This window comes from Nonomuraea sp. B12E4 (genome assembly GCF_039871825.1).
Lineage (GTDB): Bacteria > Actinomycetota > Actinomycetes > Streptosporangiales > Streptosporangiaceae > Nonomuraea.
Genome location: NZ_JBDPME010000018.1, coordinates 113,319 through 169,987, shown reverse-complemented (window position 1 = coordinate 169,987; position 56,669 = coordinate 113,319). Strand labels below are relative to the sequence as shown.

The following is a 56,669-nucleotide window of genomic DNA, read 5'->3' as shown; positions in this document are numbered from 1 at the left end:
GACGAGCAGGAACAGGCCGCCGCCGGCGAGGGCCCCGGCGAGCAGGGAGAACGGGTCGAAGGTCATCGCTCACCAGCCCCCGGGGGTGTAGCCGTGGGCGGCGAGCTCCTCCAGGCAGGAGAGCGGCGCGTGCGGGACCGCGGCGCCGTCCGGGCCGGGGACGAAGACCTCGCTGGACAGTACGCGGCCGTCGCAGCCGTTGACCTCGCGGATGCTGGAGACGTAGCGGCGCAGCTTGCCGCCGATGTGGTAGTCGTTGCGCTTCTCGATGAAGATCACGAAGTCGATGGCGCCCGCGATGAGCATGTGGGTGGCGTCGATGGGCAGGCGTTCGCCGGCCTGCAGGGCGTACGTGGCGATGCGGTTGAAGACCTCTATGCTGGAGTTGGCGTGGATGGTCGACAGGGAGCCGTCGTTGCCCTGGGTCATCGCGTTGAGCATGGTGACGATCTCGTCGCCGAGCACCTCGCCGACGATGACGCGGCTGGGGTTCATCCGGAGTGAGCGTCTGACCAGCTCGGCCATGGAGATCTCGCCCTGTCCCTCGGAGTTGGGCAGGCGTTGTTCGAAGGCGACGACGTTGGGGTGCAGCTCGGGGAACTGGTCGAGGCCGAGCTCCAGTGCGCGTTCGACGGTGATGAGGCGCTCGACGGCCGGGATCTCGTTGGCCAGGGCTCTGAGCAGGGTGGTCTTGCCGGCGTTGGTGGATCCGGCGATCATGAGGTTCTTCCGGGCGGCGACGGCGGCCCGCAAGAACCTGGCAACGTCCGGACTTATCGTGTTGTTGCCCACGAGATCGGACATGAAGACCTTGCCGAGGCGGGCGCGGCGGATCGAGACGGCCGGGCGCACCGTGACGTCCATGACGGCGCTCAGCCGGGAGCCGTCGGGCAGGCGCAGGTCGAGCTGCGGGTTGGCGGTGTCGAACGGCCTGCTCGACAGGCCCGAGTACGCCGCCAGGATCTGGATCAGCTCGATCAGCTCTTCGTCGGATTCGGCGACCGGCTCGTGCAGCGTCTCCTGGCCGTCGGCGTAGCTCACGAACACCCGGTCGCAGCCGTTGATGTCGATGTTCTCGACGTCGGTGTCGTCGAGCAGCGGCTGGAGGCGGCCCACGCCGAACAGCGCCGCGTGGATGCCGGCCGCGAGCGCCTCCTCCTCTTCCACCGTCGGCGGAGTGCGGCCGAGGCCGATCTCGCTGCGCGCGTGCTCCTCCAGCACCTGGGAGATCAGCGCCCTGGCGAACTGGCGCTCGTCCTCGCCCGTCATCGCGGGCAGGCCGTTGGCCTGGTCGAGCCGGCGCTGGTGGGCCAGGCGGTCACCGACCTCCTGGCGGAAGCGCTTGACCAGCGAATGATCGATCATCGGTGGCTCACCAGCCTTGCCGCCAGGTCCCGGGCCGTACGGATGAGGAGCGAGCGGTCCAGGCGGCCGCCCCACTGGCCGCGCAGGAGCTCGGCTCCCTTGGGATCGTGGGCCAGGCCGTAGACGTACTGGACGGACGGGCCGACGATCCTGCGTACGTCGTCGATCGAGGCGCGGTAGTTGCGCGGGTCGGCGATCACGGTGACGCCGTGCGCCTTGGTGATCTGGAGGCGTTCGCGCAGGTGGGCGACGTGGTCGAGAGTGGCCCTGGTGAGGAGCACGACCTGCTCGGCCTCGGCGATCAGGTCGCCGAGTTGCGAGTGCGCGCCGAGGCGGCCACAGTCGGCGATCACGTCGGCGTGCGGGAAGGCCGAGAGCGCCCTGCCCAGCGGGCCCCACAGCCAGGTGAGACCTGCGGCCTGCTCGCCGTGGGTGAGCCCGACCAGCACGTCGAGCCCGCCGATGATCTTCTGCGTGTGCTGGTGGATCTGCGCGGGCTCCAGGCCGCGTCGCGCCGTCGCGCCCAGCGTGAGCAGGCCCTTGCCGGGATTGAGCACGCCGCCGTCGGCCGCGGGCAGCCGGTAGGCGAGGTCACCGCCCGCCGGGTCGCATTCGGCCAGCAGCACGGGCCGCGGCCAGACCGCCGCCAGGGCCGTCGCCGCTGTGGTCACGCCCGGTGCGCCCTTGTCGGCGGCCAGTACGATCAGCGCCACGTCAGCGTGCCCCCGGAAGCTCGGCCACGGCGACCTCTCCGCTGGAAGCAAAAGCCACTATCTCCGGCGCTGACGCCGAATCCACAACAATGGTTATTTGACCGGAGTTTCCCTGCCTGGACCCATTGCTACCGGCATCGAAGACGAGCGCGCTGGGGGCGAGGACCCGGGTTTCCCCTTGGCTTGACCGGCTCGGCACGTGTACCACCTGGACGCGGTCGCCCTCTTCGAGACCCGCCGGTATTTGCCCCGGTTTGAGGGCGAGTCCCACGGTCGCCTTTCCCTCACCGAGTTCGCTGCTGGTTTCGATGCCCATCTCGTTCGTCAGGAGGGTGCCGGGGAGGATGGTGACCGCCGCGAAGCTGGTGAGGACGTTTTCGCGTTGCGACCAGCTCACGTAGTCGATGCCGCTGTCGGCTGCGATCTTGACCTCTTCGAGCGCCGGCCCGGTGAACTTCTGACCTGCGCCGATCTGCTGGGTCACGCGGATGGCGGAGACGCGGTCGCCGCTGCGCAGCACGAGCAGGGTCGTGGCCAGCGCGCCGCCCAGGATGAGCAGCACCGCCAGGGCGGCCAAGGCCGGTTTGCGCTCCCGGGGCGGCACGGGGAGCTTGCGCGAAGCCGGGCCGGACAACCCCGCCGCCGCGTTGGCGGCAGGCTTTTCACTGGTCCTCATGGGTGGGGGGCTCCCATTGTGAATTGGGGAATTCACGCCATTATGTGGGTCGCGGTGGATTGGCGGAGGCGGAATGCGAGGACCCATGCTCGTTTCGCAGGTGGCGGGATGTCAACTGGAAATAATCAATGCCTATTGTTTCTACCGAGTTGACGGATGGTGATTTTTCTTGATAGTCGCCACTCAATTAACACTTGTCACTTCATTACCAGCTGTGATCCGTTTTGATGATCCAAAGCGAGCCTGATCCGCAGCGGCTTCTGTGACGTTTCGGCCGCCACCAGCCCCGAGACCGCCACCCCGTACACGTCCACCCGCCGCCCTACCGAGATGACCCTGACCACCTCGCCCAGCCGGTCGGGATCGAGCTGCGCCGCCCTGTCGGCCAGCACCTCCGACCCGGCCCAGGCCGTGTCCATCAGCGCCGCCGGAGAGCGAGAGAACGCCCTGGCCTCAGCACATTCCCGGCCGAACGGGACCGACGCACTGGCGGATGGAAGTTATCCACAGGGAGCGGGAGCGCCAGGCCGCCTTGTCCACAACTGGACCTTGCCATGCCATTGGCGTCAACCCACCAGCCTAACCTCGCTTCGGGCGCTACCTTTGGCGGCCCGAGGTCGAGCGAGGAGACTGCACCATGCGGATCATGCTCACCGTGCTCGGCGGGCGAGGCGACCGTGACGTCGTGATCGACGGTGACGACAGCGTCACCGTGGCGACGGTGAGCGAGGCGCTCAGCGATCACGAGCCGCTGGCCAAGGTCGTCCGCCTGCCCGGGGCCAAGGCGCCTTACGGGTTGTCGGCCACCGCCGACGCCGGCCCCCACGTGCCCCGTCCCCGCAGACCGGGCCGCCTGCCGGGCGACGGCACAACACGCCCGCCGGGCGACGGCACAACACGCCCGCCGGGCGACGGCACAACACGCCCGCCGGGCGACGGCGCAGACCGGGCCGGGGTGCCGGGCGGCCGGCGTCTGACCCTGTGGCGCGACGGCCGCCCGCTGGACCCCCGGTCGCGGGCCGCCGCAGTGCTGCGTGACGGTGACAAGGTCACCCTCGACTCCCGGCTCGCCCGCACGACGGTCGTGGAGGAGCCGGGCGGGGTGGCGGAGGTGCGGGTGGTGGGCGGGCCGGCGGCGGGCGCGGTGCACCGGCTGGGGTTGGGCGTGCACGTCATCGGCTCCGACCCGACGTGCGCGATGACCGCCGCCGATCCGGCGCTGGCTCCGGAGGCGGTGGCCGTACGCGTGACACCGGACGCGATCACCGTGGAACGGGCGTGGCAGGAGCCGGGAGCGGCACCCAAGATCAAGCTCAAGGGGCGGTGGGCCGAGGAGGTCGCCGAGCTCACGGCGCGGGTCGCGGAGCGGGAGGCGGCCGAGTTCGCCGCCGACTACGGCGAGATCCCCGAGCTCGACGGGCGGCCGCTCACAGAGCCGGTCGAGTGGCCCGATCAGGCGGTGCTGACCTGCGGTTCTTCGGTGTTCGTGCTGACCTCGATCGAGCCCAGGGACGCCCATCTGGCGCCCAGGACCGAGGGCGGCGTGTCCTACAACCGCCCGCCCAGGCTCCGGCGGCCGGAGCCCGAGCGCAAGATCGTCAGGCCGAGGGAGCCGAGCAGAAACGAGGGCATGCGGCTCCAGTTGCTGGCCGCCTTCCTGCCCGCCGTGCTCGGCCTGACGCTGGCGATAGCCCTGATGCAGTGGTATTACCTGCTCGTCGCCCTCATGACCCCGGTCATCATGATCGGCCAGTGGTGGAGCGACCGCCGCCACGGCAGGAAACAGCACAAGAAGGCGCTCAAGGAATACCAGGAGCAGCTCGGGGCCTACGACGAGGCGGTCGAGCGGGCGCGGACGGCCGACGAGGCGGCGCGCAGGTCCGACGCCCCGGATCCGGCCCAGGTGCTGCTCACGGCCACGGGGCCGCGCCGGCGGCTGTGGGAGCGCAGGATCCACGACTCCGACTCGCTCCGGCTCCGGGTCGGTCTCGCCGATCTGCCCGCCAACCTGGAGCTGTCGGAGGAGCAGGGCGGGCCCATCGACCCGCCGATCTGCCGTTCCGTGCCCGTGGCGCTGCCGATGCGCCAGTTGGGCGTGGCGGGCGTCACCGGCCCGCGGTCGGCCGCGACGAGCCTGGCGAGCTGGCTGATCGCCCAGGCCGCGACCCTGCACAGCCCCCGTGACCTGGCCATCGTGATCGTGTCCGCGCACGCCGACGCCGAGCGCCGCTGGGGCTGGATGCGCTGGTTGCCGCACTGCTCGCCGCGCGCGGGCGAGGACTGCGTGGTGCTGGCCGGCACCGACCCGGAGTCGGCCACCCGCCGCGTCTCGGAGCTCGCCGCCCTCATCGACCAGCGCCAGAACACCAAGATTCCCGAGCTCGGCAAGATTCCCACCGGCTGGGACGACCTCGGCGGGCCGGAGCAACCGACGTTCTCCTCCTACGACGTCCGCCCTTATGACGTGCTCGTGATCCTCGACGGCGCCCAGGTCCTGCGTGGCCTGCCCAACATGCCCCAGGTGCTGCGCCACGGGCCGCGTTCCGGGGTGTTCACCCTCGCCATCGACGACGACCAGCGGCTGCTGCCCGAGGAGTGCCAGACCGTGGCGGCGTGCGGCACCGACGGCCTCATCCGCCTGCTCGGCGGCGGACTCGACGTCATCGGCCCGGTGCTGGGCGATCTGGTCTCCACCACCTGGTGCGACCGCCTGGCCAGGGCTCTGTCCCCGATCCGCGACGTGAGCAGGGACGACCCGGGGGGCAACCTGCCCGACGCCGTCCGCCTCCTGGACCTGATGGGCATGTCCGACCCCTCGGGCCCGGAGCTGGCCGCCCAGTGGCAGGATCAGGGCTCCACCCGGGCGCTGATCGGCATCGGCCCGGACGGCCCGTTCTCGGTTGATCTCAGGCTCGACGGCCCGCACGGCCTGATCGCCGGCACGACGGGAGCGGGCAAGTCGGAGCTGTTGCAGACGCTGATCTGCTCGCTGGCGGTGGCCAACCGTCCCGACCAGCTCACGTTCGTGCTGATCGACTACAAGGGCGGGGCGGCCTTCAAGGAATGCGTGCGCCTGCCGCACACGGTCGGCATGGTCAGCGACCTCGACGGCCACCTGACGCAACGGGCCCTCGACTCGCTGGCGGCCGAGATCCGCCGCCGGGAGCTCCTGCTGCTGTCGGCCGGGGCCAAGGACATCGACGACTACGCGGGCCCCGGCATGCCCCGCCTGGTGTTGATCATCGACGAGTTCGCCGCCCTGGTGGCCGAGCTGCCCGACTTCGTCACGGGACTGGTGGACATCGCCCGCAGGGGCCGTTCGCTGGGCATCCACCTGATCCTGGCCACGCAGCGCCCCGCGGGCGTGGTGACGGCGGACATCCAGGCCAACACCTCGCTGCGGATCGCCCTGCGGGTGACGGAGCCCGCCGAGTCGGCCGACGTCATCGACCTACCGGACGCCGCCCACATCTCCAAGTCGACGCCGGGCCGCTGCTACGTCCGTTCCGGGGTGGGCGCGGCGACGGCCGTACAGACGGCCAGGGTCGGTGGCCGCAGCCCGGCGGCCTCCCGCTCGCAGGACCCGCTCGGCGGGTCGAACGCCGCCGTACGAGTGCTCGAAGTGGCCTGGGCCACCCTGGGCAGGCCCCTCCCGCCCCCACCGCAGCCTGAGGAGGACGCGACGGCCACGGACCTCACCCTGGTCGCCGACGCCCTCATCGAAGCCGCCCGCCTGGCCGGCGTCCCCCACCAGCCCAGCCCCTGGCTGGACCCCCTCCCCACCCACTTCGTCCTGGACTTCGCCGACCCGACGGAGGCCGTTCACACCACCCACAGCGCTGCCACGAACCTGGCCCGACCCTCCCGGCCTGTCCTGGCGGCCCCTCACCCCGCATCGAGGTCGGGAGCGTTCGTGGAAGTGCCACCGCTGCCCTTCGGCATCACCGACCGGCCGTGGGCGCAGGACCGGCACTCTCTGGCCCTCGACGTGGCCCACGGAGGCCACCTGCTCATCGCCGGGGCCGCACGGAGCGGCAGATCGACGGTGCTGCGGACCATCGCGGGCTCCATCGCCGCCCATGCCTCTCCTGGCGACGTACACGTCCACGCGGTCGACTGCGGCTCGGGCGCGCTGCTGCCGCTGGTGGCGATGCCACACTGCGGCGCCGTGGTGACCCGCGACCAGCTCGACCGGGTGGAGCGTCTGCTCGTCCGCCTCCGGGCCGAGGTAGGCCGCCGCCAGCAACTCCTGGCCGAAGCCGGTCACGCCTCTCTGGCCGAATACCGCCAGGCGGGCCATCGCCTGCCGTGGCTGGTGTTCATGCTCGACCGCTGGGAGGGCTTCGTCGCCGCCTTCGAGGGCTACGACTACGGCCGCCTGATCGAGGCGCTGATGCAGCTTCTCCGCGAGGGTCCCGCGGTGGGTTTCCGGGCGGTGGTCACCGCCGACCGATCCGGCCTGCTGGGACAGGTCTCCACGGTCTTCGACGACCGCCTGCTCCTCCGCCTCGCCGACCCCGCCGACTACGGCCTGGCCGGCTTCCCCCTCAAGGGCCTGCCTTCGTCCATGCCTCCCGGCCGCGCCCTCTCGATGGGCGACCACGGCATCGTGGAGCACCACATCGCCCTCCTGGACTCCGATCCCTCGGGCCCAGCCCAGGTAGCGGCCCTGCAATCCCTGGCCCGCACCGCCTCCGGACTCGACCTCGGCACACCCACGAACGCCAGAGCAACATCTGATGCCGGTACCTCGCTCATGGCGGATGCCTCGGCTTCCGCTGACGGTGGTGGCGACGGCCGGTCCGGCGCTCGTCACGAGGTGGGTCCGGCTCACGGGCGTCCCCCTGCGGTTGGTCAGGGTGGTTGGCGTTGGGAGGGGGCGCCGCCGCTAAGGGTGGACGCGCTGCCGATGCGCATCACGGCCTCTCAAGCGCTGTCCCTGGATCCCGCGTTCGGCCCTCCGTCGCCGCTGTGGGCTTTGATCGGGGCCGGGGGCGACTCCCTCGCGCCGCTGGGGATCGACCTCCTGGCTCATGGTCCGGGGGCCGTGATCGCGGGCCCGTCCCGGTCCGGCCGTTCGTCGGTGCTGCTCACAGCCGCTCAGTCGCTGATCGATCGCGGTACGCCGGTCATCGCCGTCGCGCCCAGGCGCAGTCCACTCAAGCAGTTGGCCGGGGCGGTGGCCGTGCTCGACGGCAACGCCGAAAACCTGCGGGAGTTGGTCGCCGACCTGCACCAGTACGTCGTGCTGGTGGACGACGCCGAGCTGATCAATGCGGATGCCCCGCTGGGGATGGCCTTGGAGGAGGTGCTTCGTTCGGGCCGGGACGGCGATCACGCGCTGCTGATCGCCGGCACGACCGGGGATCTGGCCGTCGCCTATCGCGGTTTCGTGGCCGAGACGCGCAAGTCTCGTACGGGGCTGCTGCTCGCGGTCCAGAGCCAGGCGGATGGCGACATCTTCACGATCCGCCTCCCACGTGGCACGACCGGAGGGCCACCCGGCCGAGGTTTCCTGGTGACCACCGGCAACATCACACCCGTTCAAGCGGCTTTACCCGACAACGCCTCTCATTAGGAGCACCGCTTTCCGGCCCCGCCCGCCCCCCGGGATCCCTCCCGCCATCACGGGGCACGTCCAGCCTCGAGATGACATGCCCCCAGGCACGACACGCGGAGCACCCCACGCGCACCACACGCGGAGTGCCCCACAGATGACGTCGCCTGGGGTGGTGTGGTTTCCGGCGATCTCCGCGACGGTGTCGAGGGCCGATCACCTGGCTGAGGGCGCCTTGGGTCTTAGACTCGGCCGCGATCGGTGGGGGGTTAGCCGATTCGGCTATTTACTGCGGAGTCTGCGTCGCCGCCCCACACGTCGTCGTCCTCGTGCAGCCACGTTGTGGATTCGCGATCGCGGGATTCCTGGGCTCCGGCCCCGCCCATGCCGCCCATCGGCATGAAGGGCATGCCCATGCCGGAGCCGCCTCGGGCGCTCGATGGGGAGGTCACCCCGGCTGCCATGACGTTGCCGCCGCTCGACGAGCCTGGGCCGCCGTAGGTGGCTGGTGTGTAGGACGTCGAGGAGGGGTTGGTGCCGTGGCCGGTGGTGGGGAGGGATCCGGGGTTCGGGGGCTGGTAGTCCTGCAGGTGCGTTGTGGGGTTCGACGAATTGGGGCCCGTGCTCGTGGGACCGCCGGGATTCTGGGTGGGACCCGACATGGTGGTCGTCGGCGGGTTTCCCTGGGAGTCCGTTCCCGGGTACTGGTCGGTCGGGGAGTCCGACCCCGGACCCGTCGGGCCGGTCAGGTCACCGTCCGTCGGGCCGGTCGGAGGGTCCATCGAGCCGAACGAGGGCCCCGTCGTGCCCGGCCCGCCCAGCGGGCCGCCGGACAGGTTGGGGTCGCCGTACGCGGCAGGTGCGACGTCGCCCACGCCGGGTCCGTCGCCGAAGGAGTAGTCCACCGGATCGGGCCGCCCATCCGGCATTCCCGGCGGCCTGATGTCCCGGAACGCCACATCCAACGTGTCCGGCATCGTGCCGAAGATCTGCTTGAGGTCGTTGCCGAACGTCTGCAGGTGTTGCCCGGCCAGTTCGTTCTGGGACCCCCATCGGCCCGAAGTGCCGCCGCCGTTGCTGACGCCGTTGTAGGTGCTGTAGTAGTCCGTCCAGTCGTCGTTGTAGGTGGCGCTGCCCAGTAGTCCGCCGTGCAGTGCCCCCTGGTAGTGCCAGTTAGGCAGCATGAATCCGCCCCAGTCGTCTTTCAAGAACGCCTGGTGTTGGCGTACGACGTTGGCGAAGTTCGACAGGGGATTGACCATGTCCTGCAGCTTCCTGCCCAGCTCGTCCAGGGTCGTGTAGAGGATCCCGAGCGCCCTCTGGGCCTCGACCGAGGCATCGCCCTCCCAGACCCGGGCAAGCTCGCGGGCTTCCCGCTCGATCGCGGTCATCGCGTCGCCGACCGCTTTCTTGGCGTCCGAATAGGCGATCGACGCGCTGTCGATGCGCGTGGCGTCGAAGCCCTGGATGAAGGTCAGGACCTGCTCTACGCTCCGATCCTCCGGGTTGTCGTCCCCGAGACTCGAGGGCCTCAGGTGGTGAGTCTCCCGCCTAGTGTCTCCCATGCGGATCAGGCCTCTCCCTCGTTGGCCGTATTCGTCACCTGGTAGTTGCCGGCTCCGGCCTCGATCAGGGAGATCGCGGTCTGGAAGTTCTCCAGGGCTTCGCCATAGACGGTCGCGAAGTCCTGGTGGCTGTTCGCCAGCGTGTCGACGAAGGTCTTGATGCCTTCGATGCGGTCCACGCTCCTCAGGTGCGCGCGCATATCCGACAGGTTGCCATAGGCGTCGAAGTCCGCGACCGAGCCCTGGCGCTGGCCGTAGCCCTCGCCATTGATGGGCTTCATCGCCTCGCGCAGCGCTCGGGCGATGTTCAGGATCTTCTGAGGGTTGTACCCGACTCCGTCACGCTCGGGTTCCAATCCTGGCCACCACGCCGGCGGTTGCCCCGGCGGTTGTGTTTCTCCCATGAGACGCTCCCCCTCGGCACTCGATCATGCAGCCTACTGCAGGGTTTCATAGCCGTACAGAAGACTCATAGTCAACATGCGTAACATAAGGCAATATGCAGACCCAGAAGGATCTCTATCAGGCGCATCGCCTCATGACGCAGCGCCTGGGACTGGCCCTGCTGCAGGGCGAACCGGATCTGCCCGAGTCGCCGATGCGGCGGCAGAACGTGGCGACGTTCGCGGGGATTCTGGTCGCGGTGCTGATCGTGGCCGGATTCGGCATCTGGGGACTGCTCAAGCCGGGGAACGCCACCAAGCTCACCGACCCCGGCCAGTTGCTGGTCGAGGAGGAGACGGGCGCCTCGTACGTCTACAACCAGCAGCAGAACAAGATGCAGCCGGTGGCGAACTACGTGTCCGCCCGGCTGATGCTCGACAGCCAGGACATCAAGGTCAGAACGGTGTCCGCGGAGTCGCTGGCGCCCTACGCGCGAGGGCAGAAGGTGGGGATCCAGGGGGCTCCTGACTCGTTGCCCAAGCGCGAGCGGCTGGTCAAGGCGCCATGGTCGGCGTGCGTGGTCGAGGGGACCGACGCCGCCGGGGTGCGTAAGCCGTTCGTGACGCTCGTGGGCGGGATCGACGTCGCCGGAACGCCGGTGGGCGGCTCCGCGCTGATCGTCAACGACGGGACGCAGAACTGGGTGCTCTGGAACAACCAGCGCATGCGCGCGGCGAACGTGGACCGCCTCACCGACCAGACACCGCGCCGCGTCCCCGCCTCGTGGATCAACGCCATCCCGTCCGGCGTGGACTTCGCCGCCCCGAAAGTCGACCAGCGCGGCAAGAAGGCCGTCGGTCCCGGCGGCAGGTCGGCCAGGGTGGGGCAGGTGTTCAAGGTGGCCTCCGTCGCCGGCTCGGCCGAGCGCTGGTACGTGCTCCTCGCCGACGGCCTCGCGCCCATCAACCAGACGCAGGCGATGCTGCTGCTCCAGGACCCGGCCAGCAAGACCGCGTACGGCCGGCTCCCGGTGCGTGAGGTCACGGTCGACGCGGCGAGCGCCAACGCGGCCAAGGCGTCCGCGCAGCAGATCCGGGAGAGCGGCCTGCCCTCGACCATGCCCCGCTTCCAGACGCCGGGTGTGTCCTCGCCGCTCTGCGCCGCGTACCAGAACACCATGAAGGGCTCGACCAGGGCCGTTCTGACCACGGGCGGCAGGCTGCGCATTCCGCAGCCGGCGGCGAGCGCCGGTCCGGAGAAGGTCGACCAGGTGCTGCTGCCGCCGGGCAGCGCGGCGCTGGCCGGAAGTCTGCCGGGCGACGGGCAGTTGTCGGCCGTCCAGCAGTTCTCGCTGGTCACCGACCAGGGCAGGAAGTATCGGCTGACCTCGCCGGACGTGCTGGGCCAACTGGGGTACGACACCACGGACGTGGCACCGGTGCCTGTCGGCCTGCTGCGACTGATCCCCGACGGGCCCGCGCTGGATCCGGCCGCGGCCAGAATGCCCGTGCAGGAGGCGAACACGATCCAGCAGCCCGGCACCCAATGAGCCGGGCCTGGACGGCCTTTCGGCCATCTCTCTACCTACTAGATGTCCATGACCGGAGTGAGGCCACCGAGTTGCTCGTCGTAGTCCATTCCGCCACCGGTGGAGAACGGCTCCGGTTTCGCGGCACCGCCCGTCATGGAGGACATCATGGAGCCCGGGATGGCCTCGAACGTGGGGAAGATCTTGCCGGTCGCGTAAGAGGCCGCCTCGGCCGTAGCCATGACCATGGTGGCCCTCACGATCACCTTTCTGTGATTCCCCAGCATCACTTTGGCCAAATTAAGGGCGGCTTGGCCCGCGGAGTCCAACGCGGCGCGAGCCGTCGCCCAGCCGATCGGGCCCGTGAAGTAGGAGTATAGTTTGTAGGCCGCCGCGAAGGCCATGAATAACGCGATGGCAGAGACCGTGCCGGCGCCGAATTTGGCGAACGTCGCAGTCTGGTCGACGGCAGTACCGGTGTCCGTACGGAGCCTGTTCAGTTCTTCAACGGATTCCTTGAAGCCGGCATGGATTTTGTCGAACGCTTCGAACGCCGCACCTTCCCAGGTGCCCTGTTTCTGAAGTTGCGTCCGCAGCGTATTCAGCTGGGTGCTCAGCTCGGAGAGCTGCGGCGCGTTCTCGCCCCCCGAATTTTCCATGCGCCAGTTTCTGGCCGCTTCCTCCATGCCTTCGGGATTGGACACCATGGTGGCAATCGCGAGCGCGATGTAAGCGGCCCAAGGACTTGCGATGATAACAGCCGCTCCGGCGGCCATCACCGCAGATGTCCGGTACGTATCGAGCGCGCTCACAACGCCTCCTGCCCGATCACCTGAGGTGCGACGTCCTCGTCTCCGCCCCAGACACCTTCGTCCTCGGAGAGGCCGACGGTCTGCTCTCGGTCACGTTCCTCCTGACCGGCGGCGGCACCGCCCATCGGCGGCATGAAGGGCATCATCGGCATGCCGCCCGCACCAGCCCCGCGGAGCCCGGCCGCGGACAGGCCGTTCGCCGCACCGCCCATGCCTGACCCCGGTCCGGGGCCGCCCATGGTGCCGGGCCCCGTGCGGGTGCCCAGGCCGGATGGATCCATGGACGCCGGATTTCCGGCGATGTTGGGGTTCGTCGGCTGGTAAGAGGACAGGTCGGTCTTGGACGGGCCGTTGAGTGCTGAGTCGATGTCGGGGACCTTCATGTCCGCGGGATCGATGCCCGGCATGTTCTGCTGGGGCAGGTCCGTACTGGGAAGGTCGGTGGAAGGGTTGTCCACGCCGGGCAGGTCGCTTCCGGGCAGATCACTTCCCGGCAGGTCGCTCCCTGGCAGATCACTGCCCGGCAGGTCGCTGCCCGGAAGCGATCCGTCCGGCATGCCGGGCAGGTCACCGGCACCTACGCCGCCGAGATCGGCGTTCTTCAATCCGCCCGGACCACCGAGGTCGCCGAGGTCTCCCGGGCCACCCGGGCCGCCGGGGCCAAACGGGTCACCGCTCTCGTCGTTGGCCTTCTTGTAGTTCCTGTCGGCCGCCTCGAGGGCGGGTTGCCAGGACGACAGTGCCTTGTGGGCCTTGGCCAACGCCTCACTCTGCGCATTTACCGCCCTGTCCAGCGCCAACTCGATGCCGATGCCGATCACGCCGAAGCTCGGGAAAGGGACGCCCAGGCCCCCGACCCCGTCTTTCAGCCCTTGGAGGATATTGACCTGACTGTCGATCTGCCTGCCGCTGTTGGCGAGCTCCCCTTCAGTGAAGGAGATGCCCGACGACGGCTTCAGGTCCTGGCCGCCGGGGAAGCCGGCGTACGGGTTGTACTGGTTGTCAGTCATCCGATCATGGGTTCCGTCGTGTCGTGGCCGGCCGTCCAGCAGCTCGCGTCCTCGGTGAGGAACGTGTTCCGCTCCATGTCCCCGTTGTCGCCGGCACCGGCGCCACCGCCCATGAACGGCATCATCGGCATGCCGGCCGACGTCCCGCCGAGGACGCGCCCGCCACCGGCCGCGAGCGTCGCGCCCGGACCGCCGCCGATGACAGGTGAGCCGATCACCGAGGGCATCATCGGCGAGCCACCCCCCGGAGGCGTGGGGGTGAAGAGATTAGGCGGGGTCGTCGTGGTGAAAGGCGTCGGCGTGGTGGTGAACGGCGTGGTGAGCGCGGTCGTCGGGGGCTGGTAGGAGGCCATGTCCGTCTGACGCGGGTTCATGCCGTTAGAGCCGTCGGTGGTCGTCTGGCCGTCACCGCCGATGACCGGCGGGACCGTGCCGTTGTCCGAGCCCGGGGGCTGCGTTTGCCCGGGAACGGGGGTCGGGGCCGGATCAGGGGCGTTCGGGTCGGGGGCGTTCGGGTCGGGGGCGGTGGGGTCGCCGGGGTCGGAGCCACCCGGGTTCGAACCATCGGGATTCGCCGGGTTCGACCCATCGGGGACGGATCCATTGGGGCCGCCACCGGGGTTCCCCGGGCCCGTTCCCCCCGAGCCGCCGCCATAGGAACCGCCACCGTCGGAGCCACCGCCGGAGTACGCGGAGTTGCCGAAGGTGGGGCCATTCGATCCGGGGCCGGTGGGGTAACCGGGGTCGCGGGTCTCGACGGGAGTGTCGGGGATGCTGACGGTCGGGAGCTCGTAGGAGACGTCGTGCGGGACGTCGATGGTGTAGACGTCGACGATCTTCTTGTTCAGGTCGTAGAGCGCACGCTGGGCCTGGACGTCCTCCAGCGCCTTCCTGACGACCTCTTCCTCGCCCTCGGTGCCGACGCCGGCCGGGACCGAGACCTCCTTGTCGACCTCGGCCTGAGCGGTCCTGAGGTGTCCCGCGTACGTCTGCAGCGCGGTGCCCATCATGGACAGCTTGCCGCGCAGCTCGTGGCCGGAGGCGTTCAGCATCTCCAGCGCGTGGCGGGCCTTGGCGGCGTCCGGTCCCTTCCAGACATCGGCGATCTTCGGAGCGTGCTCCTCAAGGGCGGCGAGGGCCTGCTCGATCTTGCTTGCCGCGTTTTGATACGTCTGCCCGGTGCCGTCGAGGTGGGCGGGGTCGGTGTTCTGGAGCAGCTGCTTGATCTCGCTCTTGGAGCCGGTCTCCCAATTGCCCGCCGGCGCCTGCGTGAAGTTCAGGATCGTGACGACCTGCCGGTCACTCATCAGGCACTACCCCTCGTTCTCCCGGCGAGCCCTGTCATGATTGTCCGCATTGGCCTCGATGGCCTCGACCACGCTTTCAAACGCCTCGATGAACCTCTGGTACACATCGGCGAACTTCCTGCCGGCGTTGCTCGACCCGATGGTCAGTGCGAGCGCCTGGGCGTCGCTCCACTGGCCGATCTGAGCTGTGGAGAGCTCGCTGCCCGTCGAGATCTGGTTGATGTTGCCGTTCGGCCGTTCACCTCTGCCGAGCATGGCGTCAAGGCCGCTGCGCATCTCCACAGCGATCGCCCTCATGGTGGACGGCGAGTGCTCACGCCCGTCGTCGTCGAACAGATACGGGTTGACCTGCAGCGGGTCGGGCTCCGGATCGTAGCTCATTCCTCACCCCTGGGAACAATGCTCTCGGCCACCGCGCCCCGGGCGATGACCGAGAGGAATGGACGAGCTGGGCTAGTCCGTCCAGATGCTGATGTTGCGCCGCTCAGCGCTCTCGTAGTTGCCCTTGGCGATGTTGACCGCCTCGGCGGCCTGGAACAGCTGCTGGCCCATGGCCTTCTCGTGCTGGTTCCACTGCTCGCGCTTGACGTCGAAGTACTGCTGGGCCTCGCCCTCCCAGCTCGGGCCGAGCTCCCTCTTGATGTCCTGGTACAGGTCGTCGGTGACCCTGTCGAGCTCGGTGATGACCTTCTTGAGCTCTTCGTAGGCCACCTCCATCGAGGGGAACTTGACAAAGGTGTAATCTTCGGGCGTCGTGCTCATGGCCTTCTCCGTCCTGCTCAGCCGTTGGCGTTGATGAGGGAGTCGATGCGTCCGCCGGCCTGGCCTGCGCTGGCGAAGCCGCCGGCGATGTCCATGTTCTGGTCGGCCGCGTTGCGGTAGACGCCGGCGCCGATGTTCATCCGGTCGTAGATGTCCTCAAGGATCTTGATGACCTGCCTGAACTCGACGTCCCACTGATCCAGCGCCTGGCTGAAGCGCTGCGAGGCGCCGCCCTTCCAGCCCTGCGCGGTCAGGTCGCCCTTGATCTGCTGGACTCGCTGCCGCATCCCCTCGATGTACTGGGCGGTGTCCTGGCAGTAGCCAGCCGCTGTCGTCAGCTGAGTAGGACTTGCGCCGTACAGTGACACGGGACCTCCAAGGTCGATCGTCTGTTACGGCGGGTGTTCACCTCCGAAAGGGACTACCCCCGTTAACAACATCAAATGGCATGTTAGCCATCATTGATCCCAGAAATCACAGGAACATCAGATTACGGATCGGTAGCGCTATGGCTACCGTGCGATAAAAGTGCTGGTGGACGCCTCTTCTCGTCCTGGCCTGAGGGCAGGCGCTTGCGGGCCGCGTCAGAGGCCGAGCCGACGTCGGATGCCGTCGAGTTCCCCCATCACGTCCTCGAACGCGCGATCGTGCATCCGCTGCGCCGCGTGGAGCCGCTCGGTCATCGCCTCGGGGTCGAACTTCATCGGGTTGTCCTCCTCGCCGAACAGCTCGCCCGCCGCCTCGTGGAGCTGTTTCTGGAAGTCGTCCGTGGCGTCCTTGAGCGCTGTCTTGATCAGTTCGGCCAGCTCCCCAGAGGACAGCCGCATCGCCTTGGGGTGCAGCTCCAGCTCGCGCACGCCCTCCTGCCCGTACTCCACGGTGACGAAGCCGTCCTCGTCCTGGGCACGGCCGACCAGCGAGCCGACATTCTGCTGGAACTCCCCGAGGAGGGCGAGCTGCCTGTCGGCCCCCTTGAGCAGCTTGTCGATGTCGATCTTGGCGAAATCTCCGAACTCCTGCATCCCTGCTCCTTGTTTCGAACGATCAGCCGGACAGCCCGCGCACCCACGTGTAGACCTCCAGCACTCCCAGCGCGAGCGGGAAGAGCTGGACGATCAGCACGATGTCGAGGATGTCGCCGGCGCGCCCCCAGAACGGCGAGGGCTTGCCCATCGTCAGCCACAGGCCGATGCCCACGGTCATCAGCGCCAGCCACAACACCCCGATGGCCACCGACAGCGACCCGACGACCCCGCCGTCGCCGATCAGCGACAGCGCCAGCATGGCGAAGCCCGCCAGCCCCGTGCCGACCAGCCAGACGCGCTGCCCGAGCCCCCGGAAGAAGCGGGCTCTCATGATCAGCGTGAGCGACAGCGACACCGTCATGACCGAGGCGACCCAGTCGTCGTGGAGCACCAGCAACGCCTGCGTGGCCAGCGTGAAGAGCCCGACCCCGGCGACCATCCCGGTGGCGTAGCGCTGCGCGATCCTCGTGCGCTCCTGGATGGCCGAGGCATCCAGGAGCTGGTTGTCGTTGCGGAGCTCCTCGGCGGTGGTCGGCATGGCCGGCAGCGGTACCTTGGCCAGCCTGAACGCCAGCGTGGGCACCAGCGGGGTGAAGGCCAGCAGTACCGCGATGGCCACTGCCACTACTCCGGCCGGCGTCGGTGCCCACACCATCACCACGGCCGCGCAGATGGCCCCGGCCGTGGCGGCGACGGCCGTACCGAGGAAGCCGGGAACGCCGTCGGAGATCAGCGCCCCGGCGACGGCTGCGACCAGCGCCGTGCAGGCCAGCGCCGCGAGCAGGTGGGGCGCGCCGAACCCGAACGCCGTCGCCCCGCCGGACGGCGCGAACAGGCCCGCGACGAACCCGTACGGCAACGCGGCGTGCCCGATCAGCGCCCCCGCCAGCGAGTCCCCGACGGCCCTGGACAGCAGCGCGCCCGTGACGACCAGCAGCAGCGCCAGCAGCCCGGCCACGATCGTGATGACCAACCCTGACATGCCGGACAGGGCCAGGCCGATCCCGCCCAGCACGAGCAGGCCGGTCGCGCCGGCGGCGCCCATGACCCTGGTGTGCTTGTCGGACCAGGCGCCACCGCCGAGGCGCACCCCGGTGGCGACCACGTCGGCCACGTCGTCATAGAGCGCCGGCGGCTGGGTCGCCTCGCGCGGCCTGAGGTAGAGGATCTCGCCGTCGAGCACGCCCAGCATGCTCAGGCTCTGTCCCAGGTCGAGCGGCGCCCCGCCGAGCCGCTGCAACGTCCATCCGGGCGCCGCCGCGGACTCGCCGCCCACCTCGCCCAGCGCGCGGAGCAGGCTGGGCATCACGTTGGGCAGCGGGATGTCGGCGGGCAGGGCCAGGTCGGCCTTGCGTCTCGGCCCGACGATCGTCACATGGCACTGTGCCGGCAGCGGCATCGGCACCTGCGCGAGCGCACCCTGCTGAACAGGGCCCTGCTGGTTGGGATCCCGGCCCGCGGGCGGGCGGGGCGGGTGGCCGGGGTAGCCGTGCGGCGGGCCGGGCATCGGTGGCGGTCCAGGGGGCGGCCCCTGGAACGGCGGCGGACCTGGTGGAGGTCCCTGAACCATCTGTCCCAACTCGTCTCTCCGTCCCCACCGGTGGCCACGGACAAGAGAGAACATATCTGGTCTCTTCTGGTAAGAACGTCTTTGATGAGCATCGTCGTCGTACGTCGCCCGGAACGCCGCCCCGGCCCCAAGCCCCCCCGCGGCGAGGTCCTTCTCGAATCGCCGCCCGAGATTCCCGAGGTGCAGAGCCAGGGCTTCTCGGCGGTTCTCACCTACCTCCCCATGGGCGCGGGGGCCGCCGCGATAGGCCTGATGTTCACCGCCGGCGGCAACGCCAACCCGATCATGTACGTGGCCAGCGGCCTGTTCGCGCTCTCCATGGTGGGCATGACGCTGGGCCAGATGGGCCGCCAGTCCGGAGAGCGCAAATACCGGCTCAACGGCGCCCGCCGCGACTACTTCCGGTATCTGGGCCAGGTCCGCAAGCAGGCCAAGCGCGCGGCCAAGCAGCAGCGCGAGGCCCTGGAGTGGAGCGGGCCGCAGCCGGACGCCTTGTGGTGGATCGCCATGAGCCCCCGGCTGTGGGAGCGCCGCCCCCGGGACGAGGACTTCGCGACCGTACGGCTCGGCACCGGCGTCCAGAAGCTGGCCATCCAGTTGATCCCGCCGGACTCCAAGCCCGTGGAGGACCTGGACGCCCTGTCGGCCGGCGCGCTGCGCAGGTTCGTCAGGGCGCATTCGACGGTCGCCGGGCTGCCCGTCGCCGTGGCGCTCGGCTCGTTCGCCAGGATCCGGCTGACCGGCGACCCCGGCGTCACGCGCGACCTGGTCCGCGCCATGATCTCCCAGCTCACCGTGTTCCACTCGCCCGACGACATGCGGATCATGGTGTGCGCCGGGTCGGACGCGATGCCGCACTGGGACTGGGTCAAGTGGCTGCCGCACGCGCTGCACCCGGAGGAGGTGGACGCGGCGGGCCCCGTACGGCTGATGACGGAGAACCTGGGCGAGCTGGACCGGCTGGTCGGGAAGGAGCTCAGGGAGCGCGCCCGCTTCCGGCCGGGCGCCGCGGCCGACGCGCTGCCCTACCACGTGCTGATCCTGGACGGGGGGCACGTGCCGCACGACTCCCAGCTCGGCAGCGACGCCATCCAGGGCGTCACGGTGATCGACCTGTCACGCTCGACGGCCGACGTGGAGGAGAACAACACGCTGCGGCTGGAGGTCCATCCGGACGGCTTCCACATGGTCAAGATCGACCACGCCGGCAAGGAGCACAAGACGCGGCTCGGCGACCCCGACCGGGTCGACTACCTGCGGGCGGAGGGCCTGGCGCGGCAGCTCGCGCCGCTCCGCGCCTCGGCGGCGGCCGGCGGCGAGGTCGAGGACGTGCTGTCGGTCAACACCACGCTGACCGAGCTGCTGGGCGTGGGCGACCCGGCCCGCCTCGATCCGGCGGTCACCTGGCGGCCGCGGGCCGGCCGTAACCGGCTGCGGGTGCCGATCGGGCTCGGCGCCGACGGGCGGGTCGTGGAGCTGGACATCAAGGAGTCAGCGCAGGGCGGCATGGGACCGCACGGGCTGGTGATCGGCGCCACCGGCTCGGGCAAGTCCGAGCTGCTGCGCACGCTGGTGCTCGGCCTGGCGGTCACGCACTCCTCGGAGATACTCAACTTCGTCCTGGTCGACTTCAAGGGTGGCGCGACCTTCCTCGGGCTGGAGTCGCTCTCCCACGTCTCGGCGGTCATCACCAACCTGGAGGACGAGCTCCCGCTGGTCGACCGCATGCACGACGCGTTGCACGGCGAGATGGTACGCAGGCAGGAGCTGCTGCGCTCGGCCGGGAACTACGCCTCGCTGCGCGACTACGAGCGCGCCCGCGAGCAGGGGGCGAACCTGCGGCCGCTGCCGACGCTGTTCGTGGTCCTGGACGAGTTCAGCGAGCTGCTGTCGGCCAAGCCCGAGTTCATCGAGCTGTTCGTGATGATCGGCCGCCTGGGACGCTCGCTCGGGGTGCACCTGCTGCTGGCCTCGCAGCGCCTGGAGGAGGGCCGGCTGCGCGGCCTGGACACCCACCTGTCCTACCGGATCGGCCTGCGGACCTTCTCCGCCATGGAGAGCCGGGTCGTGCTGGGCGTGGCCGACGCCTACGAGCTGCCCTCCGCGCCCGGCAACGGCTACCTCAAGTTCGACACCAGCGGCATGACCAGGTTCAAGGCCGCGTACGTGTCCGGCGCCCACCAGCCGGAAGCCGGCCGCTCCGACGCCGAGGGCGACCACACCATCCTGCGGCAGGTCGTGGAGTACGGCCCGGGCTTCGTGCCGCTCCCGATCGTGAAGGAGAAGCCCAGGCAGGAGCCGGCCACGGAGCTGAACGAGCGCGCCGCGCAGAACAGCCTGCTCGACATCATGGTGAACCGCCTGGCCGGACACGGCCCGCCGGCCCACCGCATCTGGCTGCCGCCGCTCGCCGAGTCGCCCACGCTCGCCCACCTGCTGCCGCCGCTCTCGGTCACGCCAGAGCTCGGCCTGTCCACGCCGGGCTGGGAGGGCCGGGGCCGGCTGCACGCCGTCATCGGGATCATCGACAGGCCCTTCGAGCAGCGGCGCGACCCGTACTGGTTGGACCTGTCCGGCGCGGCCGGGCACATCGGCGTGGCGGGCGGCACGCAGAGCGGCAAGAGCAACGTGCTGCGCACGCTGATCGCCAGCATGGCGCTCACCCACACGCCGCGCGAGGTGCAGTTCTACTGCCTCGACTTCGGCGGTGGCGGCCTGACCGCGATGGAGGGGCTGCCGCACGTGGGCGGCGTGGCCAGCAGGCTCGACGCCGACCGGGTGCGCAGGACCGTCGCCGAGGTCAGCGCGCTGCTGCGGCAGCGGGAGCGGGAGTTCGCCGAGCGCGGCATCGAGTCCATCGCCACCTACCGGCGCATGGTGGCCGACGGCAGCCTCGCGGGTGACGGGTGGGGCGACGTGTTCCTGGTCGTCGACGGGTGGCTGACGATCAAGCAGGAGTTCGAGAGCCTGGAGGCCGTGATCACCGACCTGGCGGCGCGCGGGCTCGGGTACGGCATCCACGTGGTGGCCGCCACCAACAAGTGGTCGGAGTTCCGGGCGGGCATCAGGGACCTGTTCGGCACCAGGATCGAGTTCAAGCTGGGGGACGCGTACGAGTCGGAGATCAGCAGGAAGGCGTCGCTGGCGGTGCCGGAAGGAGTGCCGGGGCGGGGTCTGACCAGGGACGGCATGCACTTCCTCGCCTCGCTGCCGAGGATCGACGGGCAGACCGGCGCCGACGACGTGGCCGAGGGGGTGCGGTCGATGACGGACGTCGTGCGGCAGTCCTGGCAGGGGCCGTCCGCGCCGCCCGTACGCCTGCTGCCCTCGCTGCTGCCCGCCGCCTCCATGCCCGGGCCCGAGCAGACGGGTGCGAACCGGATCGCGCTCGGCATCGACGAGGACACGCTGTCGCCCGTCACGCTCGACTTCGAGACGGACCCGCACTTCATCGTGTTCGGCGACACCGAGTGCGGGAAGTCCAACGTGCTCAGGCTGATCATGGAGGGCGTCGTCGCCAGGAAGACGCCGAGCGAGGCCATGATGATCGTGATCGACTACCGCCGTGCGCTGCTGGACACCGCGGTGACGGAGCACCGCATCGGCTATGCCGCCTCCAGCACCGCCGCCACCGAGTTGATCCAGGACGCCCGCTCGGCCCTGCTCAAACGCCTGCCCCCGGCCGACCTCACGGCGGAGCAACTGCGGTCGCGAAGCTGGTGGCAGGGCTCGGACCTGTACATCGTGGTCGACGACTACGACCTGGTGGCCACGTCGAACAACCCGCTGGCGCCGCTGGCCGACCTGCTGCCCCAGGCCCGCGACATCGGCCTGCACCTGGTGCTGGCCAGGCAGAGCGGCGGCGCCGGCCGCGCCATGTACGACCAGGCCGTCCAGCGCATGAAGGAGATGGCCAGCCCGGCGTTGATCATGTCGGGCAACCGGGAGGAGGGCCAGCTCTTCGGCAACGTCCGCCCGCAGCCGCTGCCGGTCGGCCGCGGCTTCCACGTCGACAGGAGGAGCGGCACGCGCCTGATCCAGACCGCTTTCCTGGAGCCGGCGTAGGACGCGTGGTTGCCGGGGTCCCCGGGACAACAGAGGCGAATGCCGACTATTGTCGGTTTTTGGCGTACTTCGCGGACAGTCAGGGAGTTCCATGAGTTTCGTGGATGTGCACATCCAGGCGATCGAGGAGTGCGGACGACAGGCCCTCCGGGTGCGGAACATGCTCAAGGTGGACGACGCATTCGTCGGCAGCAGGACCCCGGCGCCGCAGGGGGATACCAAGGCCGACATCTTCGGTGACATCGAGGGCGCCGGCGACCTGGCCGCGAAGGTCGACGAGGTCTGGAACTCCGTCAATGGGGAGCTCGGCGCCGGACGGAGCCGGCTGAAGAACGTCGACGAAGCCCTCGGCCAGGTCGCCGCCAACTTTCGCCGCGGCGAGAACGCCTCCTGAGCATGGGCCTCGTCGCGACCCTGGGCTCGCTGAAGGAGAAGGTCAAGGGTGACCCGCAGGCGATCAGGAACACCGCCACCGCTCTGCGCACGGTCGCCAACCACGTCGACACCTCGACCGGCAAGCTCACCGGCTATGTCGACGAGGTGGGCCGGGCCTGGGGCGGCGCCTCGGCCGACGCCTTCCACACGTACATGGCCGCGTACCCGCGGGCGGGCGCGGACCTGAAAGGCGCGGTCACCACCTGTGCCGGCGCGCTCGACACCGCCGCCGGCGCCCTGGAGCGCGCGTACGGCACGATCGACGGCCTCCACCAGACCGCGGTGACGGAGGAGAACGCCTACAAGCAGCAGCATCCCGACGCCGCGCAGGATGACATCGACAGCCATCTGCAGGGGGTGCAGTCGCTCAGCGGCGCCGTCGCCACGGCCAACCGGGCCGTGGCCGACGCCGAGGGCGCCCTAACCACGGCCAAGACCGCCATCGACGGCCAGCTCGGCCAGCACGGGTTCCAATTCTTCCACGGCATCCGCCAGCCCGGCGGCACCGACTTCCAGCCCGGCGACCAAAGAGTCGACTGGCAGAGGACGGTGGGCTATCAGCCCTCCACGAGGCTCGCTTCGGCGGACGATCCGGGCGGTCCCGGCGGCGTCCAGAGCGGAGGCGGCGCCGGCGCGCCCTCGTCGTACGGCAACGCGCCCGCGCCCAAGGCCCAGGTCGTGGACTGGATCAAGCAGGCGATCACGATCATCAAGTCGCCGGAGATGGCGGCGATCATGCGGCAGCGGGGCCTGGACGTGAGCGATCTGGACCCGAACGACCCCACGGACATCCAGCGCATCTGGACGATCATCTACCACGAGTCCGGCGGCAACCCCAACGCCATCAACAACTGGGACATCAACGCCCAGAACGGTGTGCCGTCCCAGGGGTTGATGCAGACCATCCCGCCCACGTTCAACGCGCACGCGCTGCCCGGCTACACCAAGATCCGGGAGCCGGTGGACAACATCATCGCCGGCGTCCTGTACACCTACAGCCGTTACGGCGACCTCGCCCACCACCCGGGCATCAGCTCACTGGATGGCGGCGGCCCCTACCGGCCCTACTGAGCAGCGCGGACGGCGTCGAAGGACGAGAGGACGACCGGCCTCCGCCCCAACCAGCCTGCGTGCCTGACGGGCTCGACCTGCCGCTGACCGCCCCCGACCGATCGACCCCGTCGTCAAAGCGAAGAACCCCCTCCGTGATCACGCCCGGAGGGGGTTCTGTCTCGCTGGATCAGCCGCAGTTGGACCAGTTGGACCAATTGGAGTCGTCTGAGCCGACGCTGCCCCGGAAGCGTACGCACTTGCCCTTGGCGGGCAGCTTGACCGGCCCCGCGTAGAACTCGTACGAGGCGCTGTCGGTCCGGCTGGCGCCCCCCTGCACTTCGAGCGTGGCGCTGACCGGAGTGGACTTGCCCACGTCCACCGTCTTCATGGTGACGACGCAGTTCTCACCGGTGGAGTTGTTGTAGAGCTGGAACGTCTCACCACCGCGGAACGCCTGCTGACGCTGCACGCTGAAGCCCGGACCGCAGACCGCGACCGGATTCTTCGGGTTGCGCGTCTCCGTCGGCGGGGTGTCCTTGGTGGGCTTGGCCGACGGCGTCGCCGGCATCGTCAGCCCGAACGACGGCGTCGGCTTCGGCGTCGGCTTCGGCTTCGCCGGCGGCTTGGCCGTCACCGTCACCGGCGGCTTGGCCGTCACCGTCACGGTCGGCTTCGCCGTCGGGGTGCGCGAGGCCGTCACGGTCGCCGTCGGCCTCGGGGAGTGCCGGTTGGGCCACCTGTGCCTCGTCCGCGTGGGCGAGGGGGTCGCGGTCTCGGTCGGGGTCCCGGTCTCCGTCGAGGTCGGCGTGGGAGTCGCCGACGGCGGGTACGGCGTGGGGCTCTGCGTCGGCGTCACCGTCACCGTGGGGGTCGGCACCGGCGTCACCGTCACGGTGGCCGGGCCCGCGGTCGGCAGCGTGGTCGGCTGAATGACCGGCTGGGTGGGGATCTGGATCGGCGTCGGCACGGTGCTCAGCTCGGGCGGCGTCGGCGTCGTCCACTCGGTCGGCAGCACCATCGGGCCCACGTCGTCCGGATCGGCACTCGGGGTGGCCGCCCATGGCACGGTCACCTCGGGCTGGCTCTGCTGGGGCTGCGGCTGGGCCGGCTGGGCGACCGAGTTGTCCGTTCCGCCGATCCCCGCGGCACCGCCCTCGGACGGGGACGCGTCCCCCGCCGCGGCGACCGTCTCGATGCGCTGCGTGGGGGCGTAGTAGTTGGCTCCCCACAGCGCCGCGCCGGACAGCAACGCCAGCGCTCCCACGGCCGCGGCCAGGCCCATCGGGAACGGCCTGCGCGGCCCGCGGGTGGGCACCGTCTGCCCGGGAACCGACTGCGGTACCTGCGGCTGCTGCGGAGCGTCCTGCGGCGGCCCCCACACGGGCGCGGGAGGCGGCATCGGCACGCCCTGCATCGGCTCGGTACCACCCGGCACGGGACCGTACGGTGCGGGACCGCCGCCCTGCATGGGAGGACCACCCTGCAGGGGACCGCCCTGCATGGGACCGGACGGCATGGGAGCGCCCGGCATCATCGGCCCCGGCGGCACGGGGCCACCCGGCACGGGCTCCTGCGGGACCTGCGGCCCCCACTGCGGCGGCCCGGCCATCGGGGGCACGCCCTGGACAGGCGCCCCCTGCACCGGCACGCCCTCGATCGGCGCGCCCGGCATGGACGAAAGCTTCTGCGTCGCGATCGCGGCGGCCTCACCGCGCTTGTCGCCCAGGAGTTGCAGCAGCGCCGTGTACGTGGTCGGGCGCTTGCCGACGTCCTTGGACAGCGCCGGCAGCACCACTCGGCGCAGCCGCTCCGGCAGGTCGCCCACCTCGGGCTCCCCGTCGAGCACCGCGTCGGCGTCCTGGCCGAACGGGGGCTTCCCGGTCGCGGCGAACACCACGATCGCGCCCCAGGCGAAAATGTCGGCGGAGGGCCCGTAACCCAGCCCTCGGATCTGCTCCGGCGCGCGGTATCCCACCTCGCCGACGGGCTCACCGAGGTCGACGTCGGTCACCCGGGGGCCGTCGGAAGCGACGATCACGTTGTTCGGGGTGAGCCCCCGGTGCGTGATCCCGGCCAGGTGCACCGCGGTCAGCGCGGTCAGCACGCCCGTGGCCAGCCGCTCCAGCGAGTCGCCGTCGAGCGGGCCGTCCTCCGCCACGATCTCGGCGAGACTGCGTCCTTCGACGTGCTCGCGCACCACGTACGCCTGGTCGCCGTGCATGCCGTGCGCCAGTGCCCTGGCGATGTGCGAACTGGAGACGCGCTGCACCCGGTCGAACCGAGCGACGTCGTCGCCGCCCGTTTCGGGGTCAGGGCGCAACAACTTGATCACTCTCAGCGGCAGGTCATCGGACTCCCTGCCGAGGTAGGCCACGCCGCGCGGCCCCTCGGTCAGCCGTCCAGAGATGACGTGCGCACCCAGATCCTCGGGATCGCCCGGCTGCAGGGGGTGCATCTCCATCCCTTCACTTAATGCATGATCTCGAAGGGACATTCAACCAAATCCGCCACATTTGCATCAGTAGTTTCAGCGTCGATTTGACATTTCATCATCAGGTCACATTCAGGACACGCGTCCGGCGCGCCATCCCCGCCGCCGTCCCAGCGGTACGAGCAGCGCGAGCGCGCCCGCGACCATGATGGCGACCAGCGTCGCGCCGGCCACCGCCAAGGAGACACCGAAGGCGTTCTCGTCGCGCGGCGGGACCTTCGCGATGGCACCCACCGGCAGCGCGGCGGGCGGGGGCTCGGCGACCACGGGCGCGTTCACGGCCTCGTACGGCAGCACGGCCGTGAGCGCGAGCACGGGATTGACCATGCCCGTCCCGCTGCCGGCGCCGACCGTGCCGTCCGCCGTGGCGATGATGCGCTGGCGTACCTGTTCCCTGGTGAGATCGGGGAAACGGGAGCGCACCAGGGCGGCGGTGCCGGCCACGTACGGCGCCGCGAAGCTCGTGCCCTGCAGACCCCGCATGTAGCTGCGGCCCGGCCAGGGCGCCGTGATGTCCGTGCCGGGACCGAGCACGCTCACGGGCGTGGCGGCGTTGGAGGAGTCGGCGCGGCGCCCGTCGGGGGTGGCGGCGCCCACGGCCAGCACGCCCTCGTACGCGGCGGGATAGGCGGGCACCTCCTGGTCGTCGGGACCGGTGACGTTGCCGGCGGCGGCGACCACGACGATGTCCTGGTCCAGCGCCCGCTGGACGGCCGCCCTCAGCCCGGGGGTGTCGGAGGCGCGCACGGAGACGTTGATCACGTCGGCCTTCGCCGCCACGGCGTCGTCGATCCCGCTGATCAGCTTGGCGACGTCACCCTCGGCCTTGTTGCTCTGCTTGATCATCACGATCCTGGCGTCCGGCGCGACACCGTGGAAGGGCACCCCGGCGATGTAGTGGGCGCCGACGATGCCCGAGACCGCGGTCCCGTGCCCCACGCAGTCCTGGTAGCCGGTGTGCGTCTCGTCGATGATCTTGGAAAGCTGCACCTGCGGGTGGAGATCCGCGCCACTGTCGACGACGGCGACCGTCACCCCCGCGCCCTTGGTGAGGCGCCAGGCGTTCTTGATGTCGAGCCGTTTCTGCGCCCACGGCTCGCTGGCGGGCAACTGCACCGTGCCCTTCTTCGGGTTGCAGTCGTCGGCCGCGGCCACCGCGGGCGCCGCGAGGGCGGGCAGGGCGAGCACGCTCGCCAGGAACACGCGACCGATCATGGGGGTAAAGCGTAGCCTGCCCGGAATCGGCCGCCTGTCCGGTTCAACGGAAGAAGCCCCGGCGCCCTTGCCAGGGCTTCCGTCCGTTGATCATCTGGTGGCGGACTCGATGTTCTGTCGGTAGGTGCCGATGACCCGCGAAGCCTCCTGCAGTTCCTCGGTCATCCGCTGGAAGGCTGTGCGGTAGTTTTGCCAGGCCTGCTGGAAACGCTGTGCTCCAGGGCCGGTCCACGCGGTGCCGACCTTGGCGGCCTCGCGGTCGAGCGCGGTCATGGTCGTCCGGACCGCCTCGGACTGCTGGGTGAACTGCGTGGACATCTGCTGCATTTCCGCGGGGTCGCCGCCGAGCATACTCTGGCTCATGCATCCTCCTGAACCGTGTGAAAGCGCCCTCACCCTAAGGGGGTCCACCGGCCGTCGCTCCCGTTATGCCGAGCGGCTATGGTCTATCCGGAGGATTGTTCGGCTTCAACCAGGAGCTTTCCGCCCATGCGCGAGGTTGTGATCACCGGCGGCGGCACCGGCATCGGCTACGCGGTGGCCGCCGCGTTCGTCTCGCTCGGCGACCACGTCACCATCACCGGCCGCCGCGAGCACGTGCTCAAGGAGGCCGCCTCGCGACTCGGCGCGGACCACGTGGCCTTCAACGCCGCCAGCCCGGTCGCGGTGAAGGAGGCCGTCGACGACCTGCCGCCGCGGGTGGACGTGCTGGTCAACAACGCCGGCGGCAACACCAACATGGAGCGCAGGCAGTCGGACGAGTTGATGGACGTGGCCGAGGCGTGGTGGGCCAACCTCAACGCCAACCTGATGTCCGCCGTGCTCGTCACGACCGCGCTGGCGCCGCGCATGGGCAGGGGCGGCCGGGTCGTCACGATCGGCTCGCTCGCCGCGCGGGGCACGGGCTCCGGCTCGTACGGCGCCGCCAAGGCCGCCCTGGAGTCCTGGACCGCCGACCTGGCGGCCGAGCTGGGCCCCCGGGGCATCACGGCGAACGTCGTCGCCCCCGGTGTCGTCGTGGACACCGAGTTCTTCCGCGGCCGCCTGACGGAGGAGGGAATCAGGGCGAGGGTGGAGAACACTCGCAACGGCCGCCCTGGCACGCCCGCTGACGTGGCGGATACCGTTCTCTTTCTGGCCTCCGCGGGAGCCAGGCACATCACCGGGCAGGTGCTCCATGTGAACGGCGGGGCCTATTTGGGCCGCTGAGCAAACGTTTGAGGAAGGACGGGGCAGGTGCGGAAGGTTCTGATCGCCAACCGCGGCGAGATCGCCGTGCGAGTGGCCCGCGCGTGTAAGGACGCCGGGATCGGCAGCGTGGCCGTCTACGCCGACCAGGACCTCGACGCCCTGCACGCCAGGGTGGCGGACGAGGCCTACGCGCTGGGCGGCCAGTCTCCCGCCGAGACCTATCTCGACATGGACAAGCTGCTCGACGTCGCGCGACGGGCCGGGGCGGACGCCGTGCATCCCGGCTACGGCTTTCTGGCCGAGAACGCCGCCTTCGCCCGGGCCGTCATCGACGCGGGCCTGATCTGGATCGGGCCGCCGCCGTCCGCCATCGCGGCGCTCGGGGACAAGGTGCAGGCCAGGCACATCGCGCAGAAGGTCGGCGCGCCGCTGGTCCCCGGCACCAAGGATCCGGTGTCCGGGGTCGAGGAGGTGGTGGCGTTCGCGGAGGAGCACGGGCTGCCCATCGCGATCAAGGCCGCGTACGGCGGCGGCGGGCGCGGCATCAAGGTGGCGCGCCGGCTGGAGGAGGTCGCCGAGCTGTACGAGTCGGCGGTACGCGAGGCGGTCGCGGCCTTCGGGCGCGGCGAGTGCTTCGTCGAGCGCTACCTCGACCGGCCCCGCCACGTCGAGACCCAGTGCCTGGCCGACCGGACCGGCAACGTGGTCGTGGTCAGCACCCGCGACTGCTCGCTCCAGCGCCGCCACCAGAAGCTGGTGGAGGAGGCGCCCGCCCCGTTCCTGTCGCCGGAGCAGATCGAGGTCCTGTACGCCAGCTCGAAGGCCATCCTCAGGGAGGCCGGCTACGTCGGGGCGGGGACGTGCGAGTTCCTCGTCGGGCAGGACGGGACGATCTCCTTCCTGGAGGTCAACACCCGGTTGCAGGTCGAGCACCCGGTCACCGAGGAGGTGTCGGGGATCGACCTGGTACGGGAGATGTTCCGGATCGCCGACGGGGAGAGCCTCGACTACGGCGACCCGGTGCTGCGCGGTCACTCGATCGAGTTCCGGATCAACGCCGAGGACGCGGGCCGCAACTTCCTGCCCGCGCCCGGCACGCTGACCGTCATGCGCGCGCCCTCGGGGCCCGGCGTGCGGCTCGACGCCGGTTACGAGGCCGGGATGACGGTGCCGCAGACGTTCGACTCGCTGGTGGCCAAGCTGATCGTGACCGGGCGCACCCGGCAGGAGGCGCTGGAGCGCTCACGGCGGGCACTGGCGGAGTTCGAGATCTCGGGCATGCCGACCGTGCTGCCGTTCCACCGGGCCGTCGTCGCCGATCCGGCCTTCGCCTCCGCGCCGTTCACCGTACACACGCGGTGGATCGAGACCGAGTGGGACAACACGGTCGCGCCATACTCCGCGGAGCTCGCCGCGGACGAGGCCGCCACCCGGGAGACGGTCACCGTCGAGGTCGGCGGCAAGCGCCTGGAGGTGGTCCTCCCGGCCGGGCTCGGCAGGACGGGCGCTACGCCCACCGCGAACAAGACGCCCCGGCGCGGCGGCGGAGGCTCGAAGAGGTCGGCGGCCGGCGGGGACACGCTCGTCAGCCCCATGCAGGGCACGATCGTCAAGGTCGTGGCCTCGGACGGCGACGTGGTGGGCGAGGGTGACACGGTCGTGGTGCTGGAGGCCATGAAGATGGAGCAGCCGCTGACCGCGCACAAGTCCGGGACGGTCACGGGGCTGACCGCGGCGGTGGGCCAGGCGGTGACGTCCGGGGCGACGATCTGCGAGATCAAGGACAGCTGAAAACCCTCGCGTGGGGATCGTGGGCCATTCCGCGACCAGGATCTTCGGTCACAGTACGCGCTCGCCCGGCCCCGGGCGGGTAACGTGCGCAGTGAGGAACTTTACCGACCGCCCGTTCGTCTTCAAGGGCGAAGGAGGCTTGCTGCCAATGACCCAATCGCTGCGCCGAGCAGGGGCCGTGATCTCGGCTCTGATCGCCGGTCTAATCGTCGTTCTTGCGCTGTCCCCTGCCGCCAACGCGGCGGCTCCACCGGACCCCAACACCGTGGTGTCCAGTTGGAGAAACGACCCGCTTTACGTGGTGTCCGGCTCCTCGCTCACGTCGGACCAGCAGAGTGAGATCCGTGACGCACTGGAGGGGGCCGACAGCAAGATCTACACCGTGGCGCTCCCGGACGGCACGGTGAACAACTCCAACATCAAGCCTTTCATGGAGAGCCTCGGCTCCGCGATGTCCGCCGCGAGTGCCCCGTCGGCCACGCTCGCCGTGTTGGACGGCACGACCCTCTACTCGGCCTCGAGTTCCATCTCCCAGGCCAACCTGGCGGGCCAGTTGGCCCGGCGCGCCACCACCGCCAACCCCACTGACGTCGTGGCCGGGATGAAGGACTTCGCCAACCGGGTGGACAACGCCGTGGCGGGCAAGACCCGCGCCGCCCTCGACCCCGGCAGCCAGGCCAACCCCGGTGCCGGCGGCACCGCCGCGCTGATCGCCCTGGGCGCGCTCGTGGTGGTCGGTGGTGGCGGCTACTTCCTCTACTCCAGCAACAAGAAGAAGAAGCGCGCCATCCAGGAGGCCAAGGACCTGGCCGCGGTCAAGCAGACCGTGGACGAGGATGTCACCAAGCTGGGCGAGGAGATCACCGCTCTCGACACCGACGTGACCCTGGCCGGCCAGGGCGGCACGCACATCGACGAGTGGCAGACCGCGCTCGACTCCTACGAGAAGGCCAAGACCCAGCTCTCCGCGGTGCAGCGCGCCGACCAGGTGCGCGAGGTCACCCAGACCCTCGAGGACGGCCGCTACGCGCTGGCCGTGGTGAAGGCCAAGGTCAACAACGACCCGGTCCCCGAGCGGCGCGCACCTTGCTTCTTCAACCCGCAGCACGGCCCGTCCGTCCGTGACGTGCGCTGGGCCCCGCCCGGTGGCGCGGTCCGCGACGTGCCCGCCTGCAAGATGGACGCCGAGGCGGTCGAGCGGGGCTTCGACCCGCAGATGCGCGAGGTCATGGTCGACGGCCAGCGCCGCCCCTACTACGACGCGGGCCCGGCCTACCAGCCCTACGCCTACGGCTACTACGGCGGCTTCGGCGACATCATGACCGGCATGTTCATCGGCACCATGATGGGCAGCATGCTCGGCGGCTTTGGTTACGGCGGCTACGGCGCCGGCTACGCGGAGGGCTACGCCGACGGGGGCGGCGACGCCGGCGGTGGCGACTTCGGTGGCGGCGGCGACTTCGGCGGCGGCGGCTGGGGCGGCGACTTCGGTGGCGGTGGTGACTTCGGCGGCGGTGACTTCGGCGGCGGCGACTGGTAAACCACCCGGCGCCCGCTAGCTCACCCGAAACAACCAGGAGCGCTCCCCGGAAGGCCACGAAGACGGGCCTTCGCAGGGGAGCGTTCCGCATGTGCGGGGTCCCGCCGCCTGGCCGATATATCCGGCTCTTCGTATCCAGGCGAAATTTCGACGGGCCTGGTTCGGTGAGCCCTGTCTGATCCGCGAACTCGTAGGGTCGGGAGTATGAGCGATCACGTTCGCCTGTTGTGTCTGCGCCATGCCGAGTCCGAGAACGTCGTCTCCTCGGCGGCCGGGGCGCTTCCGCTGGCCCGGCTGACCGGGAGGGGGCGGGTGCAGGCCGGGGAGGCGGCGCGGCGGCTCATCGGGGAGGGCATCACCAGGGTCTACGCCAGCACCGCGGTCCGGGCGCGGCAGACCGCCCAGATCATCGCCCGTACGGTCGGTCTCGACGGGGTCGCGACCCTGCCGGAGCTGGCCGAGTTCGGGATCGGCGAGCTGGAGGGGACCAGCGATCCGGTGGTGCGGGCGCGGACCGCCGAGGTGCTTCGCTCGTGGGTCGTGGACGGGAAGCTCGACGAGGCGGTGGGCGACGGCGAGGACGGGCACGCGGTGACCGCCCGTGTGGTGGATGCTCTGACCTCGATCGTGACGGCACATCCCGGCGAGACCGTCGCCGTGGTGGGGCACGTCGGGAGCCTGACGGTGGGGCTGAGCGCGCTGTGCGGGCTGGGCGGGCGGGTTTGGGGGGCGCCGTTGCCGCACGCGGTGCCGTTCGAGGTCGAGTGGGACGGGGACGCGTGGCGGTGTGAGGCATGGCCGGGGTAAGGGCCCTTCGTCGGGGAGGCCGGGGCGGGAGTGGCACATGCCCGGTCAGGGGAGGTAAGGGCCCGGTTGGCAGACAAGGCGTTGGGGGCCCAGGTGGCGTATGACCGGTCCCTGATCAGAGGAGGTAGGGGCCGGGGTGGCGCATGACCCAGACGGTGCCGCGGGTGATGGCCTCCTTGAAGGTGGCTGAGCGGCGGCCGGTCATCACGGCGTCGAGGGGGCTGTCGTCGGGGCGGGTGAACTGGGTGAGGCCGTCGTGGTGGCCGAGGCTGATGTTCTGCCAGACGTAGCGGAACATGGCTCGCCGGACCCTCCGGCCGGTGAGCAGGTCGGCCACGCCTGAGCCCGCGTACAGGCCCATGGGCAGGCCGGTCTGGCAGGCCATGCGGGTCGGCCGGCCGCTCCGGTCGGCCGCCGCCGCGTCGCCGATGGCGAACACCTCCGGATGCGACACCGAGCGCAGCGCCCGGTCCACGACCACCCGGCCGCGCGCGTCTGTGGTCAGGCCCGAGGCCGCGGCCAGGCCGGGGACGCGCACGCCGGCCGCCCAGACCACGGTCTCGGCGCGCACCTCGTCGCCGTCGGCCAGCAGTACACCGTCCGGGCCCACCTTGGCGACCGGGGCGTTCTCGCGCACGGTGATGCCCAGGCGGCGGAAGGCCCGGTGGATGTGCCGGCGGCCCCGTACGGACAGGCCGGGGCCGACCGGGTCGGCGGAGAGCAGCGAGACGCGCAGCTCGGGCCGGGCGGAGGCCAGTTCGGTGGCCGCCTCGATCCCGGTCAGCCCGCCGCCCACCACCAGCACCGAGTCCGTCTCCGCCGCCCGCGGCCGCAGCCGGGCCGCCGCGTCGGCGGTGCCGAGCGAGTACGCGTGCTCGCGCACCCCCGGCACGGAATCCAGGTCGTCGGCGCTGCCGAGGGCGTAGACCAGCACGTCGTAGGGCAGCTCGTACGGGGGCGCGTCCAGGCGCACCGTCCTGGCCCCCGGATCGAGCCCCACCACCCTGGCCACCACCAGGTCGATCCCGGTGCCGTCGAGCAGCCCGGCGAGCGGCAGATCTGGCAGCCGCCGCCCGGCCACGAGCTGGTGCAGGCGTATCCGCTCCACGAACCGGTCGGCCGCGTTGACCAGCGTCACCCGGGCGTCGGCGGTACGCAACCGGCGGGCGGCGCGCTTGGCCGCGCCCAGCCCCGCGTAGCCGGCGCCCAGCACCACGATGTGGTTCGTCATGGTTCCTCCCTGTCGAGTCCCAACTTGAACCGGTGAGCCCGCCGATCCGTGACAGCGCCCTCGTGTGATCGTCCTCACATGGAGGCTCGTTACAGGCGAGCGAACTGTCTCTCGGCGAAGGCGAGTTTGGCTGGGTTGGTAACGGTCCGTACGGCGGCGACGCGGTCGCCGGCGATCTCCATGGCCAGGACCGCGACCAGGGTGCCCGCCTGGCCGCGCACGTAGACGCCGGTCTCCCCGTTGACCTCCGTGACCTCCAGGACCAGCCCGGCCACCTCGGGCCGCAGGCTGAGGCCCCGCAGGTAGCGGGCCACCGTCGAGCGTCCGCGCACCGGGCGGCGCGCCGAGGTCATGGTGCCGCCGCTGTCGGCCCAGGCCACCACGTCGTCGGCGAGCAGCCGTTCCAGCGCGGCGACGTCACCGTTCAGCGTCGCCGCCAGGAAGCCGCGCACGATCCGCCGGTGCTGCTCCCGGTCGCTCTCGAACCGCTTGCGCGGCTCCCCCACGTGCGCCCTGGCCCGGCGGTGGAGCTGGCGGGAGTGGGCCTCCTCGACACCCAGGATGTCGCCGATCTCCGCGTGGCTGTGCCCGAACGCCTCCCGCAGCACGAACACGGCCCGCTCGACCGGGCTCAGCCGCTCCAGCAGGATCAGCAGGCCCATCGACACGGACTCGCGCTGCTCGACGGTCTCCAGCGGGCCGAGGGCGCCGTCGCCGGTCAGCACCGGCTCGGGCAGCCACGGCCCCACGTAGCGTTCCCGCGTGCGCCGGGCGGAGGCGAGCTGGTTGAGGCACAGGTTGGTGGTCACCCTGGTCAGCCAGGCGGCCGGCACCTCGACCGGCCCGGCCGCGCGCCAGCGCAGGTAGGTCTCCTGCACCATGTCCTCGGCCTCCGCCGCCGAGCCGAGCAGCCGGTAGGCCAGCCCGAACAGCCGCGGCCGCTGCTCCTCGAACACCGCCACGGGGGCGGACTCCCCCGCGCCGACCCCTGGATGATCCACCCGTCCGATGCTAGGTGACCCACGACCGGGTCCCCCGAGCGGGCCGGGGCCGCCGGGGTGCCAGGTCCGGGGCTCAGTCGGCTCCGGGCCGCTCCTCCCCCGGCTCAGGCTCCGGTCGGTCCGCGACCTGCGAACCAGGGCTCAGCGGTTCATTCTTCGGCGGGCCGAAGATGAATCCGGGATACTCACGCTCGAGCATCTCGACGTCGTCAGGGGTGAGCCGGATGTGCAGCCCGTTGGGGACGTCGATGACCAGGTCCCTGCCCGGACCGTGGAAGACGAGGCTGATGGCGCATTCGTAGTACTTGGTGTCGGTGGACATCTCGCGGTTGCGTTCGCGGATGTTGCCGTTGCGGGACGCCATGTCCGTGCCGGACCCGCGCCCTACCTCCCAGCCGGCGTTGCCGGCGCCTTCAGTGCCCTGGCCGCGTGACAGGCCTACCCGGCCGTGGAGGTCTCTGCTGTGGCCCTGCCCATGGCCGGACGTCGTCATCGTCTGGGTGTAGAGGCGTTGCTTGACGCTCGCACCAGCGATCTCCTGCGCACGGTGCACGTTGATCCCCACTCGGATCTTCTCGGAGCCCAGGCCAGGAACGACATGTTCGTGTGCGAGCAGGGCGTTCAGCTGAGCCCGGACCGTTCTGGGGTTGCCGGCCTCGGCCAGGAGCATGCCTCGCGGCCGGGAGAGCTCGTACCCGGCGGGCCGATCAGAGAGCGAGGGCACGGGCCCACGCGACTTCGGTGGCAGCGCGGCCACCGGCGCCCACTCGGGGATCAGGTCCGCCGCGGGAATGGCGACCTGGTTGGCGACCTCACGCAGCGCCGCGTTCACGGACAGGGGTTCGACGGGCCTCGACCAGCGCGGGGCCTCACCGACGATGACCGACCGGCCGGTGACCGGCGTGCCTTCAGCGACGGGCACGGTGAGATGTTCCGGCACCAGGAGCCGGACCTCACCACCCGTGAGACTGTGGGCCGTCGACGGCCCGCGATGCTTGTTCCATAGCTGCTCGGCAGAGCCGTTGGTGAGCCTGTCCCATTGGCGCAGGAGGTTCTCGGTCCCACGAAGCAGATGCCCCAGACCGGGCGGTGGTTCCTTGCTCCGCACGACCTCGATGTCGAACTGAACGGGATGGGTGAACTCGTGTGAAGGGTCGTAGGTCTGGACCCGGTTGATGTCTTTCACGTTCGTCGCGTGGGTGTCCGTCGCCTCCGACGCCGTGCCGCGCTTGGCCATCGCCTCGCCGCCGGTGTAGTTGTCCTCCGTTTGCCTGCTGAAGCGCATGAGCGCCTTGGCACCCTTGGTCGATTCGGTCTCGCGCACCGTTCCGGAGCCGGTGGCGAGCTCGCTCCGGAGCATCAGCCTGACGTCCGGACGTTCCGCCGTGTGCGTTCCGTCCAGCACGGTGCCCTTGACTCTGATGCCGACGTACTCGGTGAAACCGTGCGGACGTCTGACAGGCAGCCAGGTGGTCACGCCGTGCTGAAGCCCTATCAGCTTCGTCGACAGGGCGTCCTCACCGTACTGGGCGTGCAGCAACTCCATGATCAGGGGTTCGTCCTTGTTCCCGGGCAGGGCCCCCTGCTCGCGGAGAACCTTGACGACCTCGGGAAGGACCGACTTGGCGTCGAGGTGCTCGACGAAGGCCGAGTTCATAGCCGGCTCGACTGCCACATAGGCACGGTGCTCGCTGACCGGCGGCACCGTGCCTGAAGGGCCTTCCAGACCCAGGTGCCGTGCCAGCCGATCCGGCACCATGAGGTCCGCGATCTTCTCCACGCGCAGGTGGGCGGTCGGGCCCAGGTCGCCCGCGCCGTCCTTCCAGGTCGCCGTCACGGACAGGTCACCGCGGTACCAGTGCGACTCGCCGCCGTAGGTGGCCCGGGCGACATCGATGCCGCCCTCGTAGGCGCTGCTCCCGGAGGTGTGCTTGGCGCCGAAGTGCGCGCCACCTGCGCCCACGATCTTCCTTGAGGACCCCCCGCCGCCTTGGTTCGTGGCTGGGTCCTGGTCGACGTGCCCGAACTTCGCGCGGAGTCCGGTATGGACATAGCCTTCCACACCCGTCTTGGTGCCCTGGCCGGTCACGATCCTGGAGTTCGCGTTCGTGTACTGCTCGTACTCCACGCCCTCCTGCGACTTGACATGTTCCAGGCCGGCCAGGTCGACTCGCACGCGCATCTCCCCGGGCCGGCCCTCGCGGTCGGGCAGCCTGATCGTCAGGCCCTCTTCCGAGGTGAGCCGGCGAATGTTCGCCTCGATGGCGGAGGGCCGGGTGGCCGCCCGGATCTCCGGAGGCACGTCACGCCATGTAGGTGTCGGCAGTCCCGCCCACTCGGCATGGACCGTGGCCAGTTCCATGGCCAGCTCGCGGACGGCGCCGACGCGGAAGACACCGGCGACACGACCGCCGAGCGGGACCACGTCGCCGGGCCGGTCGTCCAGCCGGACGACGCGACCCACGTCCGCCGCGTCTTTCGAGCTCAGTGGTGTCTCAGGAAGGTGCTGGTGCGGTACGACGATCTCCGCGGTCACGCCGTCCACAGGCCACGATATGTTGGCGACCTCGGTGCCGGACTTCGTGACTCGCAGGTCCACGTCGATGGGAAGCTCCCGGCGGAACGCGGTGACCATTCCCTCGGTCTCGGTCCGGTAGTAAATCGAATGATGGGAGGCGAAGCCGACCTTGTTGGTGGCTTCGCGCGTCCCGTGGAGACCCAGTTTGACCGCGTCGTACTGCATGACCTCGCCCAGGTGGATACGCGCGTTGCCGGCCAGTTCGATACCGCCGCCGATGGAGGTCGACCGCCCGGTGTGCGCTCCCGCCGCTGTGAGCCTTCGCTCGTTGACCGTCAGGGGATACTCCTCGACCCCGCGCAGTTCGCCGAGCGCGCCACGCGCCGAGATCTCGATCCGATATCTGCCGGCTGCGGTCTGGTAGTCGATCCCGTGCAGGAGATGACCGACGTCGGCCTCAAGGGCGGGACGGCCGAAGTTGGCGTCGACATCCCGGAGCACCTGCCAGAGCACTTTCTCCGGAAGGTCGGGCACGGCCCATGTGAGCGCGTTGCGAACCGACCGCACGAGATTCTCACCTTGGGGCATGCGGGCCAGCGTGCCGAGCCCTGGCCCGCGCCCCGCCGCCAGAGTCGCCGGTTCCTGGGGGTGGGGCTCGTACGCCGGCCTCTGAGCGCGGGCCGGCTGGATCGGCACTTCGAACCGAATAATGGGTCGGCTCGACACCTGCGCGAGGTTCTCTCCTGCCTGCGCCGGTTGCTCTCGCAACCGGGCGGCCTCGGCCGACGGCGGGACCAGTTCTCTTCCGAAGACATCACGCTCGAACCGGCTCGTCTCCCGTACGGGCAGAGCCACCTCCATTCGCGTGTCGACCTGGAAGGCACCGAGGCTGTCCGACGTGAGGTGCAGCCGGACGACCGAATCGTAGAGCGTGACGCCCGTGCTCTCGACCAGGGTCACCTTCGGCAGATCCCCGCCTGACACCGCGGTGCTGTGGGCGGCGCCCAGGTGGAAGGTGCCGGCGGCCCGGGCGTAGAGCATGTCGGAATACCCGAGCTTCCCGCCGAACCGCAGGTTCAGTGTGTTGCCATGCTGGTGGGTCTCGGTGCTGGTGGTACGCCGTCCGAGGTCGTCACGGACACGCGTCTCGATCGGTTCTGCTCTGGTCTTCTCCACAGGCTCCATACGCACGACCTCACCGGTGACCCTGAAGGCGCCTTCCGATGAGCGCAGCGCGGAGCTCTTGAAGCGCATCCCCTCAGAGGCGGAGCCGCTCGTCAGCCACCACTGGCTGCGGTTCTTCATCGCCTGCTCGCTGTGCACGGCGGAGATGAGCTCGTTGGTGAGCTTGACGACCTCTCGCGGCGGGATGCCGGCCTCCAGCGCCCGGCGCTGCACTTCCAGCACCAAGGGTGTGGTGTCCAGGGCGGTGACGATGACACCGTGATCCGGTATTCTCCGCGCCGCGCCCGGCGGGACCTCATATTTCGGCATGGGCGACGGGCGGTCGTCGGCCGTGAGCGGGCCCTCCCGGCGGAACTCGTGGGGAAAGGGCATGACCACGGACAGGTCGGGAACGCGGCCTCCGTGGGGGACCTCCACTCCGTCGCTGTAGACCTTGATCGATACGTCCGCCCCGAAGAAGTCGTGCTGGTAGGCGACCGTCTTGCGGCCGCTCATGATCTCGGTGCCCGCCGCGGAGTTCTCACGGGACGTCTGCTTGATCCCGAGGCCGGGCGAGGCAAGGGACTCTGCTTCGTCCGAATTGTCGAAGATCTCGACCTTCCCGGCGGTCATCTGCCGCTCGCCGGATCTGGACGTTCTGGCCTCCACGCCATCGCCGCCGAACGACACCCCGTACTGGCGCGGCCCGTCCGGGTTCGGCAGGTGCCTGAAGCCTCCTACCTCCGGTTTGAAATACAGCACCTTGCCGTTGACGGGGAGCGTCGCTCCCCTTTGGAACAGGTCCGTCCACGTGTCCCTGTCGTCGTCGGACAGCAGCTCGGCCAGCCACTTTTCGATCTCGGCCCGGGCGCGCCACATCCCGATCGGCAGGCCGCCCGCCCACTGGCGCGCCGCGGCCTGGGCGTCCGCCGGGGGCTGGACACGGTGCAGCACCATTTCGCCGAAGGCGCCGATGTCCACATACCTGGGCGGATGGATCTCGGGCTGGGCCGCCGGCACGATCGCCGCCCCATCATCTCGCACGCCGGGCGGGAGATGGGCCGGGACACCCCGCTGACCAGCGGGCCCGAGAGTGCCGAGAGGGGGCGGCACCTGGAGAAGCTCGGAGATCCTGCCTGTGGGCGGCTCGGCCTGGCGTGGCACCGGATGTGCGGCCGGCGCCGGGTTCGGCGTGCCCTGCTCGGCCGCCCTCGCCGGGTCAGGGAGATATGGTCTGCCGACATCAGCGGCTGCCTCTGTCGTCGACGCCGGTGTCCGTGGAGGTACCGTTCCCTGGGGATTCCCTCCCGATTCCGTCGTGGACTCGACCCGATGCGCCGAAGGCGTGACAGGGGCCTGGGCTTCGTCGGCGCCGCGGTTGATGAGAGCATCGATCCGCTGGGGGGAGGGCGTGAGGGGGGTCTGCTCCGCCGGCACCTGGCGCGTGGCTGCCGCCCGTGTGTCGGGCAGGTTCTGAGCCGCCCGCTCCGGTGCGGGAAGCTGGGGCCGCTCACCCTGCCCGGTATGGGCAGGCGGCAGGTGCTCCGGAGTCCGCGGCGGTACGGCGGCAGGCGGTGGTAAGTGCGGCTGAGGTTGCCGAGCGCCGCCAGGTGCCGGCACGTCCGTCCTGCGCACCACTTCGCCCTCGATGACCTGGCCGTGCCCGGTTCGGCCGGTGACCACCTGGTCCGGGCCGTTGAACCGGACTTCGGCGGTTCTTCCTGGGTAAACCACGGTGTTGTTGTCGATCCGGACCGGTTCGGCGGCGCCACGATCCGGAACGACAGTCTGAGGATGCTCCTGGACAGGAGGATGGCTCTGGGTCAGCGTCGTGCCGCGGGTTTGCGCGGGCGAATCCGGAACCGCGGCCGCCCCTGACGGCGGGTCACCCGCTCTGGGCAAAGTCGGCGGACCGTCGCCGAAGGGCGCGCCATGGCTGCCCGTTGACGGCCCGGAGAGCTCGCCGGCGGGGAGCGGGTAATAGCTGACGCGCGCCCCCGCCGGCACGTCGAGCCCGCCCGCGACGCCGGACACAAGGCTGTAGAACAGGTGCGACGAGTCGAGGTTGCCGCTCAGCGCGAGACCGGGTATCGAGCCGACCGTGCCGGAGACGCCACCGACCAGCGCCTGTCCATACAGGCTCTGGCTCATCGCGGCGAGCTTGTCACGTACCGACAGCTCCGCCCTGGATGCGATGTAGACCATCTCCCGGCTGGCCAGCCGGGAGAGACCGGCGTTCAGGCCGCCGAACAGGCCGCCGGTGAGGAGACCGCCGACCGTCGAAGTCGCGAGCGAGACGAAGTCGTAGTCACCGGGGTCGCGATGTCCCAGAGGCGACATCTGCGCGGTCTGCACAGCCAGGTCCAGACCACCCATCAAGGCGCCGAACTTGAGCATGCCCATCAGGACGTTCCGCTTCAGCGCGGCGATCGATGCCCTGGTCATCAGGGCTCGCTGGTTGATCAGCGCGAACACGGCAGGTCCGTTGACGTAGACCCACACCAGCAGACGGATGATCGCGAACGCGAGCAAGGCGAGCGCGGCGTAGATCATCCACTGGGTGTGCTCCATGCGCACCCCGTGCTCACGCAGGCTCGCCGCCTCGGCTCGCAACACGTTCTTGATCTGGTCGAGTAACGCGTCCCCCGAGGGCGGGGCAGTCGCGCCATCGTTACCGCTGAGCTGTGCGAAGACCTTCTCGAAGGCACCCTTCGCCTCGCCCTGCCACGCCTCGTCGCGCAGCAGGCGGAAGATGAAGTCGCTGTCGACGGCCTTGATCCGGTCGAGGATATTCGCCAGCGACTCCAGCCTGTCCGCCGTTGCCACGATGTCGCCGGGCTCAGCCTCCGGGAACGCCTGACCGGCAAGCGGAAGCGCCAGATGCTTGACGATGTCCGGGACGAAATTCAGATCCAATCCCATTCAGGCCGCCAGGTGTCGGCTCGGCGTCATGAGCTCGCCTGTGGACCGTCCGGTGACGGCTTCACCGGGCGAGGCAGGAAGGCGTCGAAACCCACGCCCTCGCCGAACAGGCTTTCAAAGGGCAGGTCCTGCGGAACGAACGGCCCGATCAGCGACTCCAACTCGGCGGAGACCTGTTCGGTCGCCTTGGCGACCTGCTCGGTGATCGCGGCGGACAGCTCGGAAGGCGTCAGCTTGCGGTAGACGCGCGGATCGAACTCGAGCCGGCGCAACTCGCCACGCGGCCCCACGGTCACGGTGACCATGCCGTCTTTCGAACGGGTGGAGACGGACAGATCCTGCACCTTCTTGTGCACTTCCTTAATCTGCTCCGTCTGCCTGTTGACCTCCTGGACTAGTTCTTCCAGCATGTTCCAGGGATCGTCCACGATAAAGGCCCCCCGTCCGATATCGGCATGAGATCGGACTATACAACCATTTCGGTCGGGGACAAAGCACGGCGACTCCGCAATCGCGACCTCCGGCCAATTTTGACTTGGCAATTATAGGAAGGTAAACTTTCATGAAACCTTACGGGAACACGTAGTTTCTTCCTGATGAAGGGACAGCCGGACTTGGGTGCCGAGCACTCAGCTCCGAACGGTGCTGGCGTCCTCGCCGGCCCGATAGCCGGCGTTGGCCGTGGTCAGCCTGACTTCCTGATCGCCAAGAGCTTGTTTCAGCAATGCCAGGCCGGCGTCGATGGCCGCCAACCGCTCACTTCGAGACTTCCAGTACGCCTCACCGTACTCGTCACTGCCAATGGCGACTCGAATGTCGCCCATCGTCGTCTTGTACTGGGATCCCACGTCGGACACGCCTCGCTCCACGTGCTGGACGCCATCCACGAGGGCGCGTAGTTGACTCTGGCTGTAAACGTATCCGTCGATCTCCATGATTCGTAGCATACGTACCTCATGCGACCCTCACCCTTATTCCGTGGGCAACAGGGGGCCCAGCGGGCCGAGGTCGAGGTTGAGGTCCTCGGGAGTCAGGCCGAAGCGCTCGCACAGCTCCGTCATGGCCTCCTCCAGGCGCATCAGCGTGACGCCCAGCACCTCGATCTGCTCGTCCGTCAGATCGCCCTGGTCCATCCGGCGTACGCACTGGCGCTCCACGAGCTGGCGGACGAGCTCGACCAGGGTGAGCACGAGGCGGGTCAGGTCGCGCTCGACCGTCTCGGAGTCGGCCTTGATCCGCCAGCTGGGGGATCCGGGTGTCGCCTCACGTGTCATACGGGCCTCCGAAGGAGTCGTCCACGGACGCGATGAGGGCACGGAGCGAGATGCGTACGAGGTCCACGTCCGCGATGGTCAGGACCAGGTCGCCGGTCACCACGACGCCGCCCGCCAGCAGCCGGTCCAGCAGGTCCACCAGGGCCACCCGCTTGGCCGGCAGGCGGTCGTCGGACAGCACGTCGCGTCTCAACCGGCCTCCAGCACCGTGAAGGAGTAGGGTGCCCAGGGGCCGGTGAGCCGCAGGTCCACACCGTCGCCGCCAAGGCTGCCGACCAGGGCGGCGAACTCCTCGTCCCGGCCCTCGTCCACGAGGTAGGCGCCGTTCAGCAGCATCCGCTCCTCGCGACCGGACAGGTGCGGGTCCTGGGCGCGGTGGCGGCAGCTCGCGACGGCCTCGGAGGACAGGGTGGCGTGGATCTGCTCCGCGCGGGCAAGGGCGAGCCGGCGGGCCTGCTCCCGGCCGCGCAGGCTCTCCCGGCGGCGTCTCAGGTAGGAGGTGCCGGGTTTGCCGGGGTCGCCGCCGGTCATGGGGGACTCCGCCGGGTCGGGCGTCTGTCTCGCGTACGCCTTGACGCCCCACTCCCTGCGCCCGGCGACGTGGGACAGCACCTCCAGGAACTCCTCGCCGCGCCGGTCCAGCAGCTCGGCCACCTGGTCGTCGTCCGCGTACACGGTGACGAGCCGGACCGGGGCCACCGGGACCCGCGACACCTCGTCCACGACGCCGTGGTGGGCGCGGGCAGTCTCCGCCAGCCAGTCCAGGTCCTCCAGCGAGTGGCGCAGCGGCTCCTCGCCGAACTCCGCCAGCGGCACGGTGCTCACGTAGGCGACGAGGCCGCCGCGGGTGATCGTGCGTACGGGCGTGCCCGCCACGCCGGGGGCGCCGACGGGTACGGACTCGCTCGCGACGGCGTACAGGTAGGTGCCGGAGTCACTCATCGAGGTCCGCCGGACCTTCCACGGCGGCCAGGCGGCGGCGCAGCCGGCGGTTCTCCTCCACCAGCTCGCGGTCGCGGCCGGAGAGCCACGGATCGTGCTCCCACCAGTCGATGCCCAGCTCCCTGGCCGTGTCCACCGACGCGATGAGCAGGCGGAGCTTGATCGTGAGCAGCTCGATGTCCAGCAGGTTCACCCGGATGTCGCCGGCGATCACCACTCCCCGGTCGAGCACCCGTTCCAGGATGTCGCCGAGGTTGGCGGGCTCGCGGCCGCCCGGGGGCGCCACTCCGTACGGCTGGCGGACGACGGGGCCGGACGATGTCATCCTTTCCATGTCAGAACGCCTGTCCGGAGTCGGTGTTGGCCCGCCGGTAGCGCCGGAGCCTTCGATATGAGAGCAAACTTCCCTCCGTGTCGATCTTCACCTCGTAGATGGCGAGGATGTCGCCCGAGGACGGGACGCGGCGGTCCTCGACGACCTCGACGTCCACCACCCAGCCGTCCTCCTCCGGCTCAACGGACGTGATCCCGTCGATGTCCTTCGTGGTCAGTGCGGCGAGATGGCGGATTCCGGCTTCTCCGGCCTCGGCCGCGTCCATCCCCGCCGGGCGCCTCCGCTCCACGCGGGACCGTTCCTTCCGGGGACGCGTGTCCTCGTCCTCCTCGTGGCCGCGCGGCCGATCCATGCCCTCCTCGCGGGCGCGCGGCCGGTCCTCGTCCTCCTCGCGGGCGCGCGGCCGGTCCTCGTCCTCCTCGCGGGGGCGTGACCGGTCCGCGTCCTCCTCGCGGGGGCGCGGCCGATCGGCGTCCTGGTCGTCGTGGGGTCGTGACGTGTGTGCTCGCGGCCGGCCGGCGTCCCTGCTGGGACGGCCCTCCCCCCGGACACGTGTGCCGGGCTCGACGGAACGTCTGTCGGGCACGGGGTCACCTCCGGGTGGGCGCGGTCATGAGTTCCAGCACGCGCTCGACCGCCTGGTTCTCCTCCTCCTCGGAAATCTCCCCCGCCTCCCTGGCGGCCTCGATCTCCTCCAGGTGACGCCGGACCGAGGCGGGGTTGCGGGTCTCCATCTCGATCTGATCCTGGAAGAGCTCGCCGAGCCAGATCAGGCCGCGCACCGGCACGACGAGCGGCCAGGCCACGATGGTGGTCAGCAGGCCCACGTCCTCACACCTCCTGCGCCTGCGCGGTGACGAAGTCGTAGGGGGCGAGCGGGCCCAGCAACCGCAGGTCGACGCGTCCCTCCCAGTCGTCGCCGACCTTGGTCAGGGCCCGCTCCAGGGCTCGCTGGTCGCCGGTCCTGACGAGCATGGCCACGTGTACGGCCTCCTGCTCGTGCGTCGGCTCCCGAACGAGCGCCGTCGAGTAGAGAGTGGAGAGGGCGTCGAGCACCAGGTTCGTGTCCAGGTCCCGCTTGGCCTCGATGGAGGCGGCGATGATCTCACCGAGCCGGATGCGCTCGTTCCTGGTCGTCTCCTCCGGCAGGTCGCGGATGGCCTCCAGGAGCCCGGCGGCCTCGGGGTTCTCCGCGAGCACCTCGCGGAGCACCGTCGCCTCGACGTAACGGCCCCTGACGATGTACTCGGCCTGGTCGCCCAGGTCGTCCAGGGCGTCGAGGAAATCGTCGTGGTGCGGTTCGAGCAGCTCCGCCACTATCGCGTCGGGGTCGGTCAGGACCGCGCCGAAGCGGAACGGGAGCACGGGCGAGCGGGCGGCCACGGAGTCCAGCAGCCGTTCGTAGGCCAGGTAGTCGGCGGGGCGGCCCAGCGGCCGGCTCGCGTCGATGTCGCTGACCAGGGCGGCGATCTCGCCGTGGCGGACGAGCTCGACCTGGCCGACCGGCTCGCCCAGCCCGGATTCGCCCGGGTCGAGCTCGACGTCCGCGGGCACGATGCCGTAGACGTATGTGGCGAGGTTCTCGGTTCTGCGGGGGTGCTGTTTCGGAACGGAGGGCCTGGATTCCCTGGTGGATCGTGCCATCTCGTCACTCTTCCTCTGACCGGCGCCGGCGGGGCGCCCTCTCGCGCCGCCTCGGCTCCGCGGCCTCGTCGGTGAAGTCGCTCAGCTCGTCCGCCCGTTCCAGCTTCCCCTGGATCACGTCCTTCTCCGGCTCCAGGCCGGCCGCCTCCTGCTGCTCCAGGCCGGACGCGCCCTTGGCCTGCGCCAGTACGTCCGGCAGGCCCTTCTCCCCGGTCTGCGCCATGTCCAGCCGGTTGGCGGCCTGCGCGAAGCGTAGGTAGGTATCGACGCTGGCCACGACAATGCGGGTGTCGATGGTCAGGAGCTCGATACCGACGAGCGAGACCCTGACGTACGCGTCGATCACCAGCCCCTTGTCGAGGATCGTGTCGATGACGTCGGCCAGGCCCGTCGGGGACGGGCGTCCGGCCATCTGGCCGGTTGCCGCCGGTTGCACAGACGTGCTCATAAGGTTTCGCCTCCTTGCCAAGCGACCCTGCCCGGAAACCCGACACAGAACCATAAAGAGGTGAAAAAGCCCACAGAATTGACGCTTTACCCCTGGCCAACCATCAGAAACTTCCGGCTCACCAGTGCTCGCTTCAGGTGCTCGCGCGGACGACCAGGAGCGGGCTCAGGAGGGTGGACTCGGGCACCCGCCGGCCCTCCAGCTTGTCCATGACCAGGCGCACGGCCTCCCTGCCGACCTCCTCGGCGGGGATCGGCACAGAGGTGAGCGGCGGGCTGGCCCGCTCGGCCACGTCGTCGGGGCAGATCGCCACCACGGCCACGTCGTGCGGCACCCGCCGGCCGAGCTGGCGCAGCGCGGCCAGCACGTGGCCGGCCGCCGCCTCGTTGTGCACGACCAGGCCCGACAGGCCGGGGCGGTCGAGGAGCAGGTCGCAGACGGTCTCGTACACCTCGTCGAAGGTCTCCTCGCAGGGCAGCGCCACGCCCGTGAGCCCATGGGAGTCCAGCGCCGCCACGAAACCCTCGCGGGTGCGGCCGGCGAAACCGGTGCCCCGCTCGTACACCACCGAGGGCGCCCCGAGCAGGGCGATCTCCTCGTGGCCGCGCTCGGCCAGGTGCTCGACGCAGCGCGCGCCCGCGGCGGCGAAGTCCAGGTCCACGCAGGTCAGCCCGGCCGGCGAGGCGGGGAAGCCGATGAGCACGCTCGGCTCGGCCAGCTCGCGCAGCAGCGGCACCCGCCGGTCGTCCAGCTCGACGTCCATCAGCACCAGGGCGTCCACCAGCGCGCTCGCGGCCACCCGCCGGATGCCCGCCGTGCCCTCGTCGGCGGTCAGCAGCAGCACGTCGTGGTCGAAGCGGCGGGCTGCCGTGACGACGGCGCTGGCGAAGCGCATCAGCACGGGCACGTGCATGCCCGCGCGCAGCGGCAGCACCAGCGCGATCACGTTGGAGCGCTTGCTGGCCAGGGCGCGGGCGCCGGCGTTGGGGTGGTATCCGAGTGCCGAGATGCTGTCGAGCACCCGCCGCCTGGTGTCGGCCGAGATCGTCCGCTTGCCGCTGAGCACATAGGAGACCGTGCTGACGGCCACGCCCGCGTGCTTGGCGACCTCGGAGATCGTCACCGTGCGCCCGGTCAAACCCCGGCTCCGAAGTCCAGCCTGGTCAGCGTCACGCCATCGTTCTCGAACACGACGTAAAGATCGTGCACCCCGCCCACGGCCGCAAGCGGTGCCGTGACGTCGTGATAGGCGTGCCGATCCGTCCTGGGCACCGGGAATGTGGCCAGCGCCGGGCCGTAGAGAGGATCGCCGCAGCGGATGGTGATCATGCCGCCCTCCGCGCCGCCCGCCGTGGCCACGCACCGGGTGCTGCCGGTGAGGTCCACCTGCCGGAACACGATCCAGGCACCCTCGGCGTCCGACCTGACGGCCTCGCCGTCCGTCTTGGTCTCGTCCACGAGGGTGACCGCGTCGTACTCGTCGTGGTCGGCCGCGCGCAACAGCCCCGACTGGGGCGGGATCGTCTCGCCCGCGACCTCGAAGCGGGCGCTCAGGCGCACGTCGGCGGCGCTGCGGCCGGCCATGAGCTGGTGCGGCGCGCTCTCCACGACGAACCGGCCCCGCGTCACGTCCCAGAAGGCCAGCTCCGAGACGGGCGACCGGAGCGTGACGGTACGGCTCTCGCCGGGCGCGAGGCGTACCTTCTCGAAGCCGCGCAGGCGGCGCAGCGGCTGCTTGACCCGGGAGCGCTGCTGGTGGGAGTAGAACTGCACGACCTCGACGCCCGGGCGCGGGCCGGTGTTCGTCACGGTGACCTGGGCTTTGACGAGGTCGCCGTCCAGGTGCACGCGCAGGTTCGCGTACTCGAACGTGGTGTAGCTGAGGCCGTGGCCGAACGGGTACAGCGGCACGCCCCTGAAGTACAGGTATGTGGCGTCCGAGGCGATGATGTCGTAGTCGAGCAGGTCGGGCAGCTCCTGCTCCGAGCGGTACCAGGTCTGGGTCAGCCGGCCCTCCGGGTCGGCGTCGCCGAAGAGCACCTCGGCCAGGGCGTGCCCGTACTCCTGGCCGCCGTGCGCCGACCACAACACCGCCGGCACCGCGTCGTCGGTCCAGGTCAGCGGGTAGCCGCTGGTGAGCACCAGGACGGTACGCGGGTTCGCCGCCCGCGCGGCGACCACCACGGCGTCCTGGGCGGGGGCGAGGGCCAGCGTCATGCGGTCCTCGGTCTCGCGGCCGTTCACCAAGGGGTGATCGCCGGCCACCACGATCGCCACGTCCGCCGCGGCGGCGGCCCGGGCCGCCTGCTCGGTGCCACTCCTGATCACCTCCATGGCCAGCCAGACGGCCTGGTCGGCGTCGTCCACCAGGCGCAGCACACCATCGTCGGCCGCGCCCACGTAGCAGCCGGTGGAGATGTGCCGCAGGGCGAGCGTGCCGCGCGGCCGCTCCTCCATCCGGAACGTCTGGCGCACCTCCCACCCGTTCGGCCCCGGCTGGTCGTTCACCAGGGTGAGGCCGTCCGCCGAGACGAACCGCCCGGTGGCCACGGCCCGCAGGGCGTAAGCACCGCCACCCCAGTCGAACAGGTCGAACGCGCTCGCCTCCGCTGCTCCCACGCTCAGCGGCCCCCCCCGCGGGGTCGGCGGTCACCGGCCCGGCCTCGGCGGTGAGCGTCACCCGGTCCACGGCCTCGCAGAACACCGTCTCGCAGCGCTCGGCCAGCCCGGTGCGGGCGGTGACGGCATAGGGCAGGGTGCCGCTGTACCAGTCCTCCAGCAGCGTGTCGCCGAGCTGGCCGATCACCGCGATCCGCCGCACCCCCGCCAGCGGCAGCAGCCCGTCGTTGCGCAGCAGCACGAACGAGCGCCGCGCCGCCTCCCTGGCCAGCGCCTGGTGCTCGGGGCAGTTGACCACGCTGTCGGTGACGTCGTCGTACGGCGTCGCCGGGTCGAACTCGCCCAGCCGGAACCTGATCGACAACGTGTGCCGGACCGCCCGGTCGACGTCCGCCTCGGCCAGCAGGCCCTGCGCGAGCGCCTCCCGGAGATGGTCGAGGGTGGCCTGGGAGCGGTCGTCGTCCTGGGTGAAGCTGTCGATCCCGGCCTTGACCGCGTGCGCGTACGCCTCGGGCAGCGTGTCGTGGTAGCCCTGCAGAGCGGTGAGGTTGCCCGGCGCGTACGCGTCGCTGACCACCAGGAGGTCGTCCGGCGCCCAGGCCCGCAGCACCTGCCCGATCAGCGGGCTGAGGTGCGCCGGGCGGCCGTTGACCAGGTTGTAGGAGGGCATCACGGCCACCGCCACGCCCTGCTCGATGGCCGGCCGGAACGCGGGCAGCTCGTACTCGCGCAGCACGCGTGGCGGCACGTTGCTGGAGGTCGTGCAGCGGTCGGTCTCGTTGTTGTAGGCGAGGAAGTGCTTGAGCGTGGGAGCCGTCCGGAAAGTTTCGGGAGCGCTCCCACGCAGCCCACGCGCATAGGCCGTGGCCATGACGCCGGTCAACCACGGATCTTCGGAGTAGCCCTCCTCGTTGCGGCCCCAGCGGGGGTCGCGCAGCGGGTTCACGACCGGGGCCCACACGTTGCGGCCCGCGCCGGCCGGGTCCTTGTGGTGGAAGGCCAGCACCTCGTCACCCGTCGCCTCCCCCACCCTGCGCACGAGGTCCAGGTCCCAGCTCGAAGCCAGGCCCAGCGCCTGGGGGAACACCGTGGCCGGGCCGAGCCAGGCCAGGCCGTGCAGCGCCTCGGTGCCCGTGCGGAACGCGCCGACGCCCAGCCGCTCGACCGGGGCCTGGTACTGGTGCAGCAGGCCCACCTTCTCGTCCAGGGTGAGCCTGCGCAGCAGGTCGCTGATCCGGTCGGGGAGCGGGAGCGCTGGGTCGCGGAAGGGTTCTTGCATGATCATCCCTCTGAGAGTGTCGAAGCGCTTCGACGACCGGCCTGGGGAAGTTACGCGAACATTTCGGTGGGTTGACTGAAGGGTGCACGCCCCCGTGACCAAGGTCAAGAGATTCGTGCCAATCCTCCCGGCAATCTTCCCGAATCAATGGAATCCAGGATCCGCGCCGCGCCGCCGAGCGCGGCCGCGTCGTGGCCCAGAGTCGAGGCCACGACCTGGCATCCGCCGCTCTCCGCGGCGATGACGCGGTCGCGCAACTCCGCCTGCACCGCGGGCAGCAGCCAGGGCGCCAGCGGGACGTAGTAGCCGCCCAGGACCACCACCTCGGGGTTGAGCAGGTTGGCCAGGATGGACACGCCCTGGCCGAGGCTCCGGCCCGCCGACTCCAGCGTGGCCAGGGTGCCGGGGTCGCCCGCGCGGGCCAGCCGCAGCGACTCCTCGATCTCGACCTGGATCTCCGCGGGCGAGGGGTCCTTGTGCAGCACGGCGCCGATGCCCGCCATGGCCTCCAGGCAGCCGCGCCGGCCGCAGTGGCACGCCGGGCCGTCCGGGTCGAGTTGCACGTGGCCGATCTCGCCGCTGTAACCGAGCCCGCCGCGACGCAGCCGGCCGTCCAGGATGATGCCCGCGCCCACGCCCACCTCGCCGGTGAGATAGATCAGGTCGGAGGCGCCCGCGTGGGCGCCGAAGCGCTGCTCGGCCAGGGCGGCGAGGTTGGCGTCGTTGTCGACCTGGATCGGGAAGCCGGGGTCGCGCAGCGCCTTGGCCAGGTCGCCGCCGATGTCGGCGTCACGCCAGCCCAGGTTGGGCGCCAGGCGCACGGTGCCCTGGACATCGACCAGCCCCGGCACGGCCACGGCCAACCCCAGGATCTGGCGCTCCTCCTTCGCCATGCGGTTGACCACGCGCCGCACGATCGCGCCGACGCCGGCCACACCCTGGTTGACGGAGCCGCCGCCGGAGAACGAGCGCCGCCACGTCAGCAGCCGCTCCCCCGCGAGATCGACGGCCACGACCGACACGAAATCGACGTTGATCTCGACCCCGATGGCCGCGTACGGGGAGCCGTCCAGGACGAGCATCGTGGCCGGCCGGCCGACCCGGTTTTCCGTCAACCCGGTCTCGCGCACCAGCCGCCGGTCGATGAGGTCGGCGACGAGGCTGGACACGGTCGCCTTGTTCAGCCCGGTGGAGGCCGCGATGTCGGCTCGCGAACAGGGCGCGTGCTCGCGGACGAACCGCAGCACGACCGCCAGGTTGGTGGCCCGTACGTCGGCGAAGTCGGCCGGTTGCGGGCCGGTCGTAGAAGTGATCAATATCAGCCCCGTTCCCGCCAAGAGATGACCCCAGCATGCCGCATCGTGGCTCTCCTTCACCATTCTGTGACCGTTGCGATCCCTTGTGGCTGCGGTCACAGTCTACTAATTTGTTTGGTCGGAATACCAACTAATTTTGACAGGCCATCCCCACCCGGAGAAGGGAGCGAGCCATGCCGGACAACACGACTCGCCGTGCGTTCCTCGGCCTGGTCGGTGCGAGCGTTCTGGTGGCGGGCTGTGCCGAGAAGAAGGAGCTTTCCAAGGGCACGGCCGTGGCGGCCGACAAGCTCAAGGGCCTGGTGCCGGCGCGGATCCCGTTCGAGATCCCCGGGCTCAAGCCGGATCTGGCCGGCGGCGAGTTCGTGGCGCCCGGCTTCCTGACCCGGCCCGCCTCCATGGTGCAGGCGGTCACCACCAAGCCGCTGACCAGCGGCAAGGAGGTCGCCGCGATGACGCCGCTGTGGGGCACGGTGCCACCCGGGCTGGGCGACAACTCTTACTACGACGCCGTCAACGAGCGCCTCGGCGGCCCCGTACGGTTCAACATCTCCGACGGCAACACCTACGGGCAGAAGATGAGCACCCTGCTGGCCAGCGGCGACGTGCCGGAGATGCTGCAGATCCCCAACTGGGAGATCATCAAGCTCGGCCGCTTCACCGAGGCGGCCAACAAGTTGTTCGCCGACCTGTCCCCCTACCTGGCCGGAGACAAGGCCAAGGAGTTCCCGCTGCTGGCCAACTACGACACCGCCGCCTGGCAGTACGGCGTCTTCGGCGGCATCCTGCAGGGCATCCCCTGGCAGAACGACCCGTTCCCGTTCGCCACCTTCGTCCGCCAGGACATCCTGGAGGAGCTGGGCTTGCAGCACCCCAAGAGCGGCGACGACCTGGTCGCGCTCGGCAAGGCGATCACCGACCCGAAGAAGAAGCGCTGGGCCTTCGGCGGCGGCATGGAGCAGGAGATGCAGCGCGCCTTCGGCGCTCCGCGCGAGTGGCGCAAGAAGGGCGACGGCACGCTCGAGTACAAGTACGAGACCGCCGAGTTCGCCGCCTCGATCGAGTTCATGACCAAGCTCTTCGCGGCCGGCCAGGTGCACCCCGACATCGTGGCCAACCAGGACGCCGACAACAAGGGCATCTTCGGCAGCGGCCAGATGGTCATCTACCGGGACGGGCTCGGCGCCTGGCACGAGAACCTGGGCCGCTTCCAGCCCGACAACCCGAAGTTCGACCAGCAGATCGTCACCCCGTACCCGGCGCAGGCCGGCGGCACGCCCATCATGTGGCGCAACGAGCCCGCCAGCATGTTCTGCTTCATCAGGAAGGGGCTCGGCGACGCCCGCACGCGTGAGCTGCTGGCGCTGGCCAACTGGTGCTCGGCGCCGTTCGGCACGCAGGAATACGAGCTGGTCAACAACGGCGTCGAGGGCGAGCACTATACGGTCGAGGATGGCAAGGTCCAGCAGACCGCGCTCGGCCGCAAGGAGGTCGCGCCGACGTACATGTTCCTGTCCGGGCGGCCGAACGCCAACGCGATGACCCAGTACGAGGGGCTCGTCCAGGGGTTGTACGACTGGTCGACCGAAGCCTCGAAGCTCCTGGAGAAGGACCCGTTCGTGGGGATCCGGGTGGAGACGCCGTCGAAGATGGCGGGCCTGGCCAAGCCGACCGAGGACAAGATGCAGGAGATCTTCCGCGGCAAGCGGCCCGTCTCCGAGTGGTCGCAGGTCATCAAGGAGTGGCAGGAGCAGGGCGGGAACGAGGCGCGCGAGTTCTACATGAAGGTCGCCCGCGAGAACGGCAGGCTGTGAGGACCCGTTCATGGGCGTGGTGACCGCTCGTCGCAAACGAGGGGCGGGCACGCCCCCACCCGGCCGGGACTCGGTCATGGCGCCGCTCCCCTGGCGGGCCAAGCTGCGCAGGGACTGGCCGCTGCTGGTGATGAACCTGCCCATGCTGCTGGTGGTCACCGTCTTCTGGTGGCTGCCCGCGCTGGGCAACGTCATCGCCTTCCAGGACTACAACCCCTTCACCGGCGGCATCCTCGGCAGCCCCGTCATCGGCTTCACCAACTTCGCGCTGCTCTTCCAGGACCCGCAGTTCCTGCGCGCGATGCTGAACACGCTGTCGATCACGGCCTTCCAGCTCGTCTTCTACTTCCCCGTGCCGATCATGCTGGCGCTGCTGCTGAACAGCATCGTGTCGGCCCGGCTGCGGGCGTTCGTCCAGGGCGTGGCCTACCTGCCGTTCTTCTTCTCCTGGGTGCTGGTGGTGGCCATCTTCCAGCAGATGTTCGGCGGGGCGGGGCTGCTGGCGCAGATCCTGCGGGACCATGGCCACGAAGGCGCCGACTGGATGACGAACTCGGACACGTTCCTGCTGCTGATCACCTCCCAGACGATCTGGAAGGACGCGGGCTGGGGCGCGATCATCTTCCTGGCCGCCCTCAGCACCATCGACCCGAACCTGTACGAGGCCGCGGCCGTGGACGGCGCCCGTCGCTGGCGGCGCATGTGGCACATCACGTTGCCCGGGCTGCGGCCGGTGATCGTGCTGCTGCTGATCCTGCGCCTGGGCGACGCGCTCAACGTCGGTTTCGAGCAGTTCATGCTGCAACGCAGCGCGGTCGGCAGCGAGGTTTCGGAGGTGTTCGACACGTTCGTCTACTGGTCGGGGCTGCGCACCGGGGACCTCGGGTACGGGGCGGCGGCCGGGCTGTTCAAGGGCCTGGTGGGGCTGCTGCTCATTCTGGCGGCCAACCGGGTGGCGCACGCGCTCGGCGAGCGGGGGGTGTATTCGAGGTCATGACCACTCTGACCTCCGGGCCGCGCCCGGACCAGCGGCGATCCGGCCCGCGCAGGCTTTTCCAGCCTCGGCGGCCGGCCGGGCTGGCGCCCTGGGAGGAACGGCCGTCCCCGGCCGGCCGCCTGGGCAAGGGCACACTGGTGACGCTGATCGTCCTGGTCGTGCTCGGCCCGCTCTACACGATCGTGCTGACCAGCCTGAGCTCCTCCGCCACGGTCAACCGGGTCGGGGGGCTGGTGCTGGTGCCCGACGGGATCACGTTCGAGGCGTACCGGCAGATCTTCTCCGACACGGTGGTCAGCAGGGCTGTGCTGGTCAGCACGCTGGTGACGCTGGTGGGGACGGTGGTCAGCACGGCGGTGAGCGTGCTGGGGGCGTACTCGCTGTCGCGGACCGGCTCGTTCCTGCACCGGCCGCTGCTGTTCAGCATCCTGCTGATGTTCGTCTTCTTCCCCGGCATCATCCCCGTCTACCTGATGGTGAGCGGCCTGGGCCTGAAGGACAGCTACTGGTCGCTGATCCTGCCCACGGCCGTGTCGGCGTTCAACGTGGTGGTGCTGAGGTCCTTCTTCATGAGCGTCCCCGGCGAGATCCTGGACAGCGCCCGCATCGACGGGGCAGGGGAGTTCCGCATCCTGTTCCGCATCGTGCTGCCGATGTCGAAGGCGGTCACCGCCGTGGTGGCGATGTTCTACGCGGTCGGCTACTGGAACGCCTGGTTCAACGCCATGCTGTACATCGACGACACCCGCAAGTGGCCCCTGGCCCTGATCCTGCGCCAGTACGTGGTGGACTCCAACCCCCTACCGAGCGCCACGGCCGGGGTGACAGGCGACGCACCCCCGACCCTCGCCATCAAGATGGCCATCGTCGTGATCGCCGTGATCCCCGCCCTCATCCTCTACCCGTTGGTCCAACGCCACTTCACCAAGGGCGTGATCGTGGGCGCCATCAAGGGCTGAAAACCAAGGCACCGCCTCGACGCCCGCCGTCCAAGATCACCGGCCGGCTACCTCCGGTTGAGACACGGCAGGCGGAAAGGGGCACTAGAAGATCACACGCCATCCGGTGACCGGCGACCGCGTGAGTGCTGCCCATCGGCGGTGCTCAGGTCCCGCAGCAGTACGGCGAAACCGTCGAGATGCCGGGCCAGGCTGTACTCGAACAGGCCGTCCAAATCTGACACCGTCTCCCCAGGGATTGTGGCCAGCAGGGGAAATCTGTCGAGGAGTTCCTCGGACCGGTACTGCCGTTCGAGCTGCCATCGCATGAGCGTCACACCGGTCTCCTGCTCCGCCTCGACCTCGTCGGCCATGGACAGGGCGAGGGTGACGACCAGGGCGTGCAGCGTGAGTGCCTCTCGTACCCGTATCGACATGGACAGCCCCAGCCCGTCGAGCGCGCGCAGGGTCCACTCGGTGTGGGCCATCATGTTGGGCACGAGCAGCGGGCGGGTGAACGAGATGGCCCTGGGCAGCCAGATGTGCCGCTGCACCAGCTCCCATTGCCGACGGGAGACCAGTTCGAGCTTGGCCCGCCACCCCTCCGGCCCGGGACTGGGCAGCTCTGAGTCGCCGAAGACCTCGTCGACCATCTGCGTCACCAGCTCGTCCTTGTTCGCCACGTGCCGGTAGAGCGACATCGGGCCGGCGCCGAGTTCGGCCGCGAGCCGCCTCATGGACACGGCGCCGAGCCCCTCGGTGCCGGCGATCGCGATGGCGGTGCGTAGCACGTGCTCGCGGTTCAGCGCCTGCCTGGGAGGTGGTTCCGGCTGCTGGAGGTCCGCGCGGGCGGCGACCACCGTACCGGCGCCGACCCTCGCCACGACCAGCCCCTCGTCGCGCAGGGTCGCTATCACCTTGGTCGCGGTCGCGATCGCGACGCCCCAGCGCTGAGCGATCTGCCGGATGGACGGCATCCGCGCGCCCGCCCGCAGCTCGCCGGAGAGGATTCGGGCACGGAACTCTTCGACTATGCGCCGGTAAGGCGGATCCTGGCTCGACGATTGCATGAGACCCCTTAATGTACTAGTTCACTTCTTCAGGCTACTAGTTCACTTTATGGATAGTCGCTGTTGGAAGCGGGAAGCCGCGTCAATACGCTGTACGCATGACACTTATTACACCGTACGCAATCAGGTTGTGGCACCGGCCGCTGATGGTCATGGTGGCGGCGATGTCGGCGCTCATCGTCGTCGCGGGCTTCGGCCTCTTCATAGACGGCCGCGAACTCATGGCGGAGTCGATCTGGGCGAAGCCGTTGAAGTTCGGGGTCTCGTTCGTCATGTTCGGCGCCACGCTCGCCTGG

General features: G+C 70.0%; 48 protein-coding genes and 2 pseudogenes (2 of these 50 cut by a window edge). 14 read left to right on the top strand and 36 right to left on the bottom strand.

Annotated features, from left to right (window positions below):
- The 5 genes from ABGB18_RS33030 to ABGB18_RS33010 form a co-directional block, all read right to left on the bottom strand.
- Positions 1–66: the beginning of a type II secretion system F family protein gene (locus tag ABGB18_RS33030; RefSeq protein ID WP_347699565.1), read on the bottom strand. Its footprint begins 780 nt before the window's first position; 66 of the gene's 846 nt are visible here — the first part of the coding sequence; it begins with the start codon at positions 64–66; the stop codon falls past the left edge of the window.
- A gap of 3 nt (positions 67–69) precedes the next feature.
- Positions 70–1,365: an ATPase, T2SS/T4P/T4SS family gene (locus ABGB18_RS33025; protein WP_347699564.1), complete on the bottom strand. Its 1,296-nt coding sequence runs from the start codon at positions 1,363–1,365 to the stop codon at positions 70–72.
- A complete protein-coding gene (locus tag ABGB18_RS33020) occupies positions 1,362–2,078 on the bottom strand; it encodes a hypothetical protein (RefSeq protein ID WP_347699563.1) in 717 nt (238 codons plus the stop codon). Before ABGB18_RS33020 ends, ABGB18_RS33025 begins: the two co-directional genes overlap by 4 nt.
- Before the next feature lies 1 nt (position 2,079).
- Positions 2,080–2,754 carry a hypothetical protein gene (locus ABGB18_RS33015; RefSeq protein ID WP_347699562.1) on the bottom strand — a complete coding sequence of 225 codons (675 nt, stop codon included), beginning with the start codon at positions 2,752–2,754 and terminating at the stop codon, positions 2,080–2,082.
- Positions 2,755–2,951: 197 nt separating this feature from the next.
- Positions 2,952–3,173: a hypothetical protein gene (locus tag ABGB18_RS33010; protein WP_347699561.1), complete on the bottom strand. Its 222-nt coding sequence runs from the start codon at positions 3,171–3,173 to the stop codon at positions 2,952–2,954.
- Positions 3,174–3,391: 218 nt separating this feature from the next.
- On the opposite strand from ABGB18_RS33010, the gene ABGB18_RS33005 reads away from it, so the two are divergent.
- Positions 3,392–8,332: an FtsK/SpoIIIE domain-containing protein gene (locus ABGB18_RS33005; RefSeq protein ID WP_347699560.1), complete on the top strand. Its 4,941-nt coding sequence runs from the start codon at positions 3,392–3,394 to the stop codon at positions 8,330–8,332.
- Between the two features lie 248 nt (positions 8,333–8,580).
- Here ABGB18_RS33005 and ABGB18_RS33000 read toward each other — a convergent pair whose 3' ends face one another.
- Both ABGB18_RS33000 and ABGB18_RS32995 read right to left on the bottom strand, forming a co-directional pair.
- Positions 8,581–9,876, bottom strand: coding sequence for a WXG100 family type VII secretion target (locus tag ABGB18_RS33000; protein WP_347699559.1), 1,296 nt, complete (start codon positions 9,874–9,876; stop codon positions 8,581–8,583).
- A 5-nt stretch (positions 9,877–9,881) separates the two neighbouring features.
- Positions 9,882–10,232, bottom strand: a complete 351-nt coding sequence (locus ABGB18_RS32995; RefSeq protein WP_347699558.1) for a hypothetical protein — start codon at positions 10,230–10,232, stop codon at positions 9,882–9,884.
- Between the two features lie 143 nt (positions 10,233–10,375).
- On the opposite strand from ABGB18_RS32995, the gene eccB reads away from it, so the two are divergent.
- Positions 10,376–11,809 carry a type VII secretion protein EccB gene (gene eccB / locus ABGB18_RS32990; protein ID WP_347699557.1) on the top strand — a complete coding sequence of 478 codons (1,434 nt, stop codon included), beginning with the start codon at positions 10,376–10,378 and terminating at the stop codon, positions 11,807–11,809.
- Between the two features lie 38 nt (positions 11,810–11,847).
- Here the strand turns inward: eccB and ABGB18_RS32985 are convergent, their stop codons facing one another.
- The 8 genes from ABGB18_RS32985 to eccD form a co-directional block, all read right to left on the bottom strand.
- Complete coding sequence (locus tag ABGB18_RS32985) at positions 11,848–12,600, bottom strand: WXG100 family type VII secretion target (protein ID WP_347699556.1); 753 nt, start codon at positions 12,598–12,600, stop codon at positions 11,848–11,850.
- Positions 12,597–13,610, bottom strand: coding sequence for a hypothetical protein (locus ABGB18_RS32980; protein ID WP_347699555.1), 1,014 nt, complete (start codon positions 13,608–13,610; stop codon positions 12,597–12,599). Before ABGB18_RS32980 ends, ABGB18_RS32985 begins: the two co-directional genes overlap by 4 nt.
- Positions 13,607–14,917, bottom strand: a complete 1,311-nt coding sequence (locus ABGB18_RS32975) for a WXG100 family type VII secretion target (RefSeq protein ID WP_347699554.1) — start codon at positions 14,915–14,917, stop codon at positions 13,607–13,609. Before ABGB18_RS32975 ends, ABGB18_RS32980 begins: the two co-directional genes overlap by 4 nt.
- A gap of 6 nt (positions 14,918–14,923) precedes the next feature.
- On the bottom strand, positions 14,924–15,298 hold the full coding sequence (locus tag ABGB18_RS32970) for a hypothetical protein (protein ID WP_347699553.1): 375 nt from the start codon (positions 15,296–15,298) through the stop codon (positions 14,924–14,926).
- Between the two features lie 72 nt (positions 15,299–15,370).
- On the bottom strand, positions 15,371–15,679 hold the full coding sequence (locus ABGB18_RS32965; protein ID WP_347699552.1) for a WXG100 family type VII secretion target: 309 nt from the start codon (positions 15,677–15,679) through the stop codon (positions 15,371–15,373).
- 17 nt (positions 15,680–15,696) lie between these two features.
- Positions 15,697–16,047 carry a WXG100 family type VII secretion target gene (locus tag ABGB18_RS32960; protein WP_347699551.1) on the bottom strand — a complete coding sequence of 117 codons (351 nt, stop codon included), beginning with the start codon at positions 16,045–16,047 and terminating at the stop codon, positions 15,697–15,699.
- 216 nt (positions 16,048–16,263) lie between these two features.
- A complete protein-coding gene (locus ABGB18_RS32955; RefSeq protein WP_347699550.1) occupies positions 16,264–16,701 on the bottom strand; it encodes a YbaB/EbfC family nucleoid-associated protein in 438 nt (145 codons plus the stop codon).
- Positions 16,702–16,723: 22 nt separating this feature from the next.
- Positions 16,724–18,211, bottom strand: coding sequence for a type VII secretion integral membrane protein EccD (gene eccD, locus ABGB18_RS32950; protein ID WP_347699549.1), 1,488 nt, complete (start codon positions 18,209–18,211; stop codon positions 16,724–16,726).
- 147 nt (positions 18,212–18,358) lie between these two features.
- Between eccD and eccCa the strand changes: the two genes are divergently transcribed.
- The 3 genes from eccCa to ABGB18_RS32935 all read left to right on the top strand — a co-directional run bounded on the left by eccCa (position 18,359) and on the right by ABGB18_RS32935 (position 23,845).
- Positions 18,359–22,339, top strand: a complete 3,981-nt coding sequence (eccCa, locus tag ABGB18_RS32945; protein ID WP_347699548.1) for a type VII secretion protein EccCa — start codon at positions 18,359–18,361, stop codon at positions 22,337–22,339.
- A gap of 91 nt (positions 22,340–22,430) precedes the next feature.
- Entirely contained in the window at positions 22,431–22,733 is a 303-nt protein-coding gene (locus ABGB18_RS32940) for a hypothetical protein (protein ID WP_347699547.1), read from the top strand.
- Between the two features lie 2 nt (positions 22,734–22,735).
- Positions 22,736–23,845 (top strand): transglycosylase SLT domain-containing protein, encoded by a 1,110-nt coding sequence (locus tag ABGB18_RS32935; RefSeq protein WP_347699546.1) that lies wholly within the window; start codon positions 22,736–22,738, stop codon positions 23,843–23,845.
- Positions 23,846–24,014: 169 nt separating this feature from the next.
- Here the strand turns inward: ABGB18_RS32935 and ABGB18_RS32930 are convergent, their stop codons facing one another.
- The 3 genes from ABGB18_RS32930 to ABGB18_RS32920 all read right to left on the bottom strand — a co-directional run bounded on the left by ABGB18_RS32930 (position 24,015) and on the right by ABGB18_RS32920 (position 27,896).
- Positions 24,015–26,288: a hypothetical protein gene (locus tag ABGB18_RS32930; protein WP_347699545.1), complete on the bottom strand. Its 2,274-nt coding sequence runs from the start codon at positions 26,286–26,288 to the stop codon at positions 24,015–24,017.
- A gap of 102 nt (positions 26,289–26,390) precedes the next feature.
- On the bottom strand, positions 26,391–27,533 hold the full coding sequence (locus ABGB18_RS32925; RefSeq protein WP_347699544.1) for a S8 family serine peptidase: 1,143 nt from the start codon (positions 27,531–27,533) through the stop codon (positions 26,391–26,393).
- A 90-nt stretch (positions 27,534–27,623) separates the two neighbouring features.
- Positions 27,624–27,896, bottom strand: a complete 273-nt coding sequence (locus tag ABGB18_RS32920; protein ID WP_347699543.1) for a WXG100 family type VII secretion target — start codon at positions 27,894–27,896, stop codon at positions 27,624–27,626.
- Between the two features lie 126 nt (positions 27,897–28,022).
- Here ABGB18_RS32920 and ABGB18_RS32915 point away from each other — a divergent pair, with 126 nt between their 5' ends.
- The 4 genes from ABGB18_RS32915 (at position 28,023) to ABGB18_RS32900 (ending at position 32,862) form a co-directional block, all read left to right on the top strand.
- The gene (locus ABGB18_RS32915) at positions 28,023–28,742 is read left to right on the top strand and encodes an SDR family oxidoreductase (RefSeq protein WP_347699542.1); all 720 of its coding nucleotides are present in this window, start codon (positions 28,023–28,025) and stop codon (positions 28,740–28,742) included.
- A gap of 27 nt (positions 28,743–28,769) precedes the next feature.
- Complete coding sequence (locus ABGB18_RS32910) at positions 28,770–30,515, top strand: biotin carboxylase N-terminal domain-containing protein (RefSeq protein ID WP_347699541.1); 1,746 nt, start codon at positions 28,770–28,772, stop codon at positions 30,513–30,515.
- Between the two features lie 148 nt (positions 30,516–30,663).
- On the top strand, positions 30,664–32,055 hold the full coding sequence (locus tag ABGB18_RS32905; protein WP_347699540.1) for a hypothetical protein: 1,392 nt from the start codon (positions 30,664–30,666) through the stop codon (positions 32,053–32,055).
- Positions 32,056–32,259: 204 nt separating this feature from the next.
- Positions 32,260–32,862: a histidine phosphatase family protein gene (locus ABGB18_RS32900; protein ID WP_347699539.1), complete on the top strand. Its 603-nt coding sequence runs from the start codon at positions 32,260–32,262 to the stop codon at positions 32,860–32,862.
- A gap of 115 nt (positions 32,863–32,977) precedes the next feature.
- On the opposite strand, the gene ABGB18_RS32895 is transcribed toward ABGB18_RS32900, so the two are convergent.
- From ABGB18_RS32895 to ABGB18_RS32825, 15 genes and pseudogenes are all read right to left on the bottom strand, one after another.
- Positions 32,978–34,093: an FAD-dependent oxidoreductase gene (locus tag ABGB18_RS32895; protein WP_347699538.1), complete on the bottom strand. Its 1,116-nt coding sequence runs from the start codon at positions 34,091–34,093 to the stop codon at positions 32,978–32,980.
- Positions 34,094–34,182: 89 nt separating this feature from the next.
- Complete coding sequence (gene sigJ, locus ABGB18_RS32890) at positions 34,183–35,094, bottom strand: RNA polymerase sigma factor SigJ (protein ID WP_347699537.1); 912 nt, start codon at positions 35,092–35,094, stop codon at positions 34,183–34,185.
- A gap of 73 nt (positions 35,095–35,167) precedes the next feature.
- Positions 35,168–41,698, bottom strand: coding sequence for a hypothetical protein (locus tag ABGB18_RS32885; protein ID WP_347699536.1), 6,531 nt, complete (start codon positions 41,696–41,698; stop codon positions 35,168–35,170).
- A 26-nt stretch (positions 41,699–41,724) separates the two neighbouring features.
- Positions 41,725–42,126, bottom strand: a complete 402-nt coding sequence (locus tag ABGB18_RS32880; RefSeq protein ID WP_347699535.1) for a YbaB/EbfC family nucleoid-associated protein — start codon at positions 42,124–42,126, stop codon at positions 41,725–41,727.
- Between the two features lie 201 nt (positions 42,127–42,327).
- On the bottom strand, positions 42,328–42,633 hold the full coding sequence (locus ABGB18_RS32875) for a hypothetical protein (protein ID WP_347699534.1): 306 nt from the start codon (positions 42,631–42,633) through the stop codon (positions 42,328–42,330).
- A 36-nt stretch (positions 42,634–42,669) separates the two neighbouring features.
- Positions 42,670–42,972 carry a gas vesicle protein K gene (locus ABGB18_RS32870; protein WP_347699533.1) on the bottom strand — a complete coding sequence of 101 codons (303 nt, stop codon included), beginning with the start codon at positions 42,970–42,972 and terminating at the stop codon, positions 42,670–42,672.
- Complete coding sequence (locus ABGB18_RS32865) at positions 42,962–43,165, bottom strand: gas vesicle protein (protein ID WP_347699532.1); 204 nt, start codon at positions 43,163–43,165, stop codon at positions 42,962–42,964. The genes ABGB18_RS32870 and ABGB18_RS32865 overlap by 11 nt, the downstream gene beginning before the upstream one ends.
- Positions 43,162–43,914: a GvpL/GvpF family gas vesicle protein gene (locus tag ABGB18_RS32860; protein ID WP_347699531.1), complete on the bottom strand. Its 753-nt coding sequence runs from the start codon at positions 43,912–43,914 to the stop codon at positions 43,162–43,164. The genes ABGB18_RS32865 and ABGB18_RS32860 overlap by 4 nt, the downstream gene beginning before the upstream one ends.
- Positions 43,907–44,239, bottom strand: coding sequence for a gas vesicle protein GvpJ (gene gvpJ, locus ABGB18_RS32855; RefSeq protein ID WP_347699530.1), 333 nt, complete (start codon positions 44,237–44,239; stop codon positions 43,907–43,909). Before gvpJ (ABGB18_RS32855) ends, ABGB18_RS32860 begins: the two co-directional genes overlap by 8 nt.
- A 10-nt stretch (positions 44,240–44,249) precedes the next feature.
- Positions 44,250–44,834 (bottom strand): gas vesicle protein GvpO, encoded by a 585-nt coding sequence (gene gvpO / locus ABGB18_RS32850; RefSeq protein WP_347699529.1) that lies wholly within the window; start codon positions 44,832–44,834, stop codon positions 44,250–44,252.
- 4 nt (positions 44,835–44,838) lie between these two features.
- Entirely contained in the window at positions 44,839–45,075 is a 237-nt protein-coding gene (locus ABGB18_RS32845) for a gas vesicle protein GvpG (protein WP_347699528.1), read from the bottom strand.
- 4 nt (positions 45,076–45,079) lie between these two features.
- Positions 45,080–45,892 carry a GvpL/GvpF family gas vesicle protein gene (locus ABGB18_RS32840; RefSeq protein WP_347699527.1) on the bottom strand — a complete coding sequence of 271 codons (813 nt, stop codon included), beginning with the start codon at positions 45,890–45,892 and terminating at the stop codon, positions 45,080–45,082.
- Positions 45,893–46,130: 238 nt separating this feature from the next.
- Positions 46,131–46,304, bottom strand: a pseudogene (gene gvpJ / locus ABGB18_RS32835) (gas vesicle protein GvpJ); the annotation flags it as partial.
- A 169-nt stretch (positions 46,305–46,473) separates the two neighbouring features.
- Positions 46,474–47,478, bottom strand: coding sequence for a LacI family DNA-binding transcriptional regulator (locus tag ABGB18_RS32830; protein ID WP_347699580.1), 1,005 nt, complete (start codon positions 47,476–47,478; stop codon positions 46,474–46,476).
- Positions 47,475–48,959 (bottom strand): glycoside hydrolase family 3 C-terminal domain-containing protein, encoded by a 1,485-nt coding sequence (locus tag ABGB18_RS32825; protein ID WP_347699526.1) that lies wholly within the window; start codon positions 48,957–48,959, stop codon positions 47,475–47,477. Before ABGB18_RS32825 ends, ABGB18_RS32830 begins: the two co-directional genes overlap by 4 nt.
- A 137-nt stretch (positions 48,960–49,096) precedes the next feature.
- Between ABGB18_RS32825 and ABGB18_RS32820 the strand changes: the two genes are divergently transcribed.
- Positions 49,097–49,489 (top strand): hypothetical protein, encoded by a 393-nt coding sequence (locus ABGB18_RS32820; protein WP_347699525.1) that lies wholly within the window; start codon positions 49,097–49,099, stop codon positions 49,487–49,489.
- Here ABGB18_RS32820 and ABGB18_RS32815 read toward each other — a convergent pair.
- Both ABGB18_RS32815 and ABGB18_RS32810 read right to left on the bottom strand, forming a co-directional pair.
- Positions 49,378–50,238 (bottom strand): annotated as a pseudogene (locus ABGB18_RS32815) (glycoside hydrolase family 3 N-terminal domain-containing protein); the annotation flags it as partial. The gene ABGB18_RS32820 and the pseudogene ABGB18_RS32815 sit on opposite strands and share 112 nt — an antisense overlap.
- A 104-nt stretch (positions 50,239–50,342) precedes the next feature.
- Positions 50,343–51,554, bottom strand: coding sequence for an ROK family transcriptional regulator (locus ABGB18_RS32810; RefSeq protein ID WP_347699524.1), 1,212 nt, complete (start codon positions 51,552–51,554; stop codon positions 50,343–50,345).
- Positions 51,555–51,727: 173 nt separating this feature from the next.
- Here ABGB18_RS32810 and ABGB18_RS32805 point away from each other — a divergent pair, with 173 nt between their 5' ends.
- The 3 genes from ABGB18_RS32805 to ABGB18_RS32795 are packed head-to-tail and all read left to right on the top strand — an operon-like array spanning position 51,728 to position 55,324.
- Positions 51,728–53,368, top strand: a complete 1,641-nt coding sequence (locus tag ABGB18_RS32805) for an extracellular solute-binding protein (protein WP_347699523.1) — start codon at positions 51,728–51,730, stop codon at positions 53,366–53,368.
- A gap of 10 nt (positions 53,369–53,378) precedes the next feature.
- Positions 53,379–54,365, top strand: a complete 987-nt coding sequence (locus ABGB18_RS32800) for an ABC transporter permease subunit (RefSeq protein WP_347699522.1) — start codon at positions 53,379–53,381, stop codon at positions 54,363–54,365.
- Complete coding sequence (locus ABGB18_RS32795; protein ID WP_347699521.1) at positions 54,362–55,324, top strand: carbohydrate ABC transporter permease; 963 nt, start codon at positions 54,362–54,364, stop codon at positions 55,322–55,324. The genes ABGB18_RS32800 and ABGB18_RS32795 overlap by 4 nt, the downstream gene beginning before the upstream one ends.
- Before the next feature lie 92 nt (positions 55,325–55,416).
- Here the strand turns inward: ABGB18_RS32795 and ABGB18_RS32790 are convergent, their stop codons facing one another.
- Positions 55,417–56,373 (bottom strand): GntR family transcriptional regulator, encoded by a 957-nt coding sequence (locus tag ABGB18_RS32790; protein ID WP_347699520.1) that lies wholly within the window; start codon positions 56,371–56,373, stop codon positions 55,417–55,419.
- 98 nt (positions 56,374–56,471) lie between these two features.
- Between ABGB18_RS32790 and ABGB18_RS32785 the strand changes: the two genes are divergently transcribed.
- On the top strand, positions 56,472–56,669 hold the start of the coding sequence (locus ABGB18_RS32785) for a hypothetical protein (RefSeq protein WP_347699519.1). The gene runs 906 nt beyond the window's last position; the window shows 198 of its 1,104 coding nt (coding positions 1–198); its start codon is at positions 56,472–56,474; its stop codon lies beyond the right edge, outside the window.

What these genes read in the sequence shown, in the direction of transcription:
- ABGB18_RS32980 (WP_347699555.1), bottom strand. Translation starts at nt 13,610, where the DNA reads ATGACTGACAACCAGTACAACCCGTACGCCGGCTTCCCCGGCGGCCAG.
- ABGB18_RS32955 (WP_347699550.1), bottom strand. Translation starts at nt 16,701, where the DNA reads ATGCAGGAGTTCGGAGATTTCGCCAAGATCGACATCGACAAGCTGCTC.
- ABGB18_RS32925 (WP_347699544.1), bottom strand. Translation starts at nt 27,533, where the DNA reads ATGATCGGTCGCGTGTTCCTGGCGAGCGTGCTCGCCCTGCCCGCCCTC.
- ABGB18_RS32885 (WP_347699536.1), bottom strand. Translation starts at nt 41,698, where the DNA reads ATGGGATTGGATCTGAATTTCGTCCCGGACATCGTCAAGCATCTGGCG.
- ABGB18_RS32970 (WP_347699553.1), bottom strand. Translation starts at nt 15,298, where the DNA reads ATGAGCTACGATCCGGAGCCCGACCCGCTGCAGGTCAACCCGTATCTG.
- ABGB18_RS32840 (WP_347699527.1), bottom strand. Translation starts at nt 45,892, where the DNA reads ATGGCACGATCCACCAGGGAATCCAGGCCCTCCGTTCCGAAACAGCAC.
- ABGB18_RS32870 (WP_347699533.1), bottom strand. Translation starts at nt 42,972, where the DNA reads ATGACACGTGAGGCGACACCCGGATCCCCCAGCTGGCGGATCAAGGCC.
- ABGB18_RS32930 (WP_347699545.1), bottom strand. Translation starts at nt 26,288, where the DNA reads ATGGAGATGCACCCCCTGCAGCCGGGCGATCCCGAGGATCTGGGTGCG.
- ABGB18_RS32790 (WP_347699520.1), bottom strand. Translation starts at nt 56,373, where the DNA reads ATGCAATCGTCGAGCCAGGATCCGCCTTACCGGCGCATAGTCGAAGAG.
- ABGB18_RS32940 (WP_347699547.1), top strand. Translation starts at nt 22,431, where the DNA reads ATGAGTTTCGTGGATGTGCACATCCAGGCGATCGAGGAGTGCGGACGA.
- ABGB18_RS33015 (WP_347699562.1), bottom strand. Translation starts at nt 2,754, where the DNA reads ATGAGGACCAGTGAAAAGCCTGCCGCCAACGCGGCGGCGGGGTTGTCC.
- gvpJ (WP_347699530.1), bottom strand. Translation starts at nt 44,239, where the DNA reads ATGACATCGTCCGGCCCCGTCGTCCGCCAGCCGTACGGAGTGGCGCCC.
- ABGB18_RS32860 (WP_347699531.1), bottom strand. Translation starts at nt 43,914, where the DNA reads ATGAGTGACTCCGGCACCTACCTGTACGCCGTCGCGAGCGAGTCCGTA.
- ABGB18_RS32800 (WP_347699522.1), top strand. Translation starts at nt 53,379, where the DNA reads ATGGGCGTGGTGACCGCTCGTCGCAAACGAGGGGCGGGCACGCCCCCA.
- ABGB18_RS32805 (WP_347699523.1), top strand. Translation starts at nt 51,728, where the DNA reads ATGCCGGACAACACGACTCGCCGTGCGTTCCTCGGCCTGGTCGGTGCG.
- ABGB18_RS32975 (WP_347699554.1), bottom strand. Translation starts at nt 14,917, where the DNA reads ATGAGTGACCGGCAGGTCGTCACGATCCTGAACTTCACGCAGGCGCCG.
- eccCa (WP_347699548.1), top strand. Translation starts at nt 18,359, where the DNA reads ATGAGCATCGTCGTCGTACGTCGCCCGGAACGCCGCCCCGGCCCCAAG.
- ABGB18_RS32935 (WP_347699546.1), top strand. Translation starts at nt 22,736, where the DNA reads ATGGGCCTCGTCGCGACCCTGGGCTCGCTGAAGGAGAAGGTCAAGGGT.
- ABGB18_RS33010 (WP_347699561.1), bottom strand. Translation starts at nt 3,173, where the DNA reads ATGGACACGGCCTGGGCCGGGTCGGAGGTGCTGGCCGACAGGGCGGCG.
- ABGB18_RS32905 (WP_347699540.1), top strand. Translation starts at nt 30,664, where the DNA reads ATGACCCAATCGCTGCGCCGAGCAGGGGCCGTGATCTCGGCTCTGATC.
- ABGB18_RS32875 (WP_347699534.1), bottom strand. Translation starts at nt 42,633, where the DNA reads ATGGAGATCGACGGATACGTTTACAGCCAGAGTCAACTACGCGCCCTC.
- ABGB18_RS32920 (WP_347699543.1), bottom strand. Translation starts at nt 27,896, where the DNA reads ATGAGCCAGAGTATGCTCGGCGGCGACCCCGCGGAAATGCAGCAGATG.
- ABGB18_RS32795 (WP_347699521.1), top strand. Translation starts at nt 54,362, where the DNA reads ATGACCACTCTGACCTCCGGGCCGCGCCCGGACCAGCGGCGATCCGGC.
- ABGB18_RS33000 (WP_347699559.1), bottom strand. Translation starts at nt 9,876, where the DNA reads ATGGGAGACACTAGGCGGGAGACTCACCACCTGAGGCCCTCGAGTCTC.
- eccD (WP_347699549.1), bottom strand. Translation starts at nt 18,211, where the DNA reads ATGCCCGGCCCGCCGCACGGCTACCCCGGCCACCCGCCCCGCCCGCCC.
- ABGB18_RS32915 (WP_347699542.1), top strand. Translation starts at nt 28,023, where the DNA reads ATGCGCGAGGTTGTGATCACCGGCGGCGGCACCGGCATCGGCTACGCG.
- eccB (WP_347699557.1), top strand. Translation starts at nt 10,376, where the DNA reads ATGCAGACCCAGAAGGATCTCTATCAGGCGCATCGCCTCATGACGCAG.
- ABGB18_RS32900 (WP_347699539.1), top strand. Translation starts at nt 32,260, where the DNA reads ATGAGCGATCACGTTCGCCTGTTGTGTCTGCGCCATGCCGAGTCCGAG.
- ABGB18_RS33005 (WP_347699560.1), top strand. Translation starts at nt 3,392, where the DNA reads ATGCGGATCATGCTCACCGTGCTCGGCGGGCGAGGCGACCGTGACGTC.
- ABGB18_RS32965 (WP_347699552.1), bottom strand. Translation starts at nt 15,679, where the DNA reads ATGAGCACGACGCCCGAAGATTACACCTTTGTCAAGTTCCCCTCGATG.
- ABGB18_RS32895 (WP_347699538.1), bottom strand. Translation starts at nt 34,093, where the DNA reads ATGACGAACCACATCGTGGTGCTGGGCGCCGGCTACGCGGGGCTGGGC.
- ABGB18_RS33025 (WP_347699564.1), bottom strand. Translation starts at nt 1,365, where the DNA reads ATGATCGATCATTCGCTGGTCAAGCGCTTCCGCCAGGAGGTCGGTGAC.